We start from the raw sequence: 55425 nt of genomic DNA on the forward strand, positions 1-55425 counted from the left end.
ACCGGGGGAACCCGGTGAGCCGGGAGAACCTGGAGAACCGTGCGAACCCGGAGAACCCGGGAAGCCGGGAGAGCCGTGCGAACCAGGAGAACCGGGGGAACCCGGTGAGCCGGGAGAACCTGGAGAACCGTGCGAACCCGGAGAACCCGGGAAGCCGGGAGAGCCGTGCGAACCAGGAGAACCGGGAGAACCCGGTGAGCCGGGAGAGCCGTGTGAACCCGGGGAGCCCGGGAAGCCCGGAGAACCGTGCGAGCCCGGCGAGCCGTGCGAACCGGGTGAACCCACGGAACCGTGTGAACCCGGGGAGCCCACGGAGCCGTGCGAACCGGGTGAGCCCGGGGAGCCCGGAAAGCCGGGGGAACCGTGTGAACCCGGGGGGCCGGGGGTGCCGGAGCACCCGGGCCCGGAGGCGCCCGGACAGCCCGAACTCCCGAAGACCGGCGCCTCGGCCGCCGTCCCGGCCGTGGGCGGCCTCCTGGCCACGCTCGCCGGAGTCGCCGCGCTGATCCTGGGTCGCCGCCGTCCCGGGGACGAGCCCGGCTGAACCCGCCCGTGAGATGACCGTCCCGCTCGGGCCCGCGCCCCTCTCGGCGCGGGCCCGCCCCGTGCGCGCCGGCCAGCGGGCGCGCGGGGAGGGCGCGGGCGCCTCACTCCCCCGGCCGCCCCGGCACGAAGGCGCTCAGGCGGTACCACGTCTCCTGCCGCGTCCGCCCGCACAGGACGTCGATCCTCAGGTCGTCCTCCCGGTAGCGCCGCAGCGCCTCCCGCTCGCGCTCCCGGTAGGCCCGCATCTCCGCCTGGTCCGAGGTCTCGAAGAGCACCTCCCACCGCCCCGCCGCGTGCCTCTCCGAGCTCTCGCGCGCACGCCCGCGCTCGCGCTCGCGCCGTGCGCGCCTGCCCGGCATCTCAGTACCCCGTCGGGATCGACAGGTCCGCTCCCGGGACCAGGACGGACGAGGTCCACGAGGCGTCCTCCGTGAAGACGATGCAGGTGACGTGGTCGACGCCGAAGTCCCAGGAGGCGCGGTTGGGGGCGATGAAGCCGAGCTGGTCCGAGGGCGACATCAGGGAGGCGTCGACGTTGCGGTCGGCGATGGGCGAACACTCGGTCTCGCTGGCCGAGGCGAACCCGGCCATGCCCGGCCAGTCCCCCGCGGGCGCGGTGAAGGCGCCGATCGCCTGGGCGTCGTGGGACTCGTCGCAGGAGGTCAGCTCCACCTCCGGGAACTCCTCCTCGAACGAGGGCAGCATGAAGCAGTCCCCCGGCTCCAGCGTGCACGCGTTGGCGTACCCGGGCGGCGGCTCGCAGGTGGCGGCGTAGGTGGGCTCCTCGTAGTTCGCGGCGACGACGGCGACGCCCGTCCACCCCAGCCCCCACACCCCGGAGAGGACGAGGGCGAGGATCGCCAGGACGATCTGGACGACCGCCGTCCCCCCGGCCGCGGCGCCCGCCCCCGCGGCCGCCGGGACGCCCCCGCCGCCGGAGGGGGTGAGGGGGCCGCCCGGCGGCGGCTCCGCCCCGGAGGGTCCGGCCGTCCGGGCGCCCGCTCCCGTCCCGGGATCGGCGGGCGCCGCGTGCGGCTGCGGGGAGGCGGGCGCCGTATGCGACTGCGGGGAGGCGGGCCCCGCCTGCGGCTGCGCACCGGCACCCGGCGAGGCGTCCGCAGGGCTCGGGCCCGCGGCGGCCGGCTCCGTGGCCGGCGGGGCGCCGGCCGTGTGCGCCGCCGGTTCCGCTGGGGCGTCGGCCGGTGCCGGGGAGCCCTGGGCCTCGGCGGAGGCGGACCGGGTCCGGTCCTCGAACGGGGCGTTCGCCGGGGATCCCGGTGAGTCCGCGAGGGGGGCCTCGCCGTGTGCCGGGCCGTCCGCGGACTCGGCGGGGGAGCCGGGCCGGCCGGCGGGCGGTGCCGTACCGCCACCGGGCGATCCGGCCGGCGACGGGGCCGCGCCGGGCGGGGGGACCGCTCCGGCGTCGGACGCCCCGGCCGGGGAGCCGGGCGCTCCGGACGCGGCGGACGACGGCTCGGGGGCGGCCGAGCCCGCCGGTGAGGCGGGGGCCTGCACGGGGAACACCCCGGCCTCGACCGGCCCGCCCGCGGCACCCGCGGCCGGGCCGTCCCCCGGGGGAGGCGGTCCTCCGGCCGCGGCGGCTCCCGGGAGCTCGCCCGCCGGGGGCGGGCCGCCGACGGGGCCGGCCCCCGGGCCGCCCGGTGCCGCTCCGGTCGGGGGCGCGGCGCCGGAGGGGTCGGCGGCGTCCGCCGCCGGGCGCCGCAGGGCCCGGGTCAGGACGATGGCGGAGAGGACGATCGCGAAGGGGATCGGCACCAGCAGGAACCCGAGTCCGCCCAGGACCGCGGCGCCGATCGCCATTCCCCCCACACGCCCCGACGACGGGGCGGGCCGCGCCGGGGGCCCGGCCGACGGCCCCCACGCCCCCGGCGGGGCGGCGGACGGCGGCGACACGGCAGCGGCCCCGGCCGCCAGCCCGGCGTCCCCGGCCAGGGCTTCGGCGATCCGGGCGTGCAGCGCGCTCAGGCGGGCCGGGTCGGCGGGCGCCGCGGCGAGCTCCGCGACGGCACCGCGGATCCCCGGCCCGAACCGGCGGTGGGAGGTGAGGAGGGCGAGGAGCCGCACCCCCGGGTGGTGTGCGGGGTCCGCGTCCGGAGCCCCCGGACCGTAGGTCCGTACGGCGTGCACCACGGGCGGCATGACGTGCGCGGCGAGGGCGGCGGGGTCGGGCATCGGACCTCCATCGTTCGGCTGTTCCGGAACAGCGACCGCGGACGGGGGCGGGGTCCGGTCCGTGCCCGGTACGGAACCGAGGCGCCTCGGCCCGAGCACGCACCGCACCCTAACGGAGACACAGGGTCGCGGACCATACCCGGACGTCCCCGACCCCTGGCCGGTTCCGGCCCCGGTCCGGGGCCGCCGTCCCGCCGCCCGCCCCCGGAGGCGTCAGTCCAGCACCTTCTCCCAGACCGACACGTGCTTCTCGCTCTCGTCCCCGAAGGGCGTGCGGTCCCAGTCCTGCCAGCGCTCCACCAGCCGCATCCCCGCGATCCGCGCCATCAGGTCCAGCTCCGCCGGCCACACGTACCGGAACGGGACGGACCGCAGGCTCCCCCTGCCGCCCGCGACCGACACGTAGTTGGAGCTGAACAGCTGCGTCGCGGGCTCGTACAGGTCGAACGCCCACTCCTCCTCGCCCGCGTGGAACGGCACCATGTTCTGACCCTTGGGGAGCCTGCGCAGCTCCGGCACCCCCACCTCCACCACGAACCGCCCGCCCCGCCCCAGGTGCGCGGCCGCGTTGACGAAGCACTCCACCTGCTCGTCCTGCGTGGTCACGTTGTTGATGGTGTTGAAGACCAGGTAGACCAGCGAGAACTCCCCCGGGACCCGGGTGGTGGCGAAGTCCCCGATGACCACGTCGATGTCCCCGCCGCCCGGCTTGGCGCGCATCTGTTCCACCATGGCCGGGGACAGGTCGATGCCGTGCACCGGAACGCCGCGCGCGGCCAGCGGCAGCGCGATGCGCCCGGTCCCGACGGCGAACTCCAGGGCCCGCCCCTCCCCCGCCAGTCCGGCCAGCAGGTCGACCGCCGGGTCGACCTTGTCGGGGGCGAACATGCCCTCGCCGGGGGTGTCGTAGTGTTCGGCGACATCGGTGTCGAAGTGGTTCGGCTTCGGTCCGGTCCGTGCTCCGTTCGCATCGCTCATGGGCGCGACGCTAACCCGGGCCCGGCCGTCCGCGCACCCGCTTTTCCGTTCCGGCCGAAAAGGCCCCGTGTTCTCAGAACCACCGCCGTCTGCGAGGATTCCGAAGCACTGTGAGGACCGGCAGAGCACCGGAAGGAACAGACCCGTGATCGACCCCCTGCTCCCCGACGACCCCCGCACCGTCGGCCGCTACCGCCTCGAAGGCGTCCTGGGCGGCGGCGGTATGGGACGGGTCTACCTGGGCAGATCCCCCGGCGGCCGGACGGTCGCGGTGAAGGTGGTGCGGCCGGAGCTGGCCGGGGACGAGGGCTTCCGCCGCCGCTTCGCCCGGGAGGTGGAGGCGGCCCGCCGGGTGGGCGGCTTCTACACGGCGCAGGTGGTGGACGCCGACCCCGCCGCCGACCCGCCCTGGCTGGTCACCGCGTACGTTCCCGGGCCGTCGCTGTCGGAGGCGGTGCACGGCGGCGGCCCCTTGCCCGCCGCCGAGGTGCTGTCCCTGGCCGCCGGGCTGGCCGAGGGGCTGGCGGCCGTGCACGAACAGGGGATCGTGCACCGGGACCTCAAGCCCGGCAACGTGATCATGGGCGGGGACGGCCCCCGGCTGATCGACTTCGGCATCGCGCGGGCGCTGGACTCCGGGGACGGCATGACCTCGACGGGGATCATGGGCACCCCCGCGTTCATGGCCCCGGAGCAGATCCGCGGCGAGGTCCCGGGCCCGGCGACGGACGTGTTCGCGTTGGGGTGCGTGCTGGTGTTCGCGGCCACCGGGCGGTCGCCCTTCCGCGGCGGGGAGATCGCCGCCCTGGTGTACCGGATCGTGCACGGGGAGCCGGACCTGTCGGGGGTGCCGGACGAGCTGGTCGGCCTGGTCGCGGATTGCCTGGCCAAGGACCCCGCCGCCCGGCCCTCCATCGCCTCGGTCCTGGAGCGCGCGGCCTCCGCCTCCCCGGAGGCGCCGACGCCGACGCCGGCCCGGGACGCGGAGGCCGCGCGGGTCCCGGAACAGAGGGAGCCGGAGGCGGCCGTGACCGGCGGCACCCGGGCTCCCGACACCGTCGGTACGGCGGACCACGGGGCCGTACAGGCCCCGGAGGCGCTCGGGGCCGACCACACCCCGCCCGTCGGCGGTGTCGCCGAGCCCGCCCCTGCGGAGCCGGAGCCCGCCCCCGCCGCCCTCCTCCCCCCGGACTGGCGCAGGACCTACGACTCCACGCGGTGGGAGCACCTCGTCACGTGCGCCGAAGTGACCCTCCTGCTGTGGCTGCTGGTGCTCGTCCCCGCGGGCCTGCTCTCCCTGCTCTCCCTGTTCTTCGTCTCCCCGGACACCCTGCTGGGGTTCTACACGAACAGGTGGGTCGTGCTGTCCGTCGCCGGGTCCGCGGTCGCGTTCACGCTGCTGTCGTGGTGGGCGAGCGGGCGCGAGGCGCTGACCCTGGACCCCCACGGGATGACCGTCGTCCACTGGAGCGGCTCCTCGATGGGGTCGGCCCACGCCATCCCCTGGAACGCGGTGGAGCGGGTCGGCCTGAAACGCAATGGGGAACTCGAATTCCTGCCCGCCCCCGGCGCGCGGATGCCCGAGGGGCTCCCGGGGAAGGAGCGGGAGGACGGGAGCGTTTCCATCCCCCTCTTCGGCCTGATGACGCACACGGGGACCGTCGCCGCCCGTCGGCTCGCCGAGGCCAGGGAGGGGCTCAGGGCCGCCGCCGGGGAGAAGTACACCGACCTCGCCGGGTGAGCGCGGCCCGCTCCCGGCGGGCGGGCCCCGGCCGGCGGGCCCGGCCGGGGCCCGCGCTCACACGCCCCCGACCGTCGGCGAGTACGACGAGTGCAGCACCAGCGAGGCCGCCCCGATGGCGCCCGCGTCCTCGCCGATGACCGAGGTCTCCACCCGCACCCGGCGCACGCCCCGGGCCAGGGTGCGCTCGGCGATGGCCCCGGACAGCGCCTCCCGGTAGAGGCCGCCGACGTGCGGGACGCCCCATCCGCCCAGCACCAGCAGCGGCACGTCGATGATGTTGAGCAGCGCCGTCCCCGCGTCGCCCAGCCGCCGCCCCGCCTCGCCGATGACCTCCAGCGCGACCGGGTCGCCCGAGCGGGCCTCGCGGCACACCCGGCGGTAGGCGGCGACGGTGCGCGCCTGCCCGCGTTCGTAGGCGGCGGCGTCCTCGCCCCGGCGGCGGGCGGCCTCGGCGGCGACGGCGTGCGGGGCCAGGTAGGTCTCCAGGCAGCCGCGGCTCCCGCAGGGGCACTCGGGACCGCGGGGGTCGACCACCAGGTGCCCGATCTCGGCGGCGTTGCCGCTGCCGCCCCGGTACACGCGCCCGCCCAGGACGAACCCGCCGCCCACTCCGGTGCCCACGTACACGAACGCCATGTCGGACGAGCGCCGCTCGGCACCCGCCCAGCGTTCGCCGATGGTGGCGGCGGTGGCGTCGTTGTCCAGGACGGTGGTGAGCCCGGTGCCCTCCTCCAGCACCTCCCGCAGCGGCACCGACCGCCAGCCGGGCAGGTGGGGCGGGGTGACGGCGCCGGAGGTGTCGATGGGCCCGGGGGTGGCCACGCCCAGGCCGAGGATGCGGTCGGGCGCGGGCGCCTCCTCGACGATGGCGCGCACCGAACGGCACAGGGCGTCGATGACCCGGCCGGGCCCCTGGGAGGAGGGGGTCCGCCGCCGGGTGCGGGCGACCACGTGTCCGGCCAGGTCGGTGACGACGAGGGTGGTGGAGGCGGGGTCGATGTGCATACCGACGGCGTAGTAGGCGTCGGCGTTGAGCCGCAGCACGGTGGCGCGCTTGCCGCCGCGCGAGGTGGCCCGGCCGTCCTCGCGGACCAGGCCGTCCTCCAGCAGGCGGCGGACGATGTTGGAGACGGTCTGGGCGGTCAGCCCGGTCTGCGCGGCCAGTTCGACGCGGCTGATCCCGTCGGCGGAGCGCACGGCGTCGAGCACGCGGCTCTGGTTGAGCCCGCCGAGCCAGGCCAGGTTGGTGCCCATGGGCCTCTCCCCTCCGGTTTCGTGGTCCCACATGAGCGTAACCGCCCTGGAAGCACCGACTTACCCCATTGTCTTTATCCAAGCTTTTGAGTAATGATGTGTCATACATCACTCCGCAGCAAGGCACCGCAAGGCAAGGTCGACCGTTCCCCCACCTCATCGCCCCAGGAGCGCACGATGAAAGGAACCGGACCCCACACCACGAGAGCGGCGGCCGCGACGGCCGCCGCCGTCGCGCTGGCGCTCGTCGCCACCGGCTGCGGCGGAGGCGCCGCCGACAGGGACGAGAACACCGTCCGCATCGCCTACCAGAAGTTCGGCACCTTCATCGCGATGGATTCGCTGATGCGCAAGGTGAAGGAGGAGTTCGAGGCGGACAACCCCGGTGTCACCGTCGAACTCCAGGCCGTCGAGGCGCCCGCCGAGGACTACCAGACCCAGGTCAACCTCATGAACGGCTCCGCGAGCGAGGCCCCGGACCTCATCTACCAGGACTCCTTCACCATCAACCAGGACGCCGACGCCGGATACCTGATGCCGCTGGACGAGTACTTCGGCTCCTGGGAGGACGCGGGACAGTTCAGCACCCAGGAGGCGCAGGCCGTGACCTCCCTCTCCGGGGAGCGGTACGGCGTCATGCTCGGCACCGACGTCCGCGGGCTCTGGTACAACACCGAACTCCTGGAGCAGGCGGGCGTCGAGACCCCCTGGGAGCCCGCCACCTGGGACGAGGTGCTGGACGCCGCCCGCGCGGTCAAGGCCGAGTTCGGCGACGAGGTCACCCCGCTCAACGTCTACTCCGGCACGCCCGCCGGGGAGGCGGCGTCCCTCCAGGGCTTCCAGATGCTGCTCTCGGGCACCGAGGACGCCCTCTTCGACGACCGGTCGCAGAAGTGGGTCACCGGCAGCCGGGGGTTCACCGACTCCCTGGGGTTCGTGCAGACCGTGTTCGACGAGGGCCTGGGCCTGGACGTGCAGGACGCCCTGGACACCAACGTCGGCACCGTCAACAACGAGGAGCGCTTCCCCGCCGGCGAGCTGGCGATCAGCCTGGAGGGCTCCTGGGCCACCCAGTCGTGGATCCCCGAGGCCAACCGGCCCTGGGACGGCTGGGAGGACGTCATGGCGTTCACCCCCATGCCCACGCAGAACGGGCAGGGCGCCGGGGCGACCAGCATGTCCGGGGGCTGGGCGCTGTCGATGGGCAGCCGGGCCACCGACCCGGAGCTGGCCTGGGAGGTCATGACCTATGCCCTGTCCCAGGAGAACGCGGTCAAGTTCGCGGTCGAGGGCGGCCAGATCCCGGTGCGCACCGACGTCGCCGAGGACCCCGCGTTCCTGGAGAACGCGCCCATGGCCGAGGAGTTCGCGGCGCTGGTGGACATCACCGGGTTCCGCCCGGCCTACAGCGAGTACCCGCGCGTCTCCATCGCGGTCCAGGAGGCGATGGAGGCGGTGATGCTCGGCGAGGCCACGCCCGAGGAGGCCGCCGCGCTCTACGCCCAGGAGGTGGAGGGCATCGTCGGCCCCGACAACGTCACGAGCGGTTCCTGAGCCGTGGGGACCGTGTCGACGACCCGGGCCCCCGGCCGGGCGCCCCTGGTCCCGCCCCCGGCGCGCCGCTCCGGCCGCGCCCGGGGCGGGGCCGCCCGCTGGGTGATCCCGATGGCCCCCGCGCTGTTCCTGCTGCTGGCGTTCTTCGCCGGCCCCATCCTGTGGACGGTGTGGGCCTCGTTCACCAACGAGGCGCTGACGGGGGCGCAGGCCGCGGACACCCGGTTCGTGGGGCTGGACAACTTCGAGCGGCTGCTGCAAGACCCCGGGTTCCGGACGGCGACGGTGCTCACCGCCCTGTTCCTGCTGGGCTCGATCCTGGGCCAGACCGTGCTGGGCCTGGCGCTGGCGCTGCTGCTGCGCAACCGGCACGGGGCCGTGCGCGGCGCCGTGGGCACGGTGGTGGTGGGCGCGTGGGTGGTGCCCGAGGTGGTGGCGGGGTTCGTGTGGTACGCGTTCCTCGAACGCGAGGGCACCCTCAACGCGCTGCTCGGCTCCGTCGGGATCGGTGCGCAGAACTGGCTGTTCACCGCGCCGCTGCTGGCGGTGGTCCTGGCCAACGTCTGGAAGGGCACCGCCTTCTCGATGATGACCTACGGGGCCGGGCTGTCGGAGGTGCCGCGCGACCTGGAGGAGGCGGCCCGCGTGGACGGGGCGTCGGGCCCCCAGGTGCTGTGGTACGTGGTCCTGCCGCTGCTGCGGCGCACGATCGCCACCACGCTGCTGCTGATCACCCTCCAGACCGTGCAGGTGTTCACGCTCGTCTACGTGATGACCGCGGGCGGTCCCGGCTCGCGCAGCACGACCCTGCCGCTGCTGATGTACCGGGAGGCCCTGTCCCTGGGCGACCTGGGGTACGGCACGGCGATCGCGCTGGCGCTGCTGGTGGTCGCCGGGCTCTTCTCGGTCGTCTACGTGCGGATGCTCAGCAGGGAGGAACAGGCATGACCGCTCCGAGACCGAGGCCGGACACCCCGGGGCGGCCGCGCCGGCGGGTCGCACCGGTCGCGTCGCCCGGCAGGGCCGCCGGCGCGGTGCTGGTGCACCTGATCCTGGCGGTGCTGGCGCTGCTGTTCCTGCTGCCGCTGCTGTGGATGCTGTTCGCGTCGGTGGACGGGGAGGCCACTCTGCGGGCGGGGCTGCCGGGCGTGCTCACGCTGGACAACTTCCGGGCCGTCCTCACACCCGAGATCGTCTACCGTCCGCTCTGGAACAGCGTGCTGACCTGCGGCGGGGCGGCGGTCATCACCGCGTTCTGCTCGGTGCTGGCGGCGTACCCGCTGTCGCGGTACACGCTGCGGTTCAAGCGGCCGTTCCTGTATACGGTGCTGTTCGCCACCGGCCTGCCGATCACGGCGATCATGGTGCCGGTGTACGGGCTGTTCGTGAACGCGGGGCTGCTGAACTCGCTGCCGGCCACCACCCTGTTCCTGGCCGCCAGTACGCTGCCGTTCGGGATCTGGCTGACCAAGAACTTCATCGACGGCATCCCCATCGCCCTGGAGGAGGCCGCCTGGGTCGACGGGGCGTCCACCTGGCAGTCCATCCGCTACCTGGTGGCGCCGCTGCTCGCCCCGGGACTGGCGGTGGTCGGGATCTTCACGCTGGTGAGCACGTGGGGGAACTTCTTCGTGCCGTTCATCCTGCTGACCAGCCCGGACAAGATGCCCGCGGCGGTGCGGGTGTTCACGTTCTTCGGGCAGTACGGGTCGGTGCGCTACGGCGAGCTGGCGGCGTACTCGCTGCTGTACACGCTGCCGGTGGTGGCGCTGTACGTCGCGGTGTCCCGGGCCATGGGCGGCCGGTTCGCCCTGGGCGGCGCAATGAAGGGCTGAGCCAGCACGGGCGGGGCGCCCCGGCGGTTCCCCGGGGCGCCCCGCGCGCGTGCGGAGGGCTCAGCGGGTGAGCCGCAGGGTGACGATCTGGAAGGGGCGCAGCGGGAACGCCACTCCCCCCTCCCCCGGCTCCAGCTCCGGGGCGCCCTCGTACTCCTCCTCCAGCAGGTTCACCGCGCGCACCCGCGACACGGGGAAGCCGAAGCGCACGTCCGCGCGCGTGCGGGCGCCCAGGGACTCGTACAGGCGGACCACCACGTCGCCGGAGCGGTCGTCGGCGGGCTTGACCGACTCCACGGCCACGCCCCCGCCCTCCACCCGCACCAGCGGCTCCACCGTGCCGGAGCCGCCGACCTCGCGCGGCGGGAGGTTCAGCCGGTACCCCTCGCGGACCGCGTCCGCCACCGTCGCCCCCGGCACCAGGGCGTACCGGAACCGGTGCTCGCCCTGGTCGGTGTCGGGGTCGGGGAAGCGGGGCGCGCGCAGCAGCGACAGCCGGACCGTCGTGGTGGTGCCGCCGTCCCCGCGCACGTCGCGGGTGACGTCGTGGCCGTAGGTGGAGTCGTTGACCAGCGCCGCCCCGTGGCCCGGCTCCGCCACGTGCACCCAGCGGTGGGCGCAGATCTCGAACCGGGCGGCGTCCCAGGACGTGTTGGTGTGGGTGGGCCGGCGCACGTGCCCGAACTGGATCTCCGAGGCGGAGGACTCGGCGCGCACGTCGAGCGGGAAGGCGGCCTTGAGGAACTTCTCCCTCTCGTGCCAGTCCACGACCGTGTCCACGTCCAGCCTCCGGGAGCCGGGGGCCAGGGTGAGGGTCTGCACGACCGAGGAGGCGCCGAAGGAGCGGGAGACCCGCAGGCCCGCGTCGACGGGCTCGATGCCGTCCACGCCGGTGAGGTCGGTGACGGTGTTGCGGTAGAAGGAGTCCACGTCCCAGGCGTCCCACTGGTTGGGCAGGTCCTGGTGGAGCTGGAGCAGGTTGGCCGGTCCCGCCAGCGCCTCCCGGCCGGTCCGCGCGTCCACCACGGAGGTGACCAGGCCGCGGGCGTCCACCCGGACGGCGAGCAGGCCGTTGTCCAGCAGGTACCCGTCGTCGGAGGCCGTGACGGCGGTCCGTCCCGCGGGGGCGACCCGGGGCCCGGCGCCCAGCGCCGGGACGCCGTCGCGGTCGTGCGGGGCGGCGTTGAACTCGATCACGTCGTCGCCCGGGCCGACCAGCAGGCGCTGGGCCCGGTCGATGAGTTCGCCGAGTTCGGCCTCGGCCTCCGCGTAGGTCTCGGCGGCCTCCCGGTGCACCCAGGCGATGGAGCTGCCCGGCAGGATGTCGTGGAACTGGTTGAGCAGCACGGTGCGCCAGATCCGGTCCAGCGCCTCGTGCGGGTAGTCGGCGCCGCGGCGCACCGCCGCGGTGGTCCACCACAGCTCGGCCTCGCGCAGCAGGTGCTCGCAGCGGCGGTTGCCCTGTTTGGTCCGGGCCTGGCTGGTGTAGGTGCCGCGGTGGAACTCCAGGTACAGCTCGCCCCACCACACCGGGGCGTCCGGGTACTCGGCCTCCGCCTCGGCGAAGAACGCGTCCGGGCGCCGGATCTCCACCCGCGCGGAGCCCTCCAGGTCGGCCAGCCGGGCGGCCCGCCCCAGCATCTCGCGGGTGGGGCCGCCGCCGCCGTCGCCGTGCCCGAACGGGACCAGGGAGAGGGTGGCGCGGCCCTTCTCCCGGAAGTTGCGGGCGGCGTGGGCGAGCTCGTGGCCGGTCAGCTCGGAGTTGTAGGTGTCCACCGGCGGGAAGTGGGTGAAGACCCGGGTGCCGTCCAGGCCCTCCCAGCGGAACGTGTGGTGCGGGAAGGTGTTGGTCTGGCTCCAGGAGATCTTCTGGGTGAGGAACCAGCGCGAACCCGACAGGCGGATGAGCTGGGGCAGCGCCGCGGAGTAGCCGAAGGAGTCGGGCAGCCACACCTCCCGGGTGTCGATGCCCAGCTCGTCGCGGAAGAACCGCTTGCCGTACACGAACTGGCGGGCCAGGGCCTCCGAGCCCGGCATGTTGGTGTCGGACTCCACCCACATGCCGCCCACCGGCACGAACCGGCCCTCCTGCGCCGCCTGTGCCGCCCGCGCGAACACGTCGGGGCGGTGCTCCTGGAGCCACGCCCACTGCTGGGCCTGCGACATGGCGAAGACCAGCTCGGGGTGCCCGTCCAGGAGGTCCACGACGTTGGCGGCGGTGCGGACGACCTTGCGCCGGGTCTCGCGCAGCGGCCACAGCCAGGCGGAGTCGATGTGGGCGTGGCCCACCGCGGAGAGCCGGTGGGCGGCGGGCGCGGCCGGGGAGGACAGCACCCCCGCCAGGGCCTCGCGGGCGCGCCCGGCGGTGCCGGGGACGTCCTGGAGGTCGAGCAGGTCGAGGGCGCGTTCGGCGGCCCGCAGCAGCTCCCAGCGGCGGGGGTCGCCGGGGTCGAGTTCGCGCATGACGCCGCCGACGACGTCGAGGTCCATGGCCAGGTCCCACACCTGCTCCTGGAAGACGGCCAGGTCGGCGCGGGCCAGCCGGTACAGGGGCGGGCCGTCGGGTCCGGCGGGGGCGGTGCCCAGGTCGGTGGGCTGGAAGGGCGGGTTCCCCATGATGACGGGGTTGGCGGCGGCCTCCACGTGGAGGTCGACCTCGGTCTCGGCGGCGGGGAGGCGGACCCAGGCGTTGCGGGGGTTGAGGCCCTTGACCACCGTCCCGTCGGGGCGGTGGACCAGGCCCTCGGCCTGGAAGCCGGGCATGGCCGAGTCGAACCCGAGGTCGATGACGGCCTCGACGGTGCGGCCCGCCCACTCCTGCGGTACGCGGCCCCGGAAGCGGAACCAGGTGGTGCCCCAGGCGGGGCCCCAGGCGTCGCCCGCGGCCGCGGGGGTGTGGGGGGCGTTGATGCCCTCGTGGGCGGGGACGGGCTCCCCGGGGGCGTCCCAGCGGGAGACCTCCAGGGGGACGTGCGGGCCGTGGACGGCGGGCCATACGCGTTCGCGCAGGACCCTCTCCAGGCGCGCCTCGGTCAGCTTGCGGTCATCGTGCACGGTGGACCTCCTCGGTCACGTCCCTGGCCGACGTGCTCCACGTTGCCCACGTCACACGACTTCGTCAACACTCTGGATAAAGAGAAATGAGGAATCCGGATCCGCCCGGGGCCCGGGGGCGGGGACCGTCGCGCGTCAGACCCGGTCGTAGGTGAGGAACAGCGCGCCGCTGTCCAGGACGGTGTGGTCCACCAGGTTCCACACGCGCGGGTCGAAGGCGGCGCCCCGGCCGAACAGGGGGATCCCGGCCCCCGTCGTGAGCGGCCCCAGCTTGACCACCAGGCGGTCGATCTCGGGGTACAGGACCCCGGCCAGCTCCCCGCCCCCGATCAGCCAGACGTCCCTGCCCGGCTCGGCCTTGAGCTCGCGCACACGGGCGACCGGATCGGTGGCGACCACCTCGACGGCGGGGTCGGGGCTCTGCCCCAGGGTCCGGGAGAACACCAGGTGGCGCAGGTGCGGATAGGCGTCGGACACACCGGCGTCCAGGCCCACCTGGTAGGAGCGCCGCCCCTCGACGACGGTGTCGAAGAGGGTCCCCTCCGCGGTCACGCCCAGCGCCGCGCGGGCCGGGCCGGGGAGGGTCTCGGGGTACTCGGCGGCGATGTGGCGCACGTAGTCCTCGGGGATGGGCCAGAACCCGCCGGGACCGCTCGGGTCGGCGCCGTCGGGGCCGGCGACGAACCCGTCCAGGGTGACCGCGACGTAGTAGACGAGTTTGCGCACGGGCGATTTCCTATCAGGTGGGAGGATGATCCGCCGACCGGGCGCCGGCGGCCGGGAAAGGCTAGCAGCGCCTTCCGGGGGGCGGCGCGGGCTCCTACGATGAGCGCATGCCCTCCCCCCTGGCCTCCCCCGGCCTCACCTCGGCGCCGCGATGAGGTTCCTGCTGGACGTGACGCCGCTGCGGGAGGCACCGCCCTTCCGCCGGTTCTGGATCGGGTCGTCCCTCGCGTCGCTGACCCTCCAGTTCACGATGTTCGCCGCGACCTTCACACTGTGGGAGCTGACCCGCTCGACGGTGATGGTGGGCGCGCTGGGCCTGGTGGGCGCGGTGGCGTGGTTCGTGGCCGTGCCCGTCGGGATGGCGTTCATCGACACCGTCGACCGCGCCCGGCTGGCCCGGGCCGCGCTCGTCGCGCAGTGCGCGGCGGCGGTGGCCCTGGCGACGGCCGCGTACCTGGGGTCCGCGGCGGCGGTCCTGGCGATGATGGGGTTGAACGCCGTCCTCCTGGCAGTGGGCCGCTCCGCGCGCCAGGCCATGGTCCCCGCCCTGGTCGGCGACCGGCTCATCGCCCCCGCGATCGCCCTGAACGGCCTGGCCCTCCAGCTGGGGATGCTCGCGGGACCCGCCCTGGCCGGGCTGCTCGCCTCGGCGGCGGGGGGCGAAGTGTGCTTCCTGGTCAACATCGCGGGCAGCGCGGCCTCCCTGTACGGGCTGCGCGGGCTGTCGGTCCCTCCCGCGGGCCGCTCGCGGGGGTTCGGGGCGATGGCCGAGGGGCTGCGGTACGCGGTGCGGACACCGCCGGTGCGCGGAGCCCTGTTGACGGACCTGGCCGCCACCGTGCTGGCGATGCCGGTGGCGCTGTTCCCCGCGATCAACCAGGAGAGGTTCGGCGGCGACCCGGCCACCCTGGGCCTGTTCGGCAGCGCCGTCGCGGTGGGCGGGGTGGCGGGGCTGGCGTTCAGCGGGGCCGTCACCCGGTACGGCCGCCCCGGCACGGCGATGGCCGTGAGCGCGTGCGTGTGGGGTCTGGCCCTGGCCTGCGCCGGGCTCAGCGGACACCTGGCGGTGCTGCTGGCCTCACTGGCGGTGGCGGGCGCCGCCGACACCTGGTCGGTGGTGAGCCGTGGCACCCTCGTGCAGGCCTCCGTCCCCGAGAGCGTCCGCGGCCGGGTGAGCGCCCTGGAGCAGGCGGTCGGTGTGGCCGGCCCCGACCTGGGGAACTTCCGCGCCGGGCTGGTCGCCCCGCTGCTGGGCGCGGGGGCCGCGATGGCCGTGGGCGGGCTGGCGTGCGCGGCCGCGTGCGCAGCGGTGTACGCGCTCACCCCGGGCATGCGCAGATGACCGGCTCCGGGGGATCCCACCACCCCGGAACCGGTCCTCGGCCCGGGGGGATCCCACCCGCCCCCGGACCGGCCCCCGGCTCAACGGATGAACGGCTCCAGATAGCCGTCCAGCCCCACCGAGGCGTAGTGGGCGCGGGCCATCTCGATCTTGGTGAAGACGTCCTCGTACCCGGTCTGGGCACCGTTCTCGTCGACGTAGACCATCGCGCCGGTGATGTTGAAGAAGGTGACCATGTGGTCGCAGTCCTCCGGGACCGCCAGGGTGTGGATCTCGCCGGGCGGCTCGTAGACGAAGTGCCCGGCCTCGGCCACCCAGTCGTGCTCGTAGTAGTGCCAGCGGCCCTCGATGACGTACCCGAACACGGCGCCGGGGTGGCGGTGGCGGGAGACGATCCCCGAGGCGGTGACCTTGAGCAGGTTGCACCACTGCCCGGTGACGGTGTTGAGCATCAGCGGCCGGAACCACACGTTGGGCGCCTGCGGCACCCACACGCGCGGGTCCTCCGGGACCGCGGCGACCGCGATCTCGTCGGGGATGCCGACGGACTGGGAGATGACGGGAGAGTTGTCGGGCACGGCTGCGCCTTTCTCGGGAGGGGGTCAGGCGGCCAGGTAGCCGCCGTCGACGGGCAGGACGATGCCGGTGATGAACCCGGCGTCGGGCCCGCACAGGAACTCCACCGCGCCCGCGACCTCGGCGGGTGTTCCCCAGCGGCCCATGGGCGTGCGGTCCAGGATCCGGGCCTCGGCGGCGGGGTCGGTGCGGATGCCGCCGGTCAGGTCGGTGCTGATCCAGCCCGGCGCGACGGCGTTGACCCGGATGCCGTCGGCCGCCCAGGCCACGGCCAGGGAGCGGGTGAGCTGGGCGACGCCGCCCTTGCTGGCGGTGTAGCCGGGCACCAGGGGGCCGCCGAAGAAGCTCAGCATCGAGGCGACGTTGACGACGCTGCCGCCCGCCGCGGCCAGGGCGGGCCGGGCGGCGGTGCAGGCCCGCATGACCGAGACGAGGTTGACCTCGATGACCCTGGCGAACACGGCCGGGTCGAACTCCTCGCGGCGGCGGATCACGCCGACCGCGTTGACCAGCACCGAGACCTCGGCGAAGGCCGCCAGGTACTCCTCGATCGCATCGGGCGCGGTGACGTCGAGCTCGGTGACCTCGGCGTTCTCGCGCAGGTCGGCCGGCGCGTCGGCGGCGCGCAGACCGCAGGCCGCGACCCGGTGGCCGCGGGCGGCGAACCGGGCGGCGACGGCCGCCCCGATGCCGCTGGTCCCGCCGACCACGACGACGGCCGGGGAGGGGTTCTCGGCCATGGGCTCCTCTCGGGGGTGGTGGGGTGCGTCGGGGGTCAACGCTCCTCCTCGGGAATGGCGAGCGCGTCGATCCAGTACTCGCGGGCCAGGGCGTCCACCCCGGCGGGGGACACCCCGCGCAGGTGGACGGTGGTGCCGTCGGTCCCGGCGATCCGGCCGTGGTCCTGCAGCCGCAGGATGTGGTACCGCTCGGGCGGGAAGCCCAGGACCACGTCCACCGGGAAGCGGCCGCGCTCGTCGGGGCTGTCGCCCAGACCGGGCTCGGCCTTGCCGACCGCCTGGAAGGTGAGCCAGCCCTGGTAGAGCAGGACCGCCAGGACGAGGGCGGCGATCCGGCGCAGGGTGGGCGAGGCCGCCGCTCTACTCCACATCGGCCGCCTCGCCCTCGGCCAGCAGGCCGTTGACGTGGGCGACGGTGGCGCGGAACCCCGGGTCGTCCACGGCCGCGTCCCAGGTCCGGGGCCGGGGCAGGTCGACGTCGACGATCTCCCGGACCGTGCTGGGCCGCCCCGACAGGACGACGATCCGGTCGGAGAGGAACACCGCCTCGTCGATGTCGTGGGTCACGAAGAACACCGTGGGGCGGCGGGACTCGAAGATCCGGGTGAGGTCCTCCTGGAGGCGTCGCCGGGTCTGGGCGTCGATGCTGGCGAACGGCTCGTCCATGAGCATCACGGCGGGCTCGGTGGCCAGCACCCGGGCGACCCCGAGGCGCTGGCGCATGCCGCCGGACAGCTCGTGCGGGTAGCGGCGCTCGAAGCCCTCGAGGCCGACCAGGGCCAGGTGCTCGCGGCCGCGCTCCTCGCGCTCGCGCCGGGACATGCCCTTCATGCGCAGGCCGAAGACCACGTTGCCGAGCACGGTCTTCCACGGGAACAGGGCGTGGTTCTGGAAGACGACGCCCCGGTCGGGGCCCGGGCCGGTGACCGGGTTCCCGGCCACGGACACCGTTCCCGAGGTGGGCCGGACGAACCCGGCGACCGTGTTCAGGACGGTGGTCTTGCCGCAGCCGCTGGGGCCCAGGACGGACACGAACTCGCCCTCGGACACCGTGAAGGAGACGTCGCCGATGGCCACGACCTCGTCCCCGGTGTAGGCGTCGGTGTAGGTCTTCTCCAGGTGGTCGATCACCAGGGCGGTCATCCGTCGTCCTCCATGCCGCGCACCAATCCCCACCGTTCCACGGTGGCCTTCTCGAACGGCGCCAGGATGAGGGCGTCGAGCATGTACCAGAGGATCCCCAGCACGACCATGCCGAGGAAGACCTGGCTCACGTCGCCCACCCGGCGGGCGTCGAACATCATGAACCCGATTCCGCTGGTGCCGACGATGATCTCGGCGGCCACCAGCGCCCGCCACCCGTAGCCCAGCCCGGTGCGCACCCCGGTGGCGATGGACGGCAGCGCGCCCGGCACGGTCACCTCCCAGAACACCCGCAGGCGTCCGGCGCCCAGCGAACGGGCCGCCAGCACCAGCTCCCGGGGCACCTGCTCGACCCCGGAGACCACGGCGAGCATGAGCGGGAACACGACCGTGTAGACGATGACGAACGTGACCGAGGTCAGGCTGAACCCGAACCAGACGATGACGATCGGCAGCCAGGCGATGTCCGCGATCGCCTGGAAGAACAGCAGGACCGGCCACAGCGCCTTGCGCACCCGCAGGGACAGCGCCGTCAGGAACCCCATGGGGATGCCGATGAGCAGGCCGAACCCGGCGCCGTAGGCCAGGCGCTCCAGCGAGTCGGACAGGTAGCCGGGCAGCACGCCCTTGCGGAGCAGCTCGGCGAACTCGGCGACCACCCTGTCGGGGCCGACGAAGAACGCGGGCGGGAACACCTCCAGCTCCGCGATCAGCCACCACAGGGCGACCACGGGGACGAAGGGCCCCAGCGTGCGGAAGACCGGGCTGCGGGTCAGCCGCAGCCACAGCCGCCGCATCGGCGGGGCCGGGGCGCGGGCGGGCCGGCCGGGACCCGGCGGCCGCGTGCGTTCGGCGGAGCGCACCGCCATCACCCCTCCCCGGAGGTCATGCCCCAGCGCCGGACCGTGCGCCGTTCGAGCGGGGCGAGCAGCAGCCGGTCCGTGCAGAGCCACAGGACGCCGATGATCACCATCGCGGCGATGATGACGTCGGTCGAGAACGAGGTCTGGGCCAGGAAGAGCGTGTAGCCCAGGCCGGCGTGGGTCGCGATGATCTCCGCCGCGACCAGGCCGCGCCAGCCGTAGCCCAGGCCGATGCGCAGGCCCGAGATGACGCTGGGCATCGCCCCGGGCAGCAGCACCTCCCAGAAGAGCCGCCACGGACCCGCCCCCAGGGAGCGGGCCGAGCGCAGCAGCGAGGTCGGGATGCGGCGCACGCCCAGCATGGTGTTGTAGGCGAGCGCGAAGAACATCGCGTTCCAGACGATGAAGATCACCGCGCCGTCGCCGTAGCCCAGCCACAGGGTGGCGATGGGGATCCAGGCGATGCCCGCCAGCGCCACCGAGAACCGCAGCAGCGGCGAGAAGAACGCCGACAGGGCGCGGCTTGCACCCAGGGCGATCCCGAAGGGCAGGGCGGTGGCGACGGCGATCACCGAGCCCACCATGACCCGGTAGAGGCTGGCGCCCAGGTGCCGGGCCAGCTCGCCGCTGACGGCCATGTCCCACAGGGCCCGGGCCACATCGGTGACCTGGGGGAAGACCCGTGTGGGGACCCCGGTGGCGGCGACGGCCGCCGCCCACAGGGCCACCAGGACCGCCAGCGGGACCACGAACCAGGCGAGGTCCGCGGCCCACGACCCGGTGCGGCCGCGGCGTGGAACGGCCGCACCGGGACGGGGCGCCGCCGGGGCGGTGCCCCGGACGGGGGTTTCACTCATACCGCGCACGAGTTCTGTGCTACCTCGCGGATGAACGTGTAGTCGGCCTCGATGCGGGCGTCGGTGGGCACCTCGGCCAGGTCGGAGAAGAGCTCCGGGTTCTTCTCCTCCACCGACAGGATCGGGCCCGGGACGAACAGCTCGTTGATGTCGAAGTCGTACTCCAGGGCCTCCTGCTCCTCCAGCAGGAGGGCGACGGTGTCCATCGCCAGGTAGTTGCAGGAGGAGAAGCGGGCGTCGAGCTGCTCGACGTTGTACTCCATGGCGGCCAGGGCGACCTCGGGGTCGGTGCCGGTCAGCCACCGGGAGGCGGAGTCGGCGGCGTCCTCGGGGTTCTCGCGGATCCACTGGTCGGCGGCGGCGCGGCCGGTGAGGAAGGCCTCGACCAGCTCCGGGTTCTCCTCCAGGTACTGCGGGGTGGTGACGATGTACCCGATGAAGGGGATGTAGCCGCCGCCGCGGACCACCTCGTAGGTGCCCTCGACCTGGTCCTGGATGGTGATCGGCCAGGGGTCCCAGATGACCGCGGCGTCCGCGCCGCCGGTCTCCAGGGCGACCGGCATGTCCGGCGGGGCGGTGTTGACCAGTTCCACGTCCTCCACGTCGATCCGCAGGTCCTTGAGGAGGCCCAGCAGGTACAGGTGGTTGATGGAACCGAAGGTGGTGGCGATCGTGGCGCCCTCGAGGGTGCTCAGGTCCTCGGGGTCGATGCCGGAGTCCTCGACGGCGACCATCGCGGCCGTCTCGTCCACGCTGCGCTGGACCGCGGAGCCGGTGTAGTTGCCGACCAGGGCCAGCTCCACGCCCTCCTGGGCGGCGGCCAGGGCGGGGACGCCGACCTGGATGATGTCGACCTCTCCCGCGGACAGGGCGTTGATGGCGTCCACACCGGTGGGGAACGGGTCGGCGAGGGTGACGTCGAGGCCCTGCTCCTCGAACAGGCCGAGTTCGGTGCCGACGGGGAGGCCGATCTGGTCGATGGCCGAGACGTAGCCGGCGTTCAGCGAGCCGCTGACGGGCTCGGCCGCGCCCTCCACCGCGTCGTCGACGGTGGATCCTCCGGAGCAGGCCGTGGCCAGTAGGACGAGCGTGCTCGCGAGGGCGAGGGGGGCAAGAAGGGGTCGGGGCATGGGACAACTTCCGGTTCGCTCGACCGAACACCCTCGCGCGGGCGCACGGGGACGACGCGTCCGCGAACGGGCGGGGGACCGGGGAGGTCGCCCGGCTCGGGGAACGCGACAGGGCCGGAACGCAGGGGGTCGGGGAAGGGACGGGGTGGGTTTAGGTGCGGGGGGCGGGTCAGGGTGGTGACCTGGCGAATCCTCCTCGCGCCGTCGCCCACGACCGTACCGAGATATCGGGGGGACCGTTAAGAGCAATTCCCTTATGGGGATATCAGGAAGCCGAATACTGACGGCGCGGACCTGCAGAGAGGGGCTCAGCGGGGCCTGGGGACCTCTCGCCGGACACCCGCTTTATTCGGGATACGAATGGTCCCCTCGGGAACTTTCCTCTCCGAGATCTCCTTCAGGACGATCCGCGCGGCGGGGGTGAGGGGCCGGGTGGAGTCCCAGCACACGGCCACGCCGCGCTCGGGCGCCCCGGCCAGCGACCGCACCCGGACCCCGGTGGTGTCGGCTGTGTGGGCCGCCAGCCAGTTGGTGACGCCGACGCCGATCCCCCGGGCGACCAGGGACACCAGCGTCTGGGGCTGGTTGGTGGCCTGGACCGGCTCTATGGCCAGCCCGTGGTCGCGGAACACCTGGTAGGTCTCGAACTCGGAGGTCTCCGGGGCGTCCAGGCGGCCGATCGAGACGATGGGGTGCGCGGCCACCTCGTCCAGCGGGACGGGGTCGGGGACCAGGTCCAGCGGGTGGCCCTCGGCGTGCACGACCACCAGGGGCTCGCGCCACAGGGGCAGGCAGTTGACGGACTCCGAGGCGGGCCGGGGGAGCATGGGCCGCAGGTAGAGGTCGACGTCGCCGGCGATGAGGGCCTCGTCCAGCTCCAGGGTGGCGCGCTCGGACAGGATCACCCTGATGTCGGGCTCGCGGTCGGCCAGGTCGCGCAGCAGGTCGGGGACGAAGGCGGCGCTGACACTGGGGTAGGAGCCCAGCGAGACGATGCCCAGGGCGCCGCCGCGCCAGGGCGCCATCGCCGACTCCGCCTCCTCCAGGGCGTGGAGGACGTTGCGGGCCTGCACGGCCAGGGCCGCGCCCGCCTCGGTGAGCCGGACCGGGCGCTTCTTGCGGTCGAAGAGGGGTTGCCCGATCTCCCGTTCCAGCGCCGCCACGTGCTGGCTCACCCGGGGCTGGGACCGCCGGGTGGACTCGGCTGCGGCGACGAAACTCCCGGTGTCGATCACGGCCAGGAAGGATACGAACCATTCCAGACGTATGTCCGTGTCGAGCATGCGGATTCGCTCCCGTATAAAGTTGTCGCTGGGGCTGGTGTTACGCAGGATACAAAACGCGTATACACCCAAAAACAGGGTGTAACCCTCGACACAGGGAACCGAGTACCATTTCCCCCCGGACTATTGGTTCTCCTGATACTCCCATCCGGCTCGTCGTTCCCCGCCGAACCGCTGATCAGAGGCGGCGGGAGCGGTTTCCAGGCCGCCCCCGCCGCGGGGGCGCCGCCCGGTCAGGCGAACGGCGCCCCGGGTCGCGGCCGGTGCTCCGGGCCGGTCCCACGGCCGGGTCGCACCACCGCGACGATCGGGGTCCACCGCCCCTCGGGGGCGATGGGGGCTCCGCCCCCGGAACGCCGCCGCGGCGGGGTCCGCCCCCGGAACGCCGCCCCGGGGGGGCGCGGCGGCCAGGGCGGTTCCGGACGGGACACGTCCCCGGTGGCCCGTTGCCGAAGCCCTCTTCACCACGGCACGACCAGCCGCCCACCCGCGCGGAGGCTGCGGGCACGGCCTCCGGAACGGGCCGTGGTGCCGTCCGGCCCCGGGGCACCGACCCGGGCGGAGGCCGTGGGCACGGCCGCCAGGGCGGTTCCGGACGGGACACATCCCCGGTGGCCCGTTGCCGAAGCCCTCTTCACCACGGCACGACCAGCCGCCCACCCGCGCGGAGGCAGCGGGTGCGGCCGCCGGAACGGTTCGGCGTCCGGGCGCGGAGGTCGGGGCTGCGGCGGGGGCACGGCCGCAGCGCCCGGTCGCTGCGACAGGGCCCGCTCCCCCGCCGCAGCGGCGGTCACGGCGTCTCGGTGCGGGCGGCCGACCGGACGGCCTCACGGGCCTGGCCCGCCCCCGCGGCCGCCAGGGCGAGGTGGGCCAAGCGGCGGCACTCGTCCAGGCTGTGGCCGGCCAGGGCGTGGCGCACCCCCGGCAGGGCGGGGGCCGACATCGACAGGCTCGTCGCCCCCAGGCCCACCAGGACCAGGGCCAGCAGCGGGTCGGCGGCGGCCTCACCGCACACGCCCACCGGGACGCCCAGGTGGTCGCCCGCCTTGCCCACGGTGCCGATCAGGGACAGCAGCGCCGGCTGCCACGGGTCCAGCAGGTCCGGCAGCGCGCCCAGGGTACGGTCGACGGCCATCGTGTACTGGGCGAGGTCGTTGGTGCCGATGGACACGAAGTCCACCTCGTACAGCAGCCGGTCGGCGAGCAGCGCCGCGGCGGGGACCTCGATCATCACCCCCACCCGGGTCACCCCCTGGGCGCGGGCGAGGTCGGCGAACTCCCCCGCCTCCCTGGGCGTGGACACCATCGGCGCCATCACCCGGACGTCGGCCCCGGTCTCCTTGGTGGCCGCCGCGATGGCGGCGAGCTGGTCCACCAGCAGTTCGCGGTGCATCCGGGCGGTGCGGTAGCCGCGCACCCCGAGGGCGGGGTTGTCCTCCGCGCCCATCGGGACGAAGGCCAGCGGCTTGTCCGAGCCCGCGTCCAGGGTGCGCACGGTGATCGGGCGCCCGGAGAAGGCCGAGAACAGCCGGATGTAGGAGGCGGTCTGCTCCTCGCGGGTGGGCGGCTCGGTGCGGTCCAGGAACAGGAACTCGGTGCGCAGCAGCCCCACCCCCTCGCTGTCGTGGGCGGCGGCCGCCTCCGGGTCCCCCTCCCCGATGTTGAGCAGCAGCGGGACGGACACCCCGTCGGCGGTGGCCCCCGGCCCGGTGGCCGACTCCGCCAGGGCGCGCCGCTGCTCGGCGCGCCGGCGCACCCGCTGCACGAGGGCCTCGTCCGGGTCGGCGACCACGGAGCCCGTGTCGCCGTCGACCGCCACCACCGTGCCGTCGGCGAGGGTGTCGGCTCCCCCGCAGCCGACCACCGCCGGGATGCCCAGCGAGCGGGAGAGGATGACGGTGTGGCTGGTGGGTCCGCCGTACCGGGTGACGATCCCCAGGACCCTGGCCGGGTCCAGGTGGACGGTGTCGGCGGGGGCGAGGTCGTCGGCGACCAGAACGTGCGGGACGCCCGGGTCGGGCAGGCCCGGCATGGGCAGCCCCAGCAGCAGGGCCACCGCCCGGTCGCGGATGTCGGCGAGGTCGGCGGCGCGCTCGGCGAGGTAGCCGCCGGCGGCCTTGAGCAGGTCGCGGTAGGTCTCGCAGGCGGCGTGCACCGCCCAGGCGGCCGGATCGCCCGCGGCGGCCCGCTCGCCGACCCGGCGGGCCAGCTCGGGGTCGCGGGCCATCAGGGCCTGGGCGCCGAGCACCGCCGCGGCCTCTCCGCCGAGGCCGGCGGCCTGGGCGTCGAGCCCGGCCGCCACCTCCTCCAGGGACGCGCGGGCGGCCTCCGCCTCGGCGCCGGGGTCCCCCGCCGCGGGGCGGTGGTCGGGCAGGCGCGGCGGGGGCGCCATGCGCGCCACCGGGCCGACCGCCGCGCCCGGCGCCGCCGGGATGCCGCCGAGGGAGGAGAGGGATCGGGTGTGCGCCATGGTCGCTCCGTGGGTCGGTGAGTGGGTGGGCCGGGGCGGGCCGGGAGGGGTCCCCCTATCAGGGAACCCCAGCGGGGCCGATCTCGGTAGCCCCTACTCCCGGCCTGTGGACGGGTCAGGGCTGGATGGTCACCTTGATGGCGGTCCCGGCGGCCACGGTCTCGATGGCCTTGTGCACGTCGGACAGCGCCATCCGCTCGGTGATCAGGTCGGCGACGGGCACGGCGCCGGAGGCGATGAGCTCCAGGGCGCGCTTGTTGTGCTCGGGGCTGGAGCCGTTGGCGCCGAAGATGGAGATCTCCCGGTAGTGGACGAGGTTGGAGTCCAGGGAGATGATCGGGTTGTCCTTGGGCAGCCCGCCGAAGAAGCTGATCCGGCCGCTGCGGGCGACCATCTTCAGGGCGTCCTCCTGGGCGCGGCCGGAGGCGGCGGCGGTGATGACCACGTCGGCGCCGCGGCCGTCGGTCAGGCGCAGCACCTCCTCCACCGCGTCGACCTCCTCGCCGCAGATGGCGGCGTCGGGCCCGACGATCTGCGCGGACATGTCCAGGCGGCCCCGGTTGACGTCCACCAGGTACACCTTCTTCGCGCCCTTGGCGCGGGCCAGGCGGACGTGCAGGCAGCCGATGGGCCCGGCGCCCATGACTACGACGGTGTCGCCCTCGCCGACCCCGGCGATCTCCTGGCCGTTGAGGACGCAGGCGAGCGGTTCGGCGACGGAGGCCTCGGCGTAGTCCAGGCCCTCGGGGATGCGGTTGACGCCGTCGACGGCCAGCACGGCCTCGGGGACGACCATGTACTCGGCGAAGCCGCCGTCGTAGTGGTAGCCCATGGACTGCTGGCGCGAGCACACGGTGAACCGGCCGTCGCCGCACTCGGCGCAGGTGCCGCAGGGGATGGCGGCGATGATCTGGACCCGGTCGCCCTCGGCCCAGCCCTCCACCCCGTCGCCGACCTCGACGACGCGGCCGGCGATCTCGTGGCCGATGACCCGGGGCGGGTCGATGTGGTGGTGCCCGTGGCGGAAGATCTTGACGTCGGTACCGCAGGTGGAGCAGTTGACGACGGCGATCTTGAGCTGCCCGGGTCCTGCGGTGGGCTCGGGTGCCTGTTCGAGGCGGAGGTCACCGGGTGCGTAGAAGCGGGCGACGAGCATGTTCGGCCTTTCAGGATGCGGTCCGGCACGGGGTCGTCCGCGCGGGAACGACCGCACCGGTGGGTTTCGGTGAGCGGGGGACGCCGCGCCGTGGGCGTCCGTTGAGGACGGCGGGCGGCCGGTGGGACGGGCGGTCCCCGCCCGTCCGGGGAGTGGTCGGACGGGCGGGGAGGACGGCCGGGCCCCGGCGGCCCGCCGGGTCAGCCGTCCGCGGCGGGCGGGTCGAGGAGCCCGACGACGTCGGCGGGGTCGGTGGCCCCGCGCAGCCGGGCGGCCTTCTCGGGGTCGGTGAGGACCCCGGCCAGGGCGGTGAGGATGCCCAGGTGCTCCTCACCGGTCGCGGCGATGCCGATGGCGACGTGGACGGTGGACCCGCCCCAGTCGACCCCCTCGGGGAACTGGATCACGGCCAGCCCGGTCCTCTTGACGTGGACCCGGGACGGGTCGGTCCCGTGCGGGATGGCGACCCCCTCCCCGAGGAAGGTGGACACCGACGCCTCGCGCTCGTGCATGGCGGGCAGGTAGCCGGGGTCGACCGCGCCGAGTTCGAGGAGCAGTTCCCCGCACTGGTCGATGACGTCGGCCCGGTCCTTCGCGGTGCGGCCCAGTCGGACGGCGTCCTCGGTCAGGACCAGCCGGGCGGGTTCAGTCGGCAAGGGTGCCACCGTCCCTGATGGCGCTCTCGACCTCGGTGAAGACGGGGTCGCCCAGGAACATCCGGAAACCCTTGACCACGGTGCCCGGCACCCGGGTGCGGGCGCGGGCGGCCAGGCCCTCCTGGGTCAGGACCAGGTCGGCGTCCTCGGGGATGCGGTCCACGGGGGCGTGCTCGACGGTCACCCCGTACTTGCCCAGGCTGCCCTTGAGCTGGGTGGTCAGCAGGACGCTGCTGCCCATCCCGGCGTCGCAGGCCACGACGACCTTCTTGACATCGGAACCCTGGATGCTGCTCATGCGACGTTCTCCTCAGTGCTCGCGGAGTTCTTCTGGGCGGCGGCCTCCTCGCGGGCGGCCTTGCGCTCGGCCCGGCCGAAGCCGAGCAGGAGCGAGGCGACCACGAAGGACACCGCGGTGGCGACGGTGACGCCGGCCAGGACGGACAGGTGCCCGCCGGGCGGGGTGACGGCCATCAGGGCGATGATGCTGCCCGGGGAGGCCGCCGAGATCAGGCCCGCGTCCATCACCATGAAGGTGGCCACACCCGACATCCCGCCGGCGATGGCGGCCAGGATCAGCTTGGGCTGCGCGAGGATGTACGGGAAGTAGATCTCGTGAATTCCACCGAAGAAGTGGATGATGATCGCGCCGGGCGCGGTGGCGCGGCTGATCCGCGGGCCGAAGAGCATGCAGGCGATGAGGATGCCCAGGCCGGGGCCGGGGTTGGTCTCGATGAGGAACTCGATCGCGCTGCCGTCGGCGGCGGAGCGGGCGGTGCCCAGCGGGGTGAACACGCCGTGGTTGATGGCGTTGTTGAGGAACAGCACCTTCGCGGGCTCGACGATCACCGAGACGAGCGGCAGCAGGCTGTTGTCGATGAGGAACTGCACCCCGGCGCCGAGCGCGTCGGCGATGCGGCCCACGACGGGGCCGACGGCGTAGGCGCCCACCACCGCGAGGAGGGCGGCGAGGATGCCCGCGCTGAAGTTGTTGACGAGCATCTCGAAGCCGGCCTTGATGCGCGGCTGGATCAGCTTGTCGGCCTGCTTCATGAGGTACGCGGCGAGCGGGCCCATGATCATCGCGCCCAGGAACATCGGGATGTCCGCGGAGACGATCACGCCCATGGTGGCCGCCGCGCCGACGACACCGCCGCGCTGGCCGTGCACCATGGTGCCGCCGGTGTAGGCGATGAGCAGCGGGAGCAGGAACTTGATCATCGGATCCACCAGCTGGCCCAGGTACTCGTTGGGCCACCAGCCGGTGGGGATGAACAGGGCGGTGATCAGGCCCCAGGCGATGAACGCGCCGATGTTGGGCATGACCATGCCCGAGAGGAACCCGCCGAAGCGCTGGACTCCGGACCGGGCCGAGGCGAGCGCCGTGCTCTGCCGCTGTTCGGTGGACATGTTGGGGGACCTCCTGGGAGGTGCGGCGGGCCTGGGCCGCGCCTGCGGTGGTGTGGTGTGGGCGGGGCGCCCGGCCGGCTGGACGGGGAGGTGCGGCGGGAGGGGCCGCGCACCTCGGTCGGACGGGCGCCGGTCCTGGTCAGACCACCCGGACCGAGGGTCCGGCGGCCTCCAGCTCGTCGGCGAGGCCCCCGGCGAGACCCTGGTCGGTGATGACCAGGTCCAGGTCCTCGACGGAGGCGAATCGGGCGAAGTGGTCGTTGCCGACCTTGGTGTGGTCGGCGAGGAGGACGGCACGCCGGGCCGAGGCGATCATGGAGCGCTTCACCTCGGCCTCCGCCGGGTCGGGCGTGGTGAGCCCGCGTTCGACGGAGATGCCGTTGGTGGCCATGAAGGCGACGTCCACGAAGGACTCGGCCAGCGACCTCAGGGCCCACGCGTCGACGGTGGCCTGCGTCCGGGTGCGCAGGCGGCCGCCGAGGAACATCAGGTTGATGTTGGTGCGCGTGGTGAGGGTGAGGGCGATGGAGAGGGAGTTGGTGACGACGGTGAGTTCCCGGTCGGCGGGCAGCTGCTCGGCGAGGCGTCCGATGGTGGACCCCGCGTCGAGGAGGATCGCCCCCTCCTCCGGGAGTTCTTCGATCGCGGCCTTGGCGATCCGCTCCTTCTCCTGGGTCATCACGGAGTCGCGCACGTTGAGCGCGGGCTCGAAGCCCAGGCGCTCGACGGGGATCGCGCCGCCGTGGACCCGCCGCAGGACCCCGTGGCGCTCCAGCGCCGTGAGGTCCCGCCGGATGGTCTCGTAGGTGACGTCGAACTCCGCGGCGAGCCCCGTCACGTCGACCCGGCCGTCCCGGCGGGCGCGTTCGAGGATCGCCTGCTGGCGCTCTTCCGCGTACATGTTGGATCACCTGTGTTTCGGTGTGGTTTTCGGTGAGTTTAATCGTGTTGCCTGGGACACACAAGGGGTACCTTCCTCCAATATCCCAGTAAGGCCCCGCGACCACATCCGGCCACCGCCGATGCGACAGGGAACCCCTATAGCCACTGGCCGCGCGCCTCGCGGGCGCCGACCGGCACACCCCGGGGGCGACACTCGAACCGGAAACCAGAGGACAACCGTGTTGACACACGCAGATGAACACACATAATCAAAGGCAGTCCAACATCCGGACCGGGCCGGGCGCAGCGACCGCGAAAAGAGCTCCCATGATCCTGACCCTCACCCCCAACCCGAGCGTGGACCACACCCTGGAGGTGGACCGCCTCATCCGGGGCGAGGTCCTGCGGGTCGACGCCACGCGCGCCCAGGCGGGCGGCAAGGGCGTCAACGTCGCCCGGGCCCTGCACCTGGCCGGCGTGGAAACGCGTGCGATCCTCCCTGTCGGCGGGGGCGGCGGTGCCGAACTCACCGCCCTGCTCGGCGACCTGCCGCGGCTCACCGTCCCCATCGAGGGCGAGACCCGCGCCAACATCGCGATCACCGAGGCCGACGGCACCACCACCAAGGTCAACGCCCCGGGCCCCACGCTCTCCCCCTCCGAGGCCGACACCCTGCTGGCCGTCCTGGAGGACGAGCTGGCACAGCGCCCGGAATGGATCGTGGCCAGCGGAAGCCTGCCGGCGGGCGCGGGAGAGGACTTCTACGTGCGGGTGGCCGGGCTGGCCGCCGGTTACGGGGTGCCCCTGGCCCTGGACACCTCCGGCAAACCCCTGGAGGCCGCGGTGCGCGCCGGGTCGATCGGCCTGGCCAAGCCCAACCTGGAAGAGCTGTCGGAGCTGACCGGGCGCACCCCCGCCACCGTCGGCGAGGTCGCCGCCGCCGCCCGGGAGCTCCTCTCCCACGGCAACGGTTCCGCCCTCGTGACCCTGGGCGGGCACGGTGCCATACTCGTGGGGCCCGAACACACGTGGTGGGCGCGCGGCCCCCGGGTCCGCACCCGCAGCACCGTGGGCGCGGGCGACTGCGCCCTCGCCGGGTTCCTCACCCCCGCCGACTCCCCGGTCGACCGCCTGCGCAACGCGGTGGCCTGGGGGACCGCGGCGGTGTCCCTGCCCGGAACGACCATCCCCGCCCCCGACGACGTCGAGCCGGACGCCGTCGAGGTGGTGTCCGAACCCGACCCCTCCCGGCCCCTCGACTCGCTCGTCGACCGGCCCTGACCGGTCCGTCCACCCCTCACAAGGAGCAGCAGATGCCCCAGCGCACCGTAGCCGTCGGTTCCGCCCAAGGACTGCACGCGCGACCCGCCACCCTCTTCGTCCAGGCGGCCACCGCCACCGGCCTGCCCGTGACCGTCGCCGCGGCGGGCAAGGACCCGGTGAACGCGGGCAGCCTGCTCGCCGTGATGACCCTGGGGGTCGGGCACGGAGACGAGGTGACCATCGCCGCCGAGGGCGAGGGCGCCGACGCCGCCCTGGACTCCCTGGCCGAGCTGCTGGCCTCCGAACTGGACGCCTGAGCCCCGGAACGCTCACGGCGGCGCCCGCCGCGCAGGCTCCTGCGCGGCGGGCGCCGCCGTGTACGGGGCCGGGTCAGCCCTCCCGCTTCACCCGGTGGACCTTGTGCTGGGCGGCCTGGGCCCGCGGGCGGACCACCATCAGGTCGATGTTGACGTGCGGCGGCCGGGTGACCGCCCACACGATGGTGTCGGCGACGTCCTCGGCGCTGAGCGGGTCGGGCACGCCCTCGTAGACGGCCTCCGCCGCGTCGGCGTCGCCGCGCAGCCGGTTGAGGGAGAACTCCTCGGTCTTGACCATGCCCGGGGCGATCTCCAGGACCCGGACGGGCTGCCCGCACAGCTCCAGGCGCAGGGTGGCGGCCAGGGTGTGGGCGCCGTGCTTGGCGGCGACGTACCCGCCGCCGCCCTCGTAGACGACGTGCCCGGCCACGGAGCTGACCACCAGGACGGTGCCCGCGCCGCTCTCGATGAGCTTCGGCAGCAGGGCCTGGGTCATGTTGAGCACGCCGAGCACGTTGACCTCGTACATGGCGCGCCAGTCGGCGGGGTCGGCGGCGGCGACGGTCTCGGTCCCGATGGCGCCGCCCGCGTTGTTCACCAGGACGTCGCAGGAGGGCAGCCCGGCGGCGAAGGCGTCCACGGCGCCGCGGTCGGTGACGTCGAGGACGTACGCGCGGGCGCTGTGCCCCTCCTTGACGAGTTCGGCGGCCAGCTCCTCGACGCGGTCGGCGCGGCGGGCCACGAGCACCACGTCGTACCCCCGGGCGGCCAGGCCCCGGGCGGTGGCGGCGCCGATACCGCTGCTGGCACCGGTGACGACGGCGGTCGCTGTCATGTGGTCATCCTCCTGCGGTTTCGCTGTCGCGCCGAGCGTATCCGGGCCCGCCGGGCGGAGTCCCGGCCGCCCCCGGTGTCCTCCGGCACATTCGCGCGCCGGGGGCCGCCGTGCCCCCGCGCCGGGCCGTCCGGACGGTCCCCGGCCGCGGTCCCCCGCCGCTGTTCCACGCGCCGTCGCGGACCGGCCGCACGGTACCCGAAAACCCGTGGTCCGGAGAAATTCACGCGTGCTAGCGTGGACGCCCGCCGCGGAATCCAAAGGCCCTTCGACGGCCTTTTCCTTTCCGCGCACACCGCGCCTCCGGAAAGGACCCGTGTGGACTCGGGAGAACCGCCCCCACGCCCGCCCCTGCTCCGCCGTTACGCCCTTTTCTCCCTGGCCGCGACCACCGCGGACTTCGCTTTCGGCGCGGTTTTCATCACCGTTCTGCTCGGCCGCGGCCTCGACCCCGGGATGCTGGGGGCCATGGTCGCCGCGGGCACCCTGTTCGGGCTGGCGGCGGAGGCGCCCAGCGGGGCGCTGGGCGACCGCTACGGCCACCGGCGGCTGCTGGCGCTGGGCCTGGTGGTCTGGGGCGCGGGCTTCGCCCTGTTCGGCTGGGCCGACGAACTGCTCCCGACCATGGTCGGATCGGTGCTGTGGTCGGTGGGCTTCCACCTGCACACCGGCACCCTGACCGCGCTGGTGGTCAACCGGGTCGGCGACCGCGACCGGACCGCCCGGGTCGCCCGGCTGACCCGGTGGGGGCAGGTCTCCTCGCGGCTGGGCGGGGTCGCGGGCGCCGCCTCGGTGCTGGTCGCCGGGACCTGGCTCTCCGCCGACCTGCTCATCCTGGCCGCGGGCGTGCTGCTGGTGGGCCTGGGGGCGGTGGCGCCGCTGGTCTTCCCGCGCTCCCCCGGACGGCCGGACGTCTCGGTCGCCGGGCTGCTCCGGGAGTCGGTGACGGCCCTGGCGGGGCGGCGCTACGTGCCGCTGGTCGCCCTGGTCCTGTGCTCGACCCCGGCCAAGGTGGTGCTGGTCATCTGCTGGCAGCCCCTGGTCGCGCGGGAGTACGGGGGCGACGTCCGGTTCAACGGCCTGGTCCTGCTCGGCATGACCCTGGCCCTGGCGCTGGGGGCGGCCTGCTCCCGTTTCATCGATCCGCGCAACCCGCACCTGTGGGCCCCGGCGTCGGCGGTCGCCACCGCCGTTCCGCTGTTCCTGGTGGCCTGGGGCGCGCTGCCGCTGCTCGTGGGGCTGGTGCTGGCCGAATTCCTGCTCGGGCTGGCCCAGGCGCTGTTCGTGGCGTGGGAGCACCTCATGTACAGCGACGAGGCGCGGAATACGCTTTTCTCGGTGATGTCGTTCCTCGGATTGGCCGTGATCGGTGCGACGTACGCCGTTTTCGGATGGGCGTGGGACGTGTGGGGACTGGAATCCGCGATGGTCGCCGTTCTGGCGGTTTCCACGGTCGGCTCCCTGGCGGTGATACCGCTGGCGTACGCCTTTCCCGAATCGCGCCGTTTCTTCGACCCCCGGGAGGGGGCGCGGGCGCAGGAGTCCGAACCCGCGGAATGACCGTCCGGCCCCGGTCCCCCGCGGTGGCGTCGTCTACCCTGCCCGTGTACGTGGTCGGAAGAGCGGGGGGATCATGAGCCATCTGTCGGATCTGTTGCGGGAACGGCCGCTCGTCCAGGCGCCCATGGCGGGCGGGGCCTCCACTCCGGAGCTGGTGGGCGCGGTGGCCCGGGCCGGGGGCCTGGGGTTCCTGGCCGCCGGGTACCTGGCGCCGGAGCAGGTGGAGGAGCAGGTCGCCCGGGTGCGCGGGCTCGGGGTGTCGGCGTTCGGGGTGAACGTGTTCGTGCCCGGGCCCGCCGGCGACCCCGCCGCGGTGCGGGACTACCGCGAGGAGCTGGGCGCCGAGGCCGAACGCCACGGGACGGCCCCGGGCGAGCCGGTCCACGACGACGACGCCTGGGAGGCCAAGATCGACCTCCTGGAACGGCTGGGCGTCCCGGTCGTGGGCTTCACGTTCGGCTGCCCCGACGGCAACGTGCTGCGCCGCCTCCAGGAGGCCGGGTCCGCGGTGGTCGTCACCGTCACCTCGGTGGACGAGGCGCTGCTGGCGGTGGCCCGCGGCGCCGACGGCCTGTGCGCCCAGGGGGTGGAGGCCGGCGGGCACCGGGCCGCGTTCGACCCGACGCGCGGCGGCGAACTGCCGACCGCGGAGCTGGTGGCGGCGCTGGCCGGGGCCGTCGAGGTCCCGGTGATCGGCGCGGGCGGGATCATGACGGGCGGCGAGGCCGCCGCGGTGCTGGAGGCGGGCGCGGCGGCGGTGCAGCTGGGCACGGCGTTCCTGCGCTGCCCCGAGAGCGGGGCCCAGCCCGCCCACAAGCTGGCGCTGATCGACCCCGACTTCACCGAGACCACCCTGACCTGGGCGTTCACCGGACGTCCCGCGCGCGGCCTGGTCAACCGGTTCATCATCGAGCACCCCAAGGCCCCGTACGCCTACCCGGAGCTGCACCACATGACCCGGCCGCTGCGGGCGGCCGCGGCGCGGGCCTCCGACACGGGCGGCATGGCGCTGTGGGCCGGGACCGGTTTCCGGCGGGCCACCGACGACCCGGCCGCCGAGGTGGTGGCGCGCCTGCGCCGCGAGGCGGCGCAGGCGGGCGCCCGCCTCTGACCGGTCAGCGCTCCCAGTCGCCGGTGGCGAAGGCCAGGGCGGCCGGCAGCCCGGCCCGCCAGCAGGCGCGGTCGTGTCCGCCGTGGTACTCCTCCAGCAGCACGGCGCCCGGGTCGCCGCCCAGGTCCGCGGCGCGGACGGCCAGGGCGTCGCGCAGCCGCCGGTTGGGGTCGAGCAGGGACCACTCGTGGGTGCCCGCGGAGAGGTGGACGCGGTCCGGGAGGCGGTCGGCGACGGCGACCCGGGCGGTGGTGCGTTCGCTCTCCCCTCCGGCCACGGCCACGTTGGGCCACCAGAACGAGCCCGACTGGGAGACCACCCGGCCGAACCGGTCGGGGTCGGTGAGGGCGGCGTGCATAGCGGTGAGCCCGCCCAGGCTCTGCCCGGCGACGAGGGTGCGCCGGGGGTCGGCGGTGATCCGGTACCTCTCGCCCAGCCGGGGCAGGAGTTCGCCGCCCAGGGCGCGGACGAAGTCGTCCGAGCAGGCCAGCTGCTCGCTGCGGGAGGCGAAGTCCAGGGAGTCCACCATGACGGTGAGCATCGGCGGCAGGGTCCCGGTGTGGACGAGCCCGTCCAGGACCCGGGGCAGGTCCGCGTGCCAGTCCCGGCCGTCCAGCAGCAGGGCGACGGGCCAGGGGCGGCCGCCGGGGGGCCTGCGGGCGGGTTCGTGCACCCACACGGGGCGGCTGTCGCCGAGGACGGCGCTGGCGAACCCCCTCTCCTCCACCCGGCCCGCGGGCGCGCCGGGGTCGCCGGCCGGTGGGACGGGGGCCTCGGGCAGGGACACCACGGAGTGGCCCCCGTCCGACTGCTCGCGGGCCAGCGGGTCGGCGACCGCGTGGGCCAGGGCGGCGAACCAGCGGGCGACGGCCGGCCGGTCCTCCGGGTCGGAGACGGCCAGGGCGCGTTCGCGGCGGATGCGCAGCATCTCGGGCAGGTCGGCGGGATCGCCCGGCCCGGCGCCGGCGGGGATCGGCGCGATGGTGTAGGACGCCCGCCAGTCTCCGCGCATCCGGTAGGTGAGGTGCCGGACGTCGGTGCCGGGGATCCGCTCCATGCGGTTGTGGTCGTAGGAGTCGGCGTCGGCGATCTTGTTGGCCACCAGCAGAACGTCGGCGAGTTCGTCGCCGCCCCGCCACAGGAAGGTGACGGTGCGGCGGCCCTCGGCGTCGGCCTCGCCCACCAGCGGGGTGCCGGTGCGCCGGACGGACTCCCAGAACCCCGCGGTGTCCCGGGCGGCCTCCGCCACGCAGGGTGTGGGCACCCGTTCGGGACGGACGGTGCGCTTGAGGCGCGGGGGGATCGTGTGGGTCCGCATGCGGCCCCCTCCTCGGTCGTACTCGGGTTCAGGCTTCGGGAACGCCCTCCACCTCGGACATCAGGTCGAACAGCGCGGCGACCCGGTCCTCGGACAGGGCGCTGAGCGGGGACCGGGCGGTGAGCCCCGCGCCGATGGCCTCGACGATCCGGGTGCCCTCCGCCGTGGGCCGCGCCATCCGCATGCGCCGGTCGCTGATGGAGGCGGTCTTCCTCACCAGGCCGCGCTCCTCCAGCTCCCGGGTGATGACCGAGATCCGCGAGGCGGTGCAGCCCAGCTGCCGGGCCAGCGCCCCCTGGGAGGAGGCGTCGTGCAGCGCGCGCAGGGCGCGGGCCTGGAACGCGGTGAGCCCGTGTTCCGCGGCCAGCTCGGACAGCAGTCCCTCCACCCGGTGGGCGACGCGCAGCAGCGCCTCGCCCGCGTCCCGTGTCGAGGGCCTGCGGGGTGCGGTCCCGGCGGGTGCGTTCTGACCGGTCGGCGACGTCGCCGTCATCCGTCCCTCACTTCCCGGAAGTTGACATTTAGGATAGCCATACCTAAATATGCTTGTCATGAAGCAAGTAAAGCTCCTGCACAGCCTAGCCGTCGGCGCCGCCCTGACCATGGCCCTCAGCGCCTGTGGAACCGGGGGCGGCTCCGAAGCCGCCGGGGCGCAGGACACGGACACCGGGGAGACCCGGGCCGTCACCCACATCTACGGCGAGACCGAGATCCCCGTCGACCCCCAGAGCGTGGTCGCCGTCAGCGTCACCGCGGCCCCGGTCCTGCTGAGCCTGGACGTCCCCGTGGTCGCCGCCGGCACCACCACCCCCAGCGCCCTCACCGACGACAACGGCTTCTTCGCCCAGTGGGCCCCGGTGGCCGAGGAGCGCGGCGTCGAACCGCTGCCCGGCCCCGAGATCTCGCTGGAGGCGGTCGCCGCCGCCGGGCCCGACCTCATCGTCGGCAACGGCTTCGGGGCGGACGCCGTCGACGAGGCGACCTACGAGAAGCTCTCCGAGATCGCGCCCACCGTCGTCTACGGCGAGGGCGACGTCTCCTGGGTGGACCTGACCGAGCAGTACGCCCGGGCCCTGGACCGCACCGACCGGTTCGAGGAGATCACCGGGGAGTACGACGCCCTGGTCGAGGAGTCCTCGGCGCGGATCTCCACCGAGCAGCCGGTGGCCGTCCTCAGCGTCACCCCCAACGGGTTCAACGTGTTCACCGCCGAGTCCGCCCAGGGGCGCCTGGCCACCGACCTGGGGCTGACCCTCCAGGAGCTGCCCGAGGACGCGGCGGCCGACAGCACCCAGGGCGCGCGCACCGACATCGTCGGCGTGGCCCCCGAGAACGCCGACGCCCTGGGCGACGCGACCCTGCTGTTCGTGAACCCGCAGGGCGACGGGCTCGACTCCTACCTGGAGACGGCCCCCATCCTGGAGAGCCTGCCCGCCTGGGAGGACGAGCGCGCCTTCACCCTGGGCCCGTCGTCGTTCCGGATGGACTACTACAGCGTCCCCCTGCTGGCCGAGCGCCTGACCGAGGTCCTCCCCTCCTGAGGACCGCTCGCACGGGGGCGGGCCGGCCGCCCCCGTGCGCGCCCGGCCGGAGGGCCGGCCGGGGCCCGTTCGCGGCGCCGGCCGACACCGGCGCGCCGCCCGCGGGACCGGATTCTTTTACCCGCAGGTAACAATTGGGTTCTCCGGCCGCTCGGCCCTAGAGCCTGTGACCTGCCACACCCTAAGGTTCCGCCATGGGTGTATTGCGGAAGCGTGTCCTTTTTCGTGTGCTTTTGGGTGTTCTGTCGACTGTTGTGGTACTCGCCCTGGTCGGCGCGCTACTGGGTGTGTGGACCGTGCGCAGGTCGTTCCCGCAGACCTCCGGCGAGATCGCCCTCCCCGGGCTGAACGCCGAGGTCACGGTGCTGCGCGATGAGTACGGCGTCCCCCACGTGTACGCCGGCGACGCGCACGACCTCTTCATGGCCCAGGGCTACGTGCACGCCCAGGACCGGTTCTGGGAGATGGACTTCCGCCGCCACGTGACGTCCGGCCGCACCGCCGAGCTCTTCGGCGAGGCCCAGGTGGAGACCGACGTCTACCTGCGCACCATGGGCTGGCGGCACGTCGCCGAGCAGGAGTACGAGCTGCTGGAGCCCGAGACCAGGGGCTACCTCGACGCCTACGCCGCAGGGGTCAACGCCTGGCTGGCGGAGAACGACGGGGCCGCGGCGAGCCTGGAGTACGCGCTGCTCGGCGTGCTCAACGGCGGCCACACCATCGAGGAGTGGGACCCGGTCGACAGCCTGGCCTGGCTCAAGGCCATGGCCTGGGACCTGGGCGGCAACATGCGCGAGGAGACGGAGCGCGCGCAGCTGCTCGGCCTCGGGTTCACCGAGGAGCAGATCGCCGAGCTGTACCCCGAGTACCCCTACGAGGAGCACCGGCCGATCACCGACACAGACGAGCTGCTGGACACCGCGCCCGAGGGCGACCCCGAGGACGCGCGGCGCGCCCCCGAACTGCCCGGGGAGGCCGTGGCCGCCGTCGGCGCCGTGTACGACGGGGCGCTGGCCCTGCCCGAGATGCTCGGCCCGCGGAGCAGCCCCGACCTGGGCTCCAACTCGTGGGTCGTGGGCGGCGAGCACACCGAGTCGGGCCTGCCCCTGCTGGCCAACGACCCCCACCTGGGCGCGGCCATGCCCTCCACCTGGCACCAGGTGGGCCTGCACTGCACCGAGCTGAGCGAGACCTGCCCGTTCGACGTCGCCGGGTTCGGGTTCTCCGGGCTGCCCGGCGTGGTCATCGGCCAGAACGAGTCGATCGCTTGGGGCTTCACCAACCTCAACCCCGACGTGATGGACCTGTTCGTCGAGCGGATCGAGGGCGACTCCTACATCGTCGACGGCGAGGAGCGCCCCCTGGAGACCCGCACCGAGACGGTGAAGGTCGCCGGGGGCGAGGACGTGGAGATCACCGTCCGCTCCACCCACCACGGCCCGCTGCTGTCCGACACCGCCGCGGGCGCCGACCTGGCCGGGATCGCCGAGGACCCGCAGGTCGAGGGGGCCGAGGAGGGGGCCGGGTACGCGGTGGCCCTCCAGTGGACCGCGCTGTCGCCCGGGACCACCGCCGACGCCCTGTTCGTCATGAACCGCGCCCGCGACTGGGAGGACTTCCGCCGGGCCGCGAGCGGGTTCTCGGTCCCCGCGCAGAACCTCGTCTACGCCGACAACGAGGGCAACATCGGCTACCAGGCGCCGGGAACGGTCCCGGTCCGGGGCGAGGGCGACGGCCGCTACCCGGCGCCCGGCTGGGACTCCGCCTACGACTGGGAGGAGTACATCCCCTTCGAGGACCTGCCCAGCGTGTACAACCCCGAGTCCGGGTTCGTCGTCACCGCCAACCAGTCCGGCGTGGACGCGGACTACCCGCACTTCCTGACCGACGACTGGGACTACGGCTACCGCTCCCAGCGCATCAACGACCTGCTGGAGGAGGCCGTTGCCGAGGGCCCCGTGACCGGCGAGGACATGTCGGAGATCCACATGGACTCCTACCACCTGGGCGCCGAGGCGATCGTCCCCCACCTGCTGGACGCCGAGGTGTCGGGGGTCGCGGCGCAGGGGCAGGACCTGCTGCGCGACTGGGACCTGTACACCGAGCCCGACTCCGCGGGGGCGGCCTTCTACCAGGCGACCTGGCGGCACCTGCTGCCGCTGCTGTTCGACGAGCTGGACCCGGTGCAGATGACCGGCAACTCGCGCGGCATGTACGTGGTGGGCACCCTGCTGGAGGACCCCGACTCCGCCTGGTGGGCGGGAGAGGAGGCCGACGGCCGCGACGCGGTGCTGGCCGCCGCGATGGAGGCCGCCGCCGAGGAGCTGACGGAGCTGCTGGGCGACGACCCCGCCGACTGGCGCTGGGGCGACCTGCACACCCTGACCGCGACGCACCAGTCGTTCGGCACCTCGGGCATCGGGGTGGTCGAGTGGCTGTTCAACCGGGGCCCGGTGGAGAGCTCCGGCGGGTCGGCGATCGTCAACGCCACCGGCTGGGACGACAAGGAGGGGTACGGGATCACCGCGGTGCCGTCGATGCGGATGGTGGTCGACCTGTCGGACCGGGACGCGTCCACCTGGGTGCACCTGACCGGCAACTCCGGGCACGCGTTCCACCCGAACTACGACGACCAGCTGGAGCCGTGGGCCCGCGGGGAGACGATGCCGTTCGTGTTCGGCGAGGACGCGGTGCGCGCCGCGGCGGTGGACGAGCTGACCCTCGTGCCGTAGGCGTCCCGCGGGAGGGCGGACGAGGGGCCCGCGCCGACGGCGCGGGCCCCGTTCCGTTCCCGGTCAGGCCTTGAGGGGGAAGGAGACGCCGGTGCGCTCCTCCGACAGCTCCCACAGGCGGCGGGCGGCGGCCCCGTCCCGGGCGGCCGGGCTGCGCCAGGACAGGCCGGGCGCGCCCCGCACGGCCCCCCGCGGCCCGGCGAACCCGGCCGGGGGGATCTCCTGGGTGGCCGCGTAGACCGTGGGCAGGGCCCCGACCGCGGCGCTCTGGGCGAACAGCCGGTTCCCGACGCGGGTGAGGAGCGTCCGGAACAGCACGCCGGCGCCGTGGCTCTGGAGGTTGGTGGCGGCGTAGCCCGGGTGGGCGGCCACCGACAGCACGGGCGAGCCGGCCTCGGTGAGGCGGCGCTGGAGCTCCAGGGTGAACAGGAGGTTGGCCAGCTTGGACTGGCCGTAGGCCCGGTAGGGCGTGTAGCCGCGTTCGAGGTCCACGTCGTCGAAGCGGATCCCCCGGACCGAGGCGTGCAGCCCGGAGGAGAGCGTGACCACCCGCCCGGTGACATGCTCCAGCAGCAGGTTGGTGAGGGCGAAGTGGCCCAGGTGGTTGGTGCCGAACTGCAACTCGAACCCGTCGGCGGTGCGGCCCCTGGGGACGGCCATGATCCCGGCGTTGTTGATCAGGAGGTGGATGTCGCCGCTCCATGCCTCGGCGAAGGCGCGCACAGAGGACAGGTCGGCCAGGTCCAGGCGGCGCACCTCGGTCTCGCCGGGGATGTCCGCGGCGGCGGCCCGCCCCCTGTCCTCGTCCCGCACGGCCAGGACGACACGGGAGCCCATGCGGGCCAGGGCGCGGGCGGTCTCCAGGCCCAGGCCGCTGTTGGCGCCTGTGACGACGGCCGTGGTGCCGGTGAGGTCGGGGAGTGCGACCGGTGTGCTGTTCATGTCCCTCACGGTAGACACCGGACCGCGAAGTTGTCAATGACAACAATGATGGCGCCGACAACATCCGTTTATGCTGGACCCATGACCGATCGTCCCTATCACCACGGCGACCTGCGGGCCGCCCTGCTCGCGGGGGCCGAGCGCGCCCTGGCGGCGCGGGGCCCCGCCGCACTGTCCCTGCGCGAACTCGCGCGGGAGGCCGGGGTGAGCCACGCCGCGCCCGGCCGCCACTTCCGGGACAAGTCGGCCCTGCTCGACGCCCTCGCGCTCAACGGCTTCGAGCGCCTCACCTCGCAGCTGGCCGCGGCGGCCGAGGAGCCGGGCGACACCCGCGACGGCCTGCTCGCCCTGGCCCGGGTGTACGTGTCGTTCGCCCTGCGCAACGCCGCCCTGCTCGACCTCATGTACTCGCGCAAGCACGAACCCGACGCCCCCGAGGAGCTGACGGCGGCGGTCGGGCGCCTGCTGGACACCATGATGCGGTTCATCACCGAGGGCCAGCGGGCCGGGGAGATCACCGCGGGCGACCCGGAGGTCGTCGCGTTCACGGTGGCGGCGGCCCTGCACGGGTTCGCGGCGTTCAACTCCACCACCGCGCCCGAGGAGGCCGACGCCCTGCTGCCCGGGGTCATCGACGTGCTGGCCTCCGGCCTCCTCCCCCGCTGACGGCGGCGGTCCGGGCCGTCAGCGCTCCGGCCGGGCGAAGGGGTCGGCCGGCGGGTCGTACACGACCTCCTCGTCCAGCAGCCACACCCAGTCGGGCCGCCAGCGGGGGTCGCGGCGTTCCATCTCGGCGGCGACGTCGCCGACGGGCACGCCGCCGCCGATCGCGAAGCGCTCGCCGGCCCACTCGGGCCAGTGGTCGTAGGCGCGGTCGACCTCCACCGCCTCCGGAGTGGCCCGGACCCGCAGGAAGAACCAGCGCCCGTGCTCGGGGTGGGCCTCGGCGCGGCGCAGCGTGAAGTCCGGCAGGCCCGGGGGCACGTCCAGCCAGGAGCCGTCGGCGGCGGTCAGGGACGGGGAGGCCGACCACTCCCCCATCGACACCGTGTAGGTGACCGCGCCGCCGTGGTCGGCGGCCAGGGCGCGCAGGGCGTCGGAGAGCTCCCGCAGGGGTCCGGTCTCCGGCGGGGCGGGGCGCTCCCGCTCGCGGCAGGCCCGCATCACGGGTTCGACGAGCAGGCACCACTCCCGGTCGGAGAGCCTGCGGACGCGCAGGCGCTCGGCCGGGACCTCCGTCCCGGCGGGCACCGGGACGGCCTCGGGCGACGTCCCGGCGGCGACCCCGGCCCGGCGGAGCACGGACATCGCGGCGTCGGCGTCGAAGGGGATGTCGGACAGGAACCCCAGGTCCGCGCCGGTCACGGCGCGGTGTCCGACGGCCTCCATGAGCTCCCCGACGCGGGCGCGGAAGGCGTCGAACTCCTCCTGCCCCGCGTCCTCCCACTCCTCCAGCTCCGCGAGGTGGCCGTCCTCCAGCAGGGCGCCGATCCCCTCGGTCGCGCTCGCCGCGTCGCGGTACGGGCCGGTGTGGTAGCCGACGCCGTCCTCCTCCACGTCCCCGGGGTAGTCGGAGCGCGCCCACTCCCGGCCGTCCCACCAGTAGGCGAACCCGAGCGCCCTCCGTTCCTCGGCGCGCCCGATCCACTCCCAGGGCAGCCAGGACGGAGCGTCGGCGAAGAGGTTCGTCGGCGTCCGGTACGGATTGGTGGTCTCGCCCGACCGGTCCCAGCCGACCAGCAGGAACCGGCCGCCCTCGACGCGGACCAGTCGGCACCAGTTGCCGCCCCCGTCCTCCAGGACCAGCGAGCCGTCCTCGGCGATGCGGCGCCCCTCGGGCCAGAAGGAGCCCATCCCCGCGGCGACGGCCGCCTTGGCCGAGGCGAAGGACCAGAGGGTCTCGGGGTGGGGCAGGCGGTCTGCGGTGCGGGCCATGTGCACTCCTGAACATCGTCGGTCCGCCGCAGGCTACCGCCCGCCTAGGACGGAGGCCGGGGTCGGGGCGGTGCGGGCCCCGGGGCGGGCGGTCACCGCGGCGCGGGGGCGGCGCCGTCCGCCCGGTCGGCCTCGCCCAGCAGGGCGAACTCGCGGAAGAGCCCGGCCAGCCAGGCGAAGGTCAGGGCGATGACGGTGAGGTTCTTGGCGGCGACCACGGTCGCGGTCACCCAGGGCCGTTCGGCCGCGGGCACCCACAGGCCGATCGCCGCGTTGGGCACCAGGTCGAAGACCGCGAAGGCCGCGGCCAGGAAGGCGAACTGGCCGAGGAACAGGCCGAGCCGGGGCGTGATGCCGGCCTCGAAGGCGGCCCACGCCCCGGCGGGCGTCCGCCGGTCCGCGGGCAGGACCTCGCGGGCGGCGATCCACAGCAGGGCCGCGAACAGGACCAGCCGGGAGCCCTGGGCGACGACCTCGGAGGCGATCCCCGGGCCGCCGGTGAGCGGGCTGCCGGGGGCGACGAGCGCGAACCGCTGGATCGTGGGCACCAGGGACAGGCCCAGGACGAGCAGGGCGTGGCGGGCGTAGGCGCGCAGGGCCCACAGGAGGGCGGCGCGGGCGACGGCGACCATGATTTCACCTCATTGAATAGTTCACTCTTCTGAACTATACGATGCGGTGAAGGATCGCGGTAGGGTGGGCCCGTGACCGCCGCACCGCAGGAACCCGCGGGCGACCGCGCGGGCTGGGACCTCAGCACCGCCGTCGTCCTCTTCCACGACGCCCTCGGCGCCCGCCTGGGCGTGGGCGCCACCGACCACAAGGCCCTGGGCCTGGTGCGCCGCGACGGGCCGATGACCCTGAGCGCGATCGCCGCCGGGCTGGGGGTGGTCGCCGGGGCCGCCACCGCCGTCGTCGACCGGCTGGAGGCCGCCGGACTGGTCGAGCGCTTCCGCGACCCCGGCGACCGCCGCCGCGTCCTGGTCCGCCCCCTCGCCGGCGCCGCCCCCGCCGAACGCGACGCCTACGCGCGCCTGGGCCGGGAGACCGCGGCCTTCATGGCCGGCCTCGGAGAGGACGAGCGCCGCGCGGTCCTGGACTACATCTCCCTCACCCGCCGGCTCCTGGAGGAGGAGACCGCCCGCCTGCGCGGGGCCTAGTCCATCCCGGGCACCTCCGTCGCCGGGCTCCCGGGAGTCCGCCCGCCTGCGCGGGGCCTAGTCTCGGAGCCATGAGCACGCCCGCCGACCGCTCCGCCGCCCCGCGCCGCGCCCTGGCCGACCTGGCGCTGTGGGCCGCCCTCGCCGGCCTCACCGTCGCCGAGCTCTCCGGCTTCGACGGCGGATTCCCGTGGTGGGAGGCGGGGGCGCTGCTCCTCGCCCTGACCGCGGCCGTGGTCCTGTCCCGGCGCCGGCCCGACGCGGCGACGGCGGTCGCCCTGGCGGCCGCCACCGCGGAGGCGGCGGCCCTGCCCGAGTCCCTGCCGCTCTCCCCGTTCGTCTCCCTGGGGGTCCTGGCCCTGCTGGCGGGGCGGCGCTCGGGCCGCCCCGGGCCCTTCACCTCCATGGCGGTGACGGCGGCCCTGATCGTCCTCACCCTGTACACGGGCGCCGCCGTGATGGCCGGGGTCGGGACCCGCGACCTGCTGTCGGGCCTGGTGGACGTGCTCGGCCTGGTACTCGGCCTGGTCGCGATGCTGCTCGTCCCCTGGCTGCTGGGCCGGTACCTGGAACAGCGCGCCCGGCTGATCCGGGGCGGCTGGGAGATCGCCGAGCACATGGAGCGCACCCGGGCGGCCGAGGCCGAGCGCGCCCGGCTGCGGGAGCGCGCCAGGATCGCCGCCCGCATGCACGACTCCCTCGGCCACGACCTGGCCCTGCTCGCGGTGCGCGCCGCCGCTCTGGAGATGGCCTCGCAGGACTCCCCCGAGCGCGCCGAGGCCGCCGCCGGGCTGCGCGAGGCCGCGCACGCCACCACACTGCGGCTGCGCGAGGCCATCGGCGTGCTGCGGGAGGGGCCGGCCGGCGAGGACGTGGAGACGGTCGCCGAACTGGTCTCCGGGGCGGTCGAGGCGGGCATGCGCGTCCGCCTGCTGCGCGAGGGCCCCGACCCCGACCCCCGCACCCCCGGCGGCCGGGCGGTGGGGCGGCTGGTCCGCGAGGCGCTCACCAACGCCGCCCGGTACGCCCCCGGTGCCGAGGTGACCGTGCGGGTCGTCCGGGACGGCGGGCCGACCCGGGTGGAGGTGGACGACACCGGCGCCGGCCCGGACGGGGCCCCCGCGGTGCCCGGCGCCGGGACCGGGCTGGCCGCACTGCGCGCCGAGGTGGCCGCCCTGGGCGGGACCCTGGACGCCGCGCCCCGCCCCGGCTCCGGGTTCGCGGTCCGCGCCGAGGTACCCGACGGCGAGCCCGGGGACGGGGGCCCCGAGCCCTCCGTCATCCGGCTGGCCCGGGAGGAGGCCCGCGCCGGGGCCCGCCGGAGCGTGCTCGCCGCGGTCGCGATCCCCGTCGCCATCGCGCTGCCCGCCGTCGGGGCCGGGTTCGCCCTGCTGTGGTGGAACAGCAGCAACTCGGTGCTGCCCCCCGAGGACTACGAGCGGATCCACGTGGGCGACACCCGGGCGCAGGTCGAGGAGCTGCTGCCCCGGTACGCCTACCCCGAGCGGTCCGTGGACGGCGCGCCGCCGGAGCCGCCCGGGGCCGACTGCCGGTACCAGCTGGTGCACCAGGAGAACGGACTGCCGCCGGTGTACCGGCTGTGCTTCGCCGACGGGGTCCTGGTGTCCAAGGAGGAGATCGACCGGGAGGCCGCGGCGGACGAGTAGGGTGTGCGCGTGGAGACGGGCAACGGCACCCGGACGCTGCGCGTCCTGCTGGCCGACGACGAGGCGATGATGCGCGCCGGGCTGCGCGCGATCCTGTCCGCCGCCTCCGGGTTCGAGGTGGTGGGCGAGGCGGCCGACGGCGCCGAGGCGGTGTCCCTGACCGCGGAGCACCGGCCCGACCTGGTGCTCATGGACGTGCGCATGCCGCGGATGAACGGCCTGGACGCGGCGGAGGCCATCGCGGCCGCGCACCCGGCGACGTCGGTGGTCGTGCTGACCACGTTCGGCGAGGACGCCTACATCGAACGGGCGCTGTCCGGCGGCGCCGACGGGTTCGTGCTCAAGACCGGCGACCCGCACCAGCTGGTGGCCGGGCTGCGCGCCGTGGCCGACGGCGGCGCCTACCTGTCCCCCGATGTGGCCCGGCGGGTGGTCGGCCTGCTCGACGCCTCCTCCCCGCGGCGGTCCCGCAGCGCGCGGGCCCGGGAGCGGGTGGACCGGCTCACCGCCCGCGAACGCCAGGTGCTGGTGCTGGTCGGCGAGGGCTGCTCCAACGACGAGATCGCCCGCAGGCTCGACATCGCGGCCGGGACCGTGAAGGTGCACGTGGGGTCGATCCTGACCCGGCTCGGCGTGGACAACCGGGTGCGCGCCGCGATCCTGGCCTACGAGGCCGGACTGCTCTGACCCCGGGACTCCCCCTACCCCTTTGTGCCTAGGCGGCCGCCGCCGTCCGGGCGATGTGCCCGGGGGCCGGGGCGGCGGAGCATACGGGCATGACACGTTCACAGACACCCCGAGCCGTCCGGACCCGCGCCCTGCTGTGCGCCGCGCTGGTCCTGGCGGCCTCCCTGTCCGCGCCGACCGCGCTGTCCGCCGTCACGGACCCCGAGCCGGTCGTCCTCGAGCCCCCTGCGCCCACGGGCCCGCACCCCACCGGCCGCACCACCCTGCACCTGGTCGACCCGGACCGCGGCCACCCCTGGGTCCCGGCCGCCGAGGACCGCGACGTCGTGGTCGACGTCTGGTACCCGGCCCGGGGCGGCGGGGAGCCCGCACCGTACGTCCCGGCGTCCTTCGCCGAGACGATGAAGCGCGATTTCGAGCAGTACGGCATCCCGCGCGACGCCGTCGACGCGGCCGGGGCGCGGACGGCCTCCCGGCTCGACGCCGAGGCCGTGGACGCGCACCTGCCGGTGCTGCTCTTCTCCCCCGGGATGGGCATGTCCCGGCACCAGTACACCGCCCTGGGCGAGGACCTGGCCTCCCGGGGGTTCGTCGTGGCGGCCATGGACCACCCCTACGAGGCACTCGTCGTGGAGCTGCCCGACGGGCGCCTGCTGCGCACCGCCCTGCCCACCAACGACACCGGGAACCGGAGGCTGGCCGGCGGGGTGCGGCTGGCCGACGCCCGGTTCGTGCTGGACCGGCTGGAGGGGTTCGCCGCCGGGGAGGACGCCGCCGACGACTCCGGGCACCCGCTGCCCCGGGGGCTGGCCGACGCCCTGGACATGGAGCGGGTGGGCATGTTCGGCCACTCCCTGGGCGGGGTGACGACGGCGGAGACGATGCTCGTGGACGACCGGGTCGACGCCGGCGTGAACATGGACGGCAGCCTGGCCTACCACGTGGGCGACGAGGAGTGGTCCGACGCGACCCTGGCCGGGGCCTCCCGGCCGTTCGCCCTGATGGGGGCCGGGGCGAGCGGTGACGAGGGACTGCCCCACCACTCCGACCACTCCCCGGACTGGCGGCTGTTCGTCGAGGCGTCGAGCGCGCCCGTGCTGGAGGTGTACATGCCCGACGGGGAGCACATGGCGTCCACGGACCTCCAGTGGATCGCCCCGCAGCTGGAGGAGGCCTTCTCCCCGTCCTCGGCGGCCTGGCGGAACGCGGTGCGCGGCGGACTGGGCACCGTGGATCCGGAGGACTCGGTCGCCGCCCAGCGCGCGCACCTGGCGGCGTTCTTCGACCACCACCTGCGCGGCGGGGCGTCCCCGCTGCCGGACCCGGCGCCCGCGGTGACCGAGGTCACCGAGCACTGACGGGAACGCGTCGGCGCCCGGCCCGTGCGGGCCGGGCGCCGGCGGTCGGTCACACGTCGCGGACCCGGAACTCCGCGCGGGCGACGATCCAGGCGGCGGCCGCCCACCCCGCCACCACGACGATGTTCACCGGCCCGTCGTGCGGCGCGGTGTAGAAGCCGACATCGCCGCCCGCGTAGAACTCGATCCCCGCGGTGCCCGGGGCCAGGGCCGCCAGGTCGTCCAGCACCGGGTTCCCGGACAGCTGGAGGACCATCGGCAGCCCCAGGAGCAGCAGGAACCCGATCACGAACGTGCCCGGGGCGCTGCGCAGCGCCGTTCCGACCCCGGTGAACAGGACGCCGAACAGCGCCATGCACAGCCCCGCCCCCAGCGCCGTCCCGGCCAGCGCCGCCGGGTCCGGGGCCGCGTACCGGCCGATGAACCCGGCCAGGACCGCAGCCCCCACAACGGTGGCCAGGACGCCGACCACCCCGGCCAGGACCGCCACCACCAGCGTGCGCGCGGCCAGGACCAGGGAGCGGTCCGGCCGGGCCAGCAGCGTCCCGGTGACGCCCCGGTCCCCGAACTCGCCGGTGGCGGCCAGCGCGGCCAGGGTGAGCACCGTGAACTGCACCAGGTAGAAGTGCCCCTGGGAGAGCAGCCGGGCGTAGGCCAGGGAGTCGGCCTCGTCGGGGTTCTCGGCGATCCGCGACAGCTCGGTGAACCCCATGAGCGCGGCGAACACGGCCATCCCGAGCAGGGCCGCGGCCACCGCCCACCAGGTGGAGCGCAGGGAGGTCAGGCGGATCCACTCCGCGGCGGACTCCCGGCCCAGTTCGGCCGGGTACCGGCCCCTGGTCCCGCTCATCGGGCTCCTCCCGTCGATCCGTACTCCACGGCCTCGCCGGTGAGCTCCAGGTAGGCCTGTTCCAGGGACGCCTCCCTGGTCAGCAGGCCGTGGACGCGGACGCCGGCCTCGTACGCCAGGTCGCCGACCTCGGCCGCCGGGGCGCCGAACACCCGCAGCAGGCCGGGCCCGTCCTCCACCCGCACCGCGGGGCCGCGCCGCTCCAACCGCTCCCGCAGGGTCCCGGCGTCGGGGGTGCGCACCTCCACGTGGGTGCGCGACCACGCGCCGATGACCTCGGTGAGCGGGGCGTCGACGATCAGCCGCCCCCGCCCGATGACCACGAGGTGGTCGGCGACCGCCTCCATCTCGCTCATCAGGTGGCTGGAGACGAACACGGTGCGGCCCTCGTCGGCCATCCGCCGCACCAGCGCGCGCATCCACCGCACCCCGTCCAGGTCGAGTCCGTTGACGGGCTCGTCGAAGACCAGCACGCCGGGGTCCCCCAGCAGCGCGTCGGCCACCCCCAGCCGCTGCCGCATGCCCAGCGAGTAGCCGCCCACCCGCCGGTCGGCCGCGTCGGACAGCCCGACCTGTTCCAGCACCTCCTCCACCCGGCTCCGCGGGACGCCGGTGCCCACCGCCTTGGCCCGCAGGTGGGCCCGCGCGGTGCGCCCGGGGTGGGCGGAGCCCGTGGACAGCAGGGCGCCCACCCGCAGCGCGGGCCGGTCCAGATCCCGGTAGGGGCGGCCGTCGACCAGCGCCTCGCCGGACGTGGGCGCGGCCAGCCCCAGCAGCACCCGCATGGTGGTGCTCTTGCCGGCCCCATTAGGCCCCAGGAAGCCGGTCACGCGGCCGGGCTCCACCGTGAAGGTGAGCCCGTCCACCACCGTTCTGTCCCCGTAGCGCTTGGTCAGTTCCCGCACCGTCAGCATGTGCGGCCTCCTCGTCTCGTCGGTCCCGTACAGCGTCCGTCCGGCCGGCCCGCCGGCGCATCGGAGGTTCGTCGGGACCCGGCTATCCCTTTGTGCGTAGGGGTCGCCCCGGGGTCCGGTTCGGGCGGGGACGGCGTCGGGTAGACCCCCGGTACGGGCCGGTCGGGGGGACCGGCGGAAACGGGGGAGGACCATGCACGCGAAGGTCGGCGACCACCTGCGCACGCACGGGGTCACCAGCGGCGACGGGCGGCACCTCGGGGAGATCATCGAGGTGCGCGGGGCCGAGGACGGCCCTCCCTACCTGGTGCGCTTCCCGGACGGGGCGGAACGCCTCATCTACCCGGGGCCGGACACGGTGGTGGAGCCCCGGCGCCCGGTCGACTGACGGAGCGTCCACGGGGGCGGCGGACCACGCGGGTCCGCCGCCCTTCGCGTGTCCGAAAACCGGTGGCCCGCCGGGGCCCCCGCGCCTACGCTCCCAACAGGCGGCAGGCCGTACCCACGGCCGCACAGGCATGCGCGCACCGCCCGATGGTCGCCCCGACGGAGCAGAAAGGAACGGACACATGGCCACCACCACAAGGATGGGACGGGCCTCGGTCCGCAACATCGGGATCATGGCCCACATCGACGCGGGCAAGACCACCACCACCGAGCGCATCCTGTACTACACCGGCACCTCCCACAAGGTCGGCGAGGTGCACGACGGCACCACCGCCACCGACTTCCTGCCGGAGGAGCGCGAGCACGGCATCACCATCGCCTCGGCGGCGGTCACCTGCCGGTGGACGGTCGACGGCGCGGTCCACACCGTGAACCTCATCGACACCCCCGGCCACATCGACTTCACCGTCGAGGTGGAGCGGTGCCTGCGCGTCCTGGACGGCGCGGTCGCGGTGTTCGACGCGGTGGCCGGCGTGGAGCCCCAGTCCGAGACGGTGTGGCGCCAGGCCGACCGCTACGGCGTTCCGCGCATCTGCTTCGTCAACAAGATGGACCGGGTCGGCGCGGACATGGCGCGGACGGTGGAGATGATCGGCGACCGGCTGGGCGCGGTCCCGCTGGTGCTGCACCTGCCGGTCGGCGCGGAGGCGGGCTTCCGGGGCGTGGTCGACCTGGTCGGCATGCGCGCCCTGGTGTGGCCGGCCGACGCCGGCCCGGGCGAGGCGTACGAGGTCGCCGCCGTCCCCGACGAGCTGGCCGGGGAGGCGCGGCGCTGGCGCGCCCGCCTGCTGGAGACGGTCGCCGAGCACGACGAAGCGCTGATGGAGCTGTACGTGCGGGGCGAGGAGCCCGCCGAGGCGGAGCTGCACGCGGCGGTCCGGCGGCTGACCGTCGGATCGGTGGACGGCCCGGTGACGGTGACGCCGGTGCTGTGCGGCACCGCGTTCAAGAACAAGGGGGTGCAGCCGCTGCTGGACGCCGTGGTCCGCTACCTGCCCTCCCCGCTCGACGCGGGGGAGGCGGCCGGGGTCCGCCCCGGGGACGCGGGCGCGGCGGTCGCACGCCCTCCGTCCGAGGACGCGCCGCTGGCGGCGCTGGCCTTCAAGATCACGGGCGACCCGCACCTGGGCCGCCTGACGTTCGTCCGGCTGTACTCCGGCCGGCTGGACACCGGCGACCGGGTGTACAACCCGCTCCGGGGAGAGAAGGAGAGGATCGGCAAGATCTACCGCATGCACGCCGCGACCCGGGAGGAGGTCCCCACGGCGGTCGCCGGCGACATCGTCGCCGTCATGGGGCTGCGCCGGACCGGCACCGGGGAGACCCTGTGCGACGCGGCGGACCCGATCGTGCTGGACTCCATGGACTTCCCCGACCCCGTCATCGAGGTCGCGGTGGAGCCGCGGTCCCGGTCCGACCGGGACCGGCTGTCGTCGGCGGTCGTCCGGCTGTCGGAGGAGGACCCGTCCCTGCGGGTGCACACCGACGCCGAGAGCGGCCAGACCATCCTGGGCGGTATGGGCGAGCTGCACCTGGAGATCCAGGTCGCCCGCCTGCTGCGCGAGTTCGGCGTGGAGGCCCGGGTGGGCCGTCCGCGCGTCGCCTACCGGGAGACCATCCGGCGGGCGGTCGCGGCGGTGGACCGCACGCACCGGAAGCAGACCGGTGGACGGGGCCAGTTCGCCCGGGTGCGGATCGCCGTCGAGCCGTTCGATGGCGGGTACGAGTTCGTGGACGAGGTGACCGGGGGCCGGGTGCCGCGTGAGTTCGTCCCCGCCGTGGACAGGGGCTGCCGGGACGCGCTGCGGCTCGGCGTCCTGGCCGGGTACGAGGTGACCGGGGTGCGGGTGCGCCTGCTGGACGGGGCGTTCCACACCGAGGACTCCTCCGAGCTGGCGTTCCGGACGGTGGGCCTGGACGCCATGCGGGAGGCCCTGGCCCAGGCCGACCCGGCGCTGCTGGAACCGGTGATGGCCGTGGAGGTGACGACGCCCGAGGACTGCATGGGCGACGTCATCGGCGACCTCAACGCCCGGCGCGGCCGGATGCGGTCGCTGGCGGAGCGGCGCGGGGCCCGCGTGGTCTCGGCGGCGGTGCCGCTGGCGGAGATGTTCGGCTACGTGGGCGACCTGCGCGGCCGGACCTCGGGCCGGGCGTCCTTCGTGATGGAGTTCGACTCCTACGCGCAGGCGCCCGACGCGGTGGCCGCGGCGGTGGTCGGCCGGTAGGCGGGGCCCCGTCCCCTTCCGGGGGGCGGGGCCCGTCCGTGCGCGGGCACGGGGGACGAACGTGCGCGGGCACGGGGGCACGCGTGCGCGGACCGTCAGGACCGGAGGGCGGCGCGCAGCAGGACGAGCTGGTCGTGGGTGTCCAGGACGGACTCGGCCAGGCCGACGTCCACCTCCTCCAGCTCCTTGAACAGGGTCTCCATCAGGGGGATCAGGTCGAGCAGCCAGATCACCACCTGGGGGTGGCGCACGGTCGGCGAGGTGGCCACCACGGTCCCCGCCGTGTCGGCGAACTGGCGCAGGGCCCGGGGGTGGTCGGCCCAGCGCCGCAGCCGGTCCGACCAGGCCTCCAGGAACGGGGACAGGTCGTCGAAGGCGGTGGCCAGCGTGTCCAGGATCAGGACGGCGGGGCGCTCCTCGGGCTCGCGGTCCAGGGTGTGCAGCCACAGGGCGGCGAAGCAGGCGCGGACGGCGGCGCGCTCGTCGGCGGGCCACTGCCACCAGCGGGCCAGGTCGAGTTTGGCGGCCACCGTGTCGATGTCGATGTGCCCGCCGCCGGGGAGGGCGAGGTCGAGGATGCGCGGCAGGAAGTGGCGCAGGTCGTCGACGCCGCCCCAGGTCGTGAGGACCTTGGCCACGAACCGGCGCAGGTCGTCCTCGCCGAGTTCGCGCAGGGGCGAGCGGCGCAGCAGGCGCTGGTCCTCGTCCGTGACGCAGTGCGGGCAGCCGTCGATGCGGGCGGCCAGGCGGTGGCGCGCGAACACGGCGTACAGGCGCTCGACCGCCTCCCTCACCGCTCCCCCTCCCCGGTGGACGGGCCGGCGCAGGCCGGACGGCGTGGGGCGCGGACGGCGGCGCGCGGGTCCGTGACGGCGGGGAGCGGACCGGGTCCGAAGGAGTGGATACCCGCCCGGGTGAGCCCGGCCCGGCCGCGGGCCCCGGCGGAGGACGCCCTGTCGCGGCCGTGCGCCGCGACGGCCCCGCCGGCGATCCGCAGGATCCCCTCACGCCGCCGGCCGCCCTCGCCCCGCGGTGCCCGGCGCCGACCCGGACTCGTTCTGCTCACCCGCAGGAGTCTACGGTCCCGCGGCCGTGGAAAGACCCACAACCCTTGGTGCTGCGGCTCTTCCGTTACCTGCCGGCCACCCGGCGGACGGATCGGCGGGGACCTTCGGACGCGTTCCCGCGCCCCGTCCCGCCGCCCCCGGACCCGGTGCCCGGGTTCACTCCCGGCGGGAGCGGGCGGCGAACCTCTGGACGGCGAAGAGGACCAGCAGGCCCAGGGCCGCGGCGGTGCCGAAGGAGGCGAGCGACGCGGGGATCCCGGAGCCGAGCAGGTCGGCGTACGGCTCCCGGGTGAGCGCGCGCGCCAGCGCGAAGACGGCGACGAAGAGCACCCAGGACACGATCGAGGCGGCGTTCATCGGCGGGCTCCGAGGGGTGCTGTGCAGGGCATGCCGCGCATCCTAGCCGACGGCCGCGCGGCGTCCGGAGTCCGGAGCCCGCGGCGGGGGTACCTTTCACGCGGGAGGTCCAGCCTCCCCCGACCGAACGCCGGTATCCTCGGCGCGGCCGCCGACGCGGCCCGCGCACACCCCCGGGGAGGCCGGCGCCCGCCCCGCCCCCGAGTCCGCCGCCCGACCCGCTACCGAAGACGCACGGGACCATCCCCCGGTATGACGACACCGTCCGCGCGTCCGCGCAAGGATTACCGATATGGACCCCTACGTATGGCTCGGTGCCCTGCTGGGCACCCTGTCCTGCGTCGCCTACGCCGCGGCCGCGGTGTCCCAGTGGCGGCTGGCCGTCCTGGTGCCCGAGCCGCTGATCGAACGCGGCCCCCTCGCGTCCCTGCTGGCACGGCCCCTGTGGTGGACCTCGATCCTCCTCAACGGCGGCCGTGCCGCCTTCCAGGTGGCGGCCCTGGCCTTCGCCCCGCTCACCGTGGTGCAGCCGCTGGGCGTCCTCGCCCTGGTCTTCGCGATCCCCTGGGCCACCCGCCTCGGCGGGCGGCGGCTGACCCGCCGACAGACCGGGGGCGCGGTCCTGGTCGTGGCCTCGGTCGCGGTCCTGCTCTCCCTGTCGGTGACCGACGGCCGCAGCGACCCCCTCACCGTCGCCGACGGGTGGGCCGTCACCCTGGGCACCCTGGCCCTGCTCACCGCCGGGGCCTGGGCGGCCGGCCGCTGTCCGGCCGCCTGGCGCAGCCACCTGCTCGCCGCCGTGGCGGGGGTCGCCTTCGGCGTCTCCTCCGCCCTGGCCAAGACCACCGTCACCGTCATCGGCACCGACGGGGCCGCCGCGCTCGCCCACCCGGCGGCCATGGGCACAGCGGTCGTCGCCGTCCTGGGAATGTTCCTCGCCCAGGCCGCCTACCAGGGCATGGAGCTCGGATCGCCGCTCGGTGTGACGACGGTCGTCAACCCGGTCGCGGCGTCCTTCGTCGCCATCGCCTTCATGGGCGAGTCCTTCCTCGGCGGCCCGATCGGCCTCGTCCCGGCGGTGCTGGCAGCCGCGGGCTGCGCCTACGGCATCTCCCTGCTCACCGCACGCCTCCCCGCCCCGGCCGCGCACCCCGCCTGAGCGTCCGCGCCCGCGCGGGGCCTGGTCGGGGAGGGTCCTCCTCCCCCGCGTACGGCGGCACCGGGGTGCGTCCGCGCCGGGAAGGAGGACCTCTGGAAAAAAAATTCCGGCGCGGTGTCGATCCGCGCGGGGGCCGTTCGACGAGAGGGTGTACGTGCGAACGGAAACGAGGAACACATCATGCGCACCCTGATCGTCACCGCCTTCATCTCCCTCGACGGCGTCATGGAGGCCCCGGGCGGAGAGTCCGGCTACCGCAACAGCGGCTGGACCGTGAACTCCGTCGAGTTCGACGAGGCCGCCTACGCGATCAAGGCCACCGAGCAGGACGAGGCGACCGCCATGCTGATGGGCCGCCGCAGCTACGAGGCCTTCGCCCCGGTGTGGCCCTCGATGACCGAGGAGTTCAAGGGCTACAACGCCATGCCCCGCTACGTCGTCTCCACCACCCTCACCGAGCAGGACGAGCGCTGGCCCGCCACGATCCTGCGCTCGCTGGACGACGTGGCCGCCCTCAAGGAGACCGAGGGCGGGCCGATCATCGTCCACGGCAGCTCCACCCTGGCTCAGGGGCTCGCCGACGCGGGCCTGGTCGACCGCTACCACCTGCTGGTCTTCCCGGTGCTCCTGGGCGCGGGCAAGCGGCTGTTCAGCGACGCCGACAAGGACCTGACCAAGCTCAGGCTCGTGGAGCACGAGGCGTACTCCAACGGCATGCAGAAGCAGGTGTTCGACGTCGTCCGCTGACCCCGGGGCGCACCGCGCGACCCCCGGAGGGCGGGTGCGGCCGGGTGCCCGGCCGCACCCGCCCTCCGGCCGCGCCCGTCGTCCCGGACCGCCACCCGGTCACCGGACCGGCCGAGAGTTGACGTATCCTCCCATGTCAGCGGGGCGTCCTTGCGGCTTTCGCCCCTGATGCCGGTGGTCCGCCACCGCGGACCCCACGCACGCCGGCAGCCCTCGGCCCAGCCCCCGGACGCGGATCGGTGCCCCCATGGCGGAACAGGACACGCCCCTCCAGCCCCTCGAACACGACGCCCGCGTGACCCGGTGGGAGCGCAGGGCGGAGATCCCCATGCTGCTGCTGGCGGTGGCCTTCCTCGTCGCCTACGCGTGGCCGGTCATCGACCCGGGATTGGAACCGGACCTGTACAACGTCCTGCAGGCCCTCTCCTGGACGGTCTGGCTCTCCTTCACGGTCGACTTCGCCATCCGGATCCACCTGAGCGACCACCGCCTGCAGTACGCACTGCGCAACTGGTACGACGTGGTCCTGGTCCTGCTCCCCATGTTCCGGATGCTGCGCCTGCTGCGCCTGTTCTCGCTCGTACGCATGCTGAACCGCTCCACGGTCGGCCACTCGATGATCGGGAAGACCTCCGTCTACGTCACCGGCGCGGCGGCCCTCATGGTCTTCCTGAGCGCGGTGACCGTGCTCGACGCGGAGCGGGGCGCCCCCGACGCGAACATCACCGAGTTCGGGGACGCCCTGTGGTGGGCGATCGTGACGGCCGCGACGGTCGGCTACGGGGACTTCTACCCCGTCACCCTCGAAGGGCGGCTGGTGGCGGTCGTGCTGATGATC

At 74.5% G+C, this 55425-nt stretch carries 53 protein-coding genes (1 of these 53 running past the window's edge); 22 read left to right on the top strand and 31 right to left on the bottom strand.

The annotated features are described in order from the left end of the window. Positions 1–385: 385 nt before the first annotated feature. A complete protein-coding gene (locus ABZ249_RS18120; protein ID WP_355263948.1) occupies positions 386–544 on the top strand; it encodes an LPXTG cell wall anchor domain-containing protein in 159 nt (52 codons plus the stop codon). Positions 545–647: 103 nt separating this feature from the next. Here ABZ249_RS18120 and ABZ249_RS18125 read toward each other — a convergent pair whose 3' ends face one another. The 3 genes from ABZ249_RS18125 to ABZ249_RS18135 form a co-directional block, all read right to left on the bottom strand. Continuing rightward, positions 648–905, bottom strand: a complete 258-nt coding sequence (locus ABZ249_RS18125; protein WP_355263951.1) for a hypothetical protein — start codon at positions 903–905, stop codon at positions 648–650. Position 906: 1 nt separating this feature from the next. Continuing rightward, the gene (locus ABZ249_RS18130) at positions 907–2739 is read right to left on the bottom strand and encodes a hypothetical protein (protein WP_355263954.1); all 1833 of its coding nucleotides are present in this window, start codon (positions 2737–2739) and stop codon (positions 907–909) included. A gap of 213 nt (positions 2740–2952) precedes the next feature. Continuing rightward, the gene (locus ABZ249_RS18135; protein ID WP_355264109.1) at positions 2953–3627 is read right to left on the bottom strand and encodes a class I SAM-dependent methyltransferase; all 675 of its coding nucleotides are present in this window, start codon (positions 3625–3627) and stop codon (positions 2953–2955) included. A 235-nt stretch (positions 3628–3862) separates the two neighbouring features. Between ABZ249_RS18135 and ABZ249_RS18140 the strand changes: the two genes are divergently transcribed. Continuing rightward, entirely contained in the window at positions 3863–5458 is a 1596-nt protein-coding gene (locus ABZ249_RS18140; protein ID WP_355263957.1) for a protein kinase, read from the top strand. Between the two features lie 57 nt (positions 5459–5515). On the opposite strand, the gene ABZ249_RS18145 is transcribed toward ABZ249_RS18140, so the two are convergent. Further along, positions 5516–6715 (bottom strand): ROK family transcriptional regulator, encoded by a 1200-nt coding sequence (locus ABZ249_RS18145; protein ID WP_355263960.1) that lies wholly within the window; start codon positions 6713–6715, stop codon positions 5516–5518. Positions 6716–6892: 177 nt separating this feature from the next. On the opposite strand from ABZ249_RS18145, the gene ABZ249_RS18150 reads away from it, so the two are divergent. From ABZ249_RS18150 to ABZ249_RS18160, 3 genes are all read left to right on the top strand, one after another. Continuing rightward, a complete protein-coding gene (locus ABZ249_RS18150) occupies positions 6893–8269 on the top strand; it encodes an extracellular solute-binding protein (protein WP_355263963.1) in 1377 nt (458 codons plus the stop codon). A 111-nt stretch (positions 8270–8380) separates the two neighbouring features. Further along, positions 8381–9217 (top strand): sugar ABC transporter permease, encoded by an 837-nt coding sequence (locus ABZ249_RS18155; RefSeq protein ID WP_355264112.1) that lies wholly within the window; start codon positions 8381–8383, stop codon positions 9215–9217. Then, complete coding sequence (locus ABZ249_RS18160; protein WP_355263966.1) at positions 9214–10104, top strand: carbohydrate ABC transporter permease; 891 nt, start codon at positions 9214–9216, stop codon at positions 10102–10104. Before ABZ249_RS18155 ends, ABZ249_RS18160 begins: the two co-directional genes overlap by 4 nt. Before the next feature lie 60 nt (positions 10105–10164). Here the strand turns inward: ABZ249_RS18160 and ABZ249_RS18165 are convergent, their stop codons facing one another. Together ABZ249_RS18165 and ABZ249_RS18170 are read right to left on the bottom strand one after the other, a co-directional pair. Continuing rightward, complete coding sequence (locus ABZ249_RS18165; protein WP_355263969.1) at positions 10165–13158, bottom strand: glycoside hydrolase family 38 C-terminal domain-containing protein; 2994 nt, start codon at positions 13156–13158, stop codon at positions 10165–10167. A gap of 135 nt (positions 13159–13293) precedes the next feature. Next, positions 13294–13884: a dihydrofolate reductase family protein gene (locus ABZ249_RS18170; RefSeq protein ID WP_355263972.1), complete on the bottom strand. Its 591-nt coding sequence runs from the start codon at positions 13882–13884 to the stop codon at positions 13294–13296. 151 nt (positions 13885–14035) lie between these two features. Here ABZ249_RS18170 and ABZ249_RS18175 point away from each other — a divergent pair, with 151 nt between their 5' ends. Then, a complete protein-coding gene (locus ABZ249_RS18175; RefSeq protein WP_355263975.1) occupies positions 14036–15226 on the top strand; it encodes an MFS transporter in 1191 nt (396 codons plus the stop codon). A gap of 80 nt (positions 15227–15306) precedes the next feature. Here the strand turns inward: ABZ249_RS18175 and ABZ249_RS18180 are convergent, their stop codons facing one another. From ABZ249_RS18180 to ABZ249_RS18245, 14 genes are all read right to left on the bottom strand, one after another. Beyond that, positions 15307–15804 (bottom strand): 2,4'-dihydroxyacetophenone dioxygenase family protein, encoded by a 498-nt coding sequence (locus ABZ249_RS18180; protein WP_220564655.1) that lies wholly within the window; start codon positions 15802–15804, stop codon positions 15307–15309. A gap of 24 nt (positions 15805–15828) precedes the next feature. Further along, complete coding sequence (locus ABZ249_RS18185; protein WP_355263978.1) at positions 15829–16581, bottom strand: SDR family oxidoreductase; 753 nt, start codon at positions 16579–16581, stop codon at positions 15829–15831. Then, positions 16578–16913, bottom strand: coding sequence for a hypothetical protein (locus ABZ249_RS18190; protein WP_355263981.1), 336 nt, complete (start codon positions 16911–16913; stop codon positions 16578–16580). The genes ABZ249_RS18185 and ABZ249_RS18190 overlap by 4 nt, the downstream gene beginning before the upstream one ends. Continuing rightward, positions 16903–17685 (bottom strand): ABC transporter ATP-binding protein, encoded by a 783-nt coding sequence (locus ABZ249_RS18195; protein ID WP_355263984.1) that lies wholly within the window; start codon positions 17683–17685, stop codon positions 16903–16905. Before ABZ249_RS18195 ends, ABZ249_RS18190 begins: the two co-directional genes overlap by 11 nt. Beyond that, a complete protein-coding gene (locus ABZ249_RS18200) occupies positions 17682–18554 on the bottom strand; it encodes an ABC transporter permease (RefSeq protein ID WP_355263987.1) in 873 nt (290 codons plus the stop codon). Before ABZ249_RS18200 ends, ABZ249_RS18195 begins: the two co-directional genes overlap by 4 nt. Beyond that, the gene (locus ABZ249_RS18205) at positions 18554–19405 is read right to left on the bottom strand and encodes an ABC transporter permease (protein WP_355263990.1); all 852 of its coding nucleotides are present in this window, start codon (positions 19403–19405) and stop codon (positions 18554–18556) included. The genes ABZ249_RS18200 and ABZ249_RS18205 overlap by 1 nt, the downstream gene beginning before the upstream one ends. After that, positions 19402–20535 carry an ABC transporter substrate-binding protein gene (locus ABZ249_RS18210; protein WP_355263993.1) on the bottom strand — a complete coding sequence of 378 codons (1134 nt, stop codon included), beginning with the start codon at positions 20533–20535 and terminating at the stop codon, positions 19402–19404. The genes ABZ249_RS18205 and ABZ249_RS18210 overlap by 4 nt, the downstream gene beginning before the upstream one ends. 308 nt (positions 20536–20843) lie before the next feature. After that, positions 20844–21818 carry a LysR family transcriptional regulator gene (locus ABZ249_RS18215; RefSeq protein WP_220564650.1) on the bottom strand — a complete coding sequence of 325 codons (975 nt, stop codon included), beginning with the start codon at positions 21816–21818 and terminating at the stop codon, positions 20844–20846. Between the two features lie 790 nt (positions 21819–22608). Further along, positions 22609–24288, bottom strand: a complete 1680-nt coding sequence (ptsP, locus tag ABZ249_RS18220) for a phosphoenolpyruvate--protein phosphotransferase (protein WP_355263996.1) — start codon at positions 24286–24288, stop codon at positions 22609–22611. Positions 24289–24403: 115 nt separating this feature from the next. Continuing rightward, positions 24404–25444: a zinc-dependent dehydrogenase gene (locus ABZ249_RS18225; RefSeq protein WP_355263999.1), complete on the bottom strand. Its 1041-nt coding sequence runs from the start codon at positions 25442–25444 to the stop codon at positions 24404–24406. A gap of 200 nt (positions 25445–25644) precedes the next feature. Beyond that, complete coding sequence (locus ABZ249_RS18230; protein ID WP_220564647.1) at positions 25645–26100, bottom strand: PTS sugar transporter subunit IIA; 456 nt, start codon at positions 26098–26100, stop codon at positions 25645–25647. After that, positions 26090–26398 carry a PTS lactose transporter subunit IIB gene (locus ABZ249_RS18235; RefSeq protein ID WP_355264002.1) on the bottom strand — a complete coding sequence of 103 codons (309 nt, stop codon included), beginning with the start codon at positions 26396–26398 and terminating at the stop codon, positions 26090–26092. The genes ABZ249_RS18230 and ABZ249_RS18235 overlap by 11 nt, the downstream gene beginning before the upstream one ends. Next, complete coding sequence (locus ABZ249_RS18240; protein WP_355264005.1) at positions 26395–27510, bottom strand: PTS mannitol transporter subunit IICB; 1116 nt, start codon at positions 27508–27510, stop codon at positions 26395–26397. Before ABZ249_RS18240 ends, ABZ249_RS18235 begins: the two co-directional genes overlap by 4 nt. A 139-nt stretch (positions 27511–27649) precedes the next feature. Next, positions 27650–28411, bottom strand: a complete 762-nt coding sequence (locus tag ABZ249_RS18245) for a DeoR/GlpR family DNA-binding transcription regulator (RefSeq protein ID WP_220564644.1) — start codon at positions 28409–28411, stop codon at positions 27650–27652. 308 nt (positions 28412–28719) lie between these two features. On the opposite strand from ABZ249_RS18245, the gene ABZ249_RS18250 reads away from it, so the two are divergent. Both ABZ249_RS18250 and ABZ249_RS18255 read left to right on the top strand, forming a co-directional pair. After that, positions 28720–29673 (top strand): 1-phosphofructokinase family hexose kinase, encoded by a 954-nt coding sequence (locus tag ABZ249_RS18250; RefSeq protein WP_355264008.1) that lies wholly within the window; start codon positions 28720–28722, stop codon positions 29671–29673. Positions 29674–29705: 32 nt separating this feature from the next. Continuing rightward, positions 29706–29972 carry an HPr family phosphocarrier protein gene (locus tag ABZ249_RS18255; RefSeq protein ID WP_220564642.1) on the top strand — a complete coding sequence of 89 codons (267 nt, stop codon included), beginning with the start codon at positions 29706–29708 and terminating at the stop codon, positions 29970–29972. A 73-nt stretch (positions 29973–30045) separates the two neighbouring features. On the opposite strand, the gene ABZ249_RS18260 is transcribed toward ABZ249_RS18255, so the two are convergent. Next, a complete protein-coding gene (locus tag ABZ249_RS18260; RefSeq protein ID WP_355264011.1) occupies positions 30046–30807 on the bottom strand; it encodes an SDR family NAD(P)-dependent oxidoreductase in 762 nt (253 codons plus the stop codon). Between the two features lie 318 nt (positions 30808–31125). Between ABZ249_RS18260 and ABZ249_RS18265 the strand changes: the two genes are divergently transcribed. Together ABZ249_RS18265 and ABZ249_RS18270 are read left to right on the top strand one after the other, a co-directional pair. Next, positions 31126–32367: an MFS transporter gene (locus tag ABZ249_RS18265; RefSeq protein WP_355264014.1), complete on the top strand. Its 1242-nt coding sequence runs from the start codon at positions 31126–31128 to the stop codon at positions 32365–32367. A gap of 73 nt (positions 32368–32440) precedes the next feature. Then, positions 32441–33478 carry a nitronate monooxygenase gene (locus ABZ249_RS18270; RefSeq protein ID WP_355264017.1) on the top strand — a complete coding sequence of 346 codons (1038 nt, stop codon included), beginning with the start codon at positions 32441–32443 and terminating at the stop codon, positions 33476–33478. A gap of 4 nt (positions 33479–33482) precedes the next feature. Here the strand turns inward: ABZ249_RS18270 and fes are convergent, their stop codons facing one another. Together fes and ABZ249_RS18280 are read right to left on the bottom strand one after the other, a co-directional pair. Continuing rightward, a complete protein-coding gene (gene fes, locus ABZ249_RS18275) occupies positions 33483–34796 on the bottom strand; it encodes an enterochelin esterase (RefSeq protein WP_355264020.1) in 1314 nt (437 codons plus the stop codon). A gap of 28 nt (positions 34797–34824) precedes the next feature. Then, positions 34825–35289: a MarR family transcriptional regulator gene (locus ABZ249_RS18280; RefSeq protein WP_355264023.1), complete on the bottom strand. Its 465-nt coding sequence runs from the start codon at positions 35287–35289 to the stop codon at positions 34825–34827. A 58-nt stretch (positions 35290–35347) separates the two neighbouring features. On the opposite strand from ABZ249_RS18280, the gene fepB reads away from it, so the two are divergent. Beyond that, positions 35348–36337, top strand: coding sequence for a Fe2+-enterobactin ABC transporter substrate-binding protein (fepB, locus tag ABZ249_RS18285; RefSeq protein WP_355264026.1), 990 nt, complete (start codon positions 35348–35350; stop codon positions 36335–36337). A 194-nt stretch (positions 36338–36531) separates the two neighbouring features. Further along, positions 36532–39069, top strand: coding sequence for a penicillin acylase family protein (locus tag ABZ249_RS18290; RefSeq protein ID WP_355264029.1), 2538 nt, complete (start codon positions 36532–36534; stop codon positions 39067–39069). Positions 39070–39132: 63 nt separating this feature from the next. Here ABZ249_RS18290 and ABZ249_RS18295 read toward each other — a convergent pair whose 3' ends face one another. Next, entirely contained in the window at positions 39133–40011 is an 879-nt protein-coding gene (locus ABZ249_RS18295) for an oxidoreductase (RefSeq protein ID WP_355264032.1), read from the bottom strand. A gap of 81 nt (positions 40012–40092) precedes the next feature. On the opposite strand from ABZ249_RS18295, the gene ABZ249_RS18300 reads away from it, so the two are divergent. Continuing rightward, a complete protein-coding gene (locus ABZ249_RS18300) occupies positions 40093–40677 on the top strand; it encodes a TetR/AcrR family transcriptional regulator (RefSeq protein ID WP_355264035.1) in 585 nt (194 codons plus the stop codon). An 18-nt stretch (positions 40678–40695) separates the two neighbouring features. On the opposite strand, the gene ABZ249_RS18305 is transcribed toward ABZ249_RS18300, so the two are convergent. Together ABZ249_RS18305 and ABZ249_RS18310 are read right to left on the bottom strand one after the other, a co-directional pair. Next, entirely contained in the window at positions 40696–41946 is a 1251-nt protein-coding gene (locus tag ABZ249_RS18305; protein WP_355264038.1) for a hypothetical protein, read from the bottom strand. Positions 41947–42038: 92 nt separating this feature from the next. Continuing rightward, complete coding sequence (locus tag ABZ249_RS18310) at positions 42039–42578, bottom strand: hypothetical protein (protein WP_355264041.1); 540 nt, start codon at positions 42576–42578, stop codon at positions 42039–42041. A gap of 72 nt (positions 42579–42650) precedes the next feature. Here ABZ249_RS18310 and ABZ249_RS18315 point away from each other — a divergent pair, with 72 nt between their 5' ends. The 4 genes from ABZ249_RS18315 to ABZ249_RS18330 all read left to right on the top strand — a co-directional run bounded on the left by ABZ249_RS18315 (position 42651) and on the right by ABZ249_RS18330 (position 46818). Continuing rightward, on the top strand, positions 42651–43106 hold the full coding sequence (locus tag ABZ249_RS18315; RefSeq protein ID WP_355264044.1) for a MarR family transcriptional regulator: 456 nt from the start codon (positions 42651–42653) through the stop codon (positions 43104–43106). 71 nt (positions 43107–43177) lie between these two features. After that, complete coding sequence (locus tag ABZ249_RS18320; protein WP_355264047.1) at positions 43178–44773, top strand: ATP-binding protein; 1596 nt, start codon at positions 43178–43180, stop codon at positions 44771–44773. Between the two features lie 9 nt (positions 44774–44782). Continuing rightward, complete coding sequence (locus ABZ249_RS18325; protein ID WP_355264050.1) at positions 44783–45460, top strand: response regulator transcription factor; 678 nt, start codon at positions 44783–44785, stop codon at positions 45458–45460. An 89-nt stretch (positions 45461–45549) separates the two neighbouring features. Then, positions 45550–46818, top strand: a complete 1269-nt coding sequence (locus ABZ249_RS18330) for an alpha/beta hydrolase (protein ID WP_355264053.1) — start codon at positions 45550–45552, stop codon at positions 46816–46818. A 49-nt stretch (positions 46819–46867) separates the two neighbouring features. Here the strand turns inward: ABZ249_RS18330 and ABZ249_RS18335 are convergent, their stop codons facing one another. After that, the gene (locus ABZ249_RS18335) at positions 46868–47668 is read right to left on the bottom strand and encodes an ABC transporter permease (protein WP_355264056.1); all 801 of its coding nucleotides are present in this window, start codon (positions 47666–47668) and stop codon (positions 46868–46870) included. Then, a complete protein-coding gene (locus ABZ249_RS18340; RefSeq protein WP_355264059.1) occupies positions 47665–48582 on the bottom strand; it encodes an ABC transporter ATP-binding protein in 918 nt (305 codons plus the stop codon). Before ABZ249_RS18340 ends, ABZ249_RS18335 begins: the two co-directional genes overlap by 4 nt. A gap of 193 nt (positions 48583–48775) precedes the next feature. On the opposite strand from ABZ249_RS18340, the gene ABZ249_RS18345 reads away from it, so the two are divergent. Then, positions 48776–48970 carry a DUF1918 domain-containing protein gene (locus ABZ249_RS18345; RefSeq protein ID WP_220564627.1) on the top strand — a complete coding sequence of 65 codons (195 nt, stop codon included), beginning with the start codon at positions 48776–48778 and terminating at the stop codon, positions 48968–48970. 181 nt (positions 48971–49151) lie between these two features. Further along, positions 49152–51257 carry an elongation factor G gene (gene fusA / locus ABZ249_RS18350; RefSeq protein WP_355264062.1) on the top strand — a complete coding sequence of 702 codons (2106 nt, stop codon included), beginning with the start codon at positions 49152–49154 and terminating at the stop codon, positions 51255–51257. Between the two features lie 95 nt (positions 51258–51352). Here fusA and ABZ249_RS18355 read toward each other — a convergent pair whose 3' ends face one another. The 3 genes from ABZ249_RS18355 to ABZ249_RS18365 all read right to left on the bottom strand — a co-directional run bounded on the left by ABZ249_RS18355 (position 51353) and on the right by ABZ249_RS18365 (position 52681). Then, complete coding sequence (locus ABZ249_RS18355) at positions 51353–52051, bottom strand: hypothetical protein (protein WP_355264065.1); 699 nt, start codon at positions 52049–52051, stop codon at positions 51353–51355. Then, the gene (locus tag ABZ249_RS18360) at positions 52048–52323 is read right to left on the bottom strand and encodes a hypothetical protein (RefSeq protein ID WP_355264068.1); all 276 of its coding nucleotides are present in this window, start codon (positions 52321–52323) and stop codon (positions 52048–52050) included. Before ABZ249_RS18360 ends, ABZ249_RS18355 begins: the two co-directional genes overlap by 4 nt. A gap of 157 nt (positions 52324–52480) precedes the next feature. Beyond that, complete coding sequence (locus ABZ249_RS18365; protein ID WP_355264071.1) at positions 52481–52681, bottom strand: hypothetical protein; 201 nt, start codon at positions 52679–52681, stop codon at positions 52481–52483. A gap of 292 nt (positions 52682–52973) precedes the next feature. On the opposite strand from ABZ249_RS18365, the gene ABZ249_RS18370 reads away from it, so the two are divergent. The 3 genes from ABZ249_RS18370 to ABZ249_RS18380 form a co-directional block, all read left to right on the top strand. Further along, positions 52974–53840 carry a DMT family transporter gene (locus ABZ249_RS18370; protein ID WP_355264073.1) on the top strand — a complete coding sequence of 289 codons (867 nt, stop codon included), beginning with the start codon at positions 52974–52976 and terminating at the stop codon, positions 53838–53840. 180 nt (positions 53841–54020) lie between these two features. Next, positions 54021–54587, top strand: a complete 567-nt coding sequence (locus ABZ249_RS18375) for a dihydrofolate reductase family protein (RefSeq protein ID WP_355264076.1) — start codon at positions 54021–54023, stop codon at positions 54585–54587. 247 nt (positions 54588–54834) lie between these two features. After that, positions 54835–55425: the 5' portion of a potassium channel family protein gene (locus ABZ249_RS18380; RefSeq protein WP_355264079.1), read on the top strand. The gene runs 90 nt beyond the window's last position; 591 of the gene's 681 nt are visible here — the first part of the coding sequence; it begins with the start codon at positions 54835–54837; the stop codon falls past the right edge of the window.

This window comes from Nocardiopsis sp. NPDC006139 (assembly GCF_040614155.1).
GTDB classification, from domain to species: Bacteria; Actinomycetota; Actinomycetes; order Streptosporangiales; family Streptosporangiaceae; genus Nocardiopsis; species Nocardiopsis changdeensis.

Coding starts and splice junctions, on each gene's coding strand:
- ABZ249_RS18125 (WP_355263951.1), bottom strand. CDS start 905: ATGCCGGGCAGGCGCGCACGGCGCGAGCGCGAGCGCGGGCGTGCGCGC.
- ABZ249_RS18130 (WP_355263954.1), bottom strand. CDS start 2,739: ATGCCCGACCCCGCCGCCCTCGCCGCGCACGTCATGCCGCCCGTGGTG.
- ABZ249_RS18135 (WP_355264109.1), bottom strand. CDS start 3,627: ATGTTCGCCCCCGACAAGGTCGACCCGGCGGTCGACCTGCTGGCCGGA.
- ABZ249_RS18145 (WP_355263960.1), bottom strand. CDS start 6,715: ATGGGCACCAACCTGGCCTGGCTCGGCGGGCTCAACCAGAGCCGCGTG.
- ABZ249_RS18150 (WP_355263963.1), top strand. CDS start 6,893: ATGAAAGGAACCGGACCCCACACCACGAGAGCGGCGGCCGCGACGGCC.
- ABZ249_RS18155 (WP_355264112.1), top strand. CDS start 8,381: ATGGCCCCCGCGCTGTTCCTGCTGCTGGCGTTCTTCGCCGGCCCCATC.
- ABZ249_RS18160 (WP_355263966.1), top strand. CDS start 9,214: ATGACCGCTCCGAGACCGAGGCCGGACACCCCGGGGCGGCCGCGCCGG.
- ABZ249_RS18175 (WP_355263975.1), top strand. CDS start 14,036: ATGAGGTTCCTGCTGGACGTGACGCCGCTGCGGGAGGCACCGCCCTTC.
- ABZ249_RS18190 (WP_355263981.1), bottom strand. CDS start 16,913: ATGTGGAGTAGAGCGGCGGCCTCGCCCACCCTGCGCCGGATCGCCGCC.
- ABZ249_RS18195 (WP_355263984.1), bottom strand. CDS start 17,685: ATGACCGCCCTGGTGATCGACCACCTGGAGAAGACCTACACCGACGCC.
- ABZ249_RS18200 (WP_355263987.1), bottom strand. CDS start 18,554: ATGGCGGTGCGCTCCGCCGAACGCACGCGGCCGCCGGGTCCCGGCCGG.
- ABZ249_RS18205 (WP_355263990.1), bottom strand. CDS start 19,405: ATGAGTGAAACCCCCGTCCGGGGCACCGCCCCGGCGGCGCCCCGTCCC.
- ABZ249_RS18210 (WP_355263993.1), bottom strand. CDS start 20,535: ATGCCCCGACCCCTTCTTGCCCCCCTCGCCCTCGCGAGCACGCTCGTC.
- ABZ249_RS18215 (WP_220564650.1), bottom strand. CDS start 21,818: ATGCTCGACACGGACATACGTCTGGAATGGTTCGTATCCTTCCTGGCC.
- ptsP (WP_355263996.1), bottom strand. CDS start 24,288: ATGGCGCACACCCGATCCCTCTCCTCCCTCGGCGGCATCCCGGCGGCG.
- ABZ249_RS18225 (WP_355263999.1), bottom strand. CDS start 25,444: ATGCTCGTCGCCCGCTTCTACGCACCCGGTGACCTCCGCCTCGAACAG.
- ABZ249_RS18235 (WP_355264002.1), bottom strand. CDS start 26,398: ATGAGCAGCATCCAGGGTTCCGATGTCAAGAAGGTCGTCGTGGCCTGC.
- ABZ249_RS18240 (WP_355264005.1), bottom strand. CDS start 27,510: ATGTCCACCGAACAGCGGCAGAGCACGGCGCTCGCCTCGGCCCGGTCC.
- ABZ249_RS18245 (WP_220564644.1), bottom strand. CDS start 28,411: ATGTACGCGGAAGAGCGCCAGCAGGCGATCCTCGAACGCGCCCGCCGG.
- ABZ249_RS18250 (WP_355264008.1), top strand. CDS start 28,720: ATGATCCTGACCCTCACCCCCAACCCGAGCGTGGACCACACCCTGGAG.
- ABZ249_RS18255 (WP_220564642.1), top strand. CDS start 29,706: ATGCCCCAGCGCACCGTAGCCGTCGGTTCCGCCCAAGGACTGCACGCG.
- ABZ249_RS18260 (WP_355264011.1), bottom strand. CDS start 30,807: ATGACAGCGACCGCCGTCGTCACCGGTGCCAGCAGCGGTATCGGCGCC.
- ABZ249_RS18270 (WP_355264017.1), top strand. CDS start 32,441: ATGAGCCATCTGTCGGATCTGTTGCGGGAACGGCCGCTCGTCCAGGCG.
- fes (WP_355264020.1), bottom strand. CDS start 34,796: ATGCGGACCCACACGATCCCCCCGCGCCTCAAGCGCACCGTCCGTCCC.
- ABZ249_RS18280 (WP_355264023.1), bottom strand. CDS start 35,289: ATGACGGCGACGTCGCCGACCGGTCAGAACGCACCCGCCGGGACCGCA.
- fepB (WP_355264026.1), top strand. CDS start 35,348: ATGAAGCAAGTAAAGCTCCTGCACAGCCTAGCCGTCGGCGCCGCCCTG.
- ABZ249_RS18290 (WP_355264029.1), top strand. CDS start 36,532: ATGGGTGTATTGCGGAAGCGTGTCCTTTTTCGTGTGCTTTTGGGTGTT.
- ABZ249_RS18295 (WP_355264032.1), bottom strand. CDS start 40,011: ATGAACAGCACACCGGTCGCACTCCCCGACCTCACCGGCACCACGGCC.
- ABZ249_RS18300 (WP_355264035.1), top strand. CDS start 40,093: ATGACCGATCGTCCCTATCACCACGGCGACCTGCGGGCCGCCCTGCTC.
- ABZ249_RS18305 (WP_355264038.1), bottom strand. CDS start 41,946: ATGGCCCGCACCGCAGACCGCCTGCCCCACCCCGAGACCCTCTGGTCC.
- ABZ249_RS18310 (WP_355264041.1), bottom strand. CDS start 42,578: ATGGTCGCCGTCGCCCGCGCCGCCCTCCTGTGGGCCCTGCGCGCCTAC.
- ABZ249_RS18320 (WP_355264047.1), top strand. CDS start 43,178: ATGAGCACGCCCGCCGACCGCTCCGCCGCCCCGCGCCGCGCCCTGGCC.
- ABZ249_RS18330 (WP_355264053.1), top strand. CDS start 45,550: ATGACACGTTCACAGACACCCCGAGCCGTCCGGACCCGCGCCCTGCTG.
- ABZ249_RS18335 (WP_355264056.1), bottom strand. CDS start 47,668: ATGAGCGGGACCAGGGGCCGGTACCCGGCCGAACTGGGCCGGGAGTCC.
- ABZ249_RS18340 (WP_355264059.1), bottom strand. CDS start 48,582: ATGCTGACGGTGCGGGAACTGACCAAGCGCTACGGGGACAGAACGGTG.
- ABZ249_RS18345 (WP_220564627.1), top strand. CDS start 48,776: ATGCACGCGAAGGTCGGCGACCACCTGCGCACGCACGGGGTCACCAGC.
- fusA (WP_355264062.1), top strand. CDS start 49,152: ATGGCCACCACCACAAGGATGGGACGGGCCTCGGTCCGCAACATCGGG.
- ABZ249_RS18365 (WP_355264071.1), bottom strand. CDS start 52,681: ATGAACGCCGCCTCGATCGTGTCCTGGGTGCTCTTCGTCGCCGTCTTC.
- ABZ249_RS18370 (WP_355264073.1), top strand. CDS start 52,974: ATGGACCCCTACGTATGGCTCGGTGCCCTGCTGGGCACCCTGTCCTGC.
- ABZ249_RS18375 (WP_355264076.1), top strand. CDS start 54,021: ATGCGCACCCTGATCGTCACCGCCTTCATCTCCCTCGACGGCGTCATG.